At 43.6% G+C, this 53,458-nt stretch carries 50 protein-coding genes (1 of these 50 cut by a window edge); 25 read left to right on the top strand and 25 right to left on the bottom strand.

Annotated features, from left to right (window positions below):
• Positions 1-272: 272 nt before the first annotated feature.
• From GRFL_RS02200 to GRFL_RS02145, 12 genes are all read right to left on the bottom strand, one after another.
• Positions 273-497: a DUF6095 family protein gene (locus GRFL_RS02200; protein WP_083643073.1), complete on the bottom strand. Its 225-nt coding sequence runs from the start codon at positions 495-497 to the stop codon at positions 273-275.
• Positions 494-1,303 carry a DUF4249 domain-containing protein gene (locus tag GRFL_RS02195; protein WP_083643071.1) on the bottom strand — a complete coding sequence of 270 codons (810 nt, stop codon included), beginning with the start codon at positions 1,301-1,303 and terminating at the stop codon, positions 494-496. Before GRFL_RS02195 ends, GRFL_RS02200 begins: the two co-directional genes overlap by 4 nt.
• Positions 1,303-3,663: a TonB-dependent receptor gene (locus tag GRFL_RS02190; RefSeq protein ID WP_236995862.1), complete on the bottom strand. Its 2,361-nt coding sequence runs from the start codon at positions 3,661-3,663 to the stop codon at positions 1,303-1,305. The genes GRFL_RS02195 and GRFL_RS02190 overlap by 1 nt, the downstream gene beginning before the upstream one ends.
• A 41-nt stretch (positions 3,664-3,704) precedes the next feature.
• The gene (locus GRFL_RS02185) at positions 3,705-4,934 is read right to left on the bottom strand and encodes a multidrug effflux MFS transporter (protein ID WP_236995861.1); all 1,230 of its coding nucleotides are present in this window, start codon (positions 4,932-4,934) and stop codon (positions 3,705-3,707) included.
• Between the two features lie 60 nt (positions 4,935-4,994).
• Positions 4,995-5,930, bottom strand: coding sequence for a glycosyltransferase family 2 protein (locus tag GRFL_RS02180; protein ID WP_083643069.1), 936 nt, complete (start codon positions 5,928-5,930; stop codon positions 4,995-4,997).
• Positions 5,927-6,835: a glycosyltransferase family 2 protein gene (locus GRFL_RS02175; RefSeq protein ID WP_083643067.1), complete on the bottom strand. Its 909-nt coding sequence runs from the start codon at positions 6,833-6,835 to the stop codon at positions 5,927-5,929. Before GRFL_RS02175 ends, GRFL_RS02180 begins: the two co-directional genes overlap by 4 nt.
• A 75-nt stretch (positions 6,836-6,910) precedes the next feature.
• The gene (locus GRFL_RS02170; protein ID WP_083643065.1) at positions 6,911-9,142 is read right to left on the bottom strand and encodes an NADP-dependent isocitrate dehydrogenase; all 2,232 of its coding nucleotides are present in this window, start codon (positions 9,140-9,142) and stop codon (positions 6,911-6,913) included.
• Positions 9,143-9,722: 580 nt separating this feature from the next.
• Positions 9,723-10,073 (bottom strand): 50S ribosomal protein L19, encoded by a 351-nt coding sequence (gene rplS / locus GRFL_RS02165; RefSeq protein WP_083643063.1) that lies wholly within the window; start codon positions 10,071-10,073, stop codon positions 9,723-9,725.
• Positions 10,074-10,182: 109 nt separating this feature from the next.
• Positions 10,183-10,866 (bottom strand): tRNA (guanosine(37)-N1)-methyltransferase TrmD, encoded by a 684-nt coding sequence (gene trmD / locus GRFL_RS02160; protein ID WP_083643062.1) that lies wholly within the window; start codon positions 10,864-10,866, stop codon positions 10,183-10,185.
• Positions 10,867-10,889: 23 nt separating this feature from the next.
• On the bottom strand, positions 10,890-11,477 hold the full coding sequence (locus GRFL_RS02155) for a hypothetical protein (RefSeq protein WP_083643060.1): 588 nt from the start codon (positions 11,475-11,477) through the stop codon (positions 10,890-10,892).
• A 187-nt stretch (positions 11,478-11,664) separates the two neighbouring features.
• Positions 11,665-13,113: a glyceraldehyde-3-phosphate dehydrogenase gene (locus tag GRFL_RS02150; protein WP_083643058.1), complete on the bottom strand. Its 1,449-nt coding sequence runs from the start codon at positions 13,111-13,113 to the stop codon at positions 11,665-11,667.
• A 125-nt stretch (positions 13,114-13,238) separates the two neighbouring features.
• Positions 13,239-14,636 carry a trypsin-like peptidase domain-containing protein gene (locus tag GRFL_RS02145; protein WP_083643057.1) on the bottom strand — a complete coding sequence of 466 codons (1,398 nt, stop codon included), beginning with the start codon at positions 14,634-14,636 and terminating at the stop codon, positions 13,239-13,241.
• A 139-nt stretch (positions 14,637-14,775) separates the two neighbouring features.
• Here GRFL_RS02145 and dapF point away from each other — a divergent pair, with 139 nt between their 5' ends.
• The 4 genes from dapF (at position 14,776) to GRFL_RS02125 (ending at position 17,998) form a co-directional block, all read left to right on the top strand.
• Positions 14,776-15,564, top strand: a complete 789-nt coding sequence (gene dapF, locus GRFL_RS02140; protein WP_083643056.1) for a diaminopimelate epimerase — start codon at positions 14,776-14,778, stop codon at positions 15,562-15,564.
• Positions 15,558-16,088: a GNAT family N-acetyltransferase gene (locus GRFL_RS02135; protein ID WP_083643055.1), complete on the top strand. Its 531-nt coding sequence runs from the start codon at positions 15,558-15,560 to the stop codon at positions 16,086-16,088. Before dapF ends, GRFL_RS02135 begins: the two co-directional genes overlap by 7 nt.
• Positions 16,078-17,121, top strand: coding sequence for an endolytic transglycosylase MltG (mltG, locus tag GRFL_RS02130; protein WP_083643054.1), 1,044 nt, complete (start codon positions 16,078-16,080; stop codon positions 17,119-17,121). Before GRFL_RS02135 ends, mltG begins: the two co-directional genes overlap by 11 nt.
• A gap of 208 nt (positions 17,122-17,329) precedes the next feature.
• Positions 17,330-17,998, top strand: coding sequence for a peptidoglycan-binding protein LysM (locus GRFL_RS02125; protein WP_083643052.1), 669 nt, complete (start codon positions 17,330-17,332; stop codon positions 17,996-17,998).
• Here GRFL_RS02125 and GRFL_RS02120 read toward each other — a convergent pair.
• The 3 genes from GRFL_RS02120 to dnaA are packed head-to-tail and all read right to left on the bottom strand — an operon-like array spanning position 17,995 to position 20,613.
• Positions 17,995-18,720, bottom strand: coding sequence for an SAM-dependent methyltransferase (locus tag GRFL_RS02120; RefSeq protein WP_083643050.1), 726 nt, complete (start codon positions 18,718-18,720; stop codon positions 17,995-17,997). The two genes, GRFL_RS02125 and GRFL_RS02120, sit on opposite strands and share 4 nt — an antisense overlap.
• Positions 18,704-19,183, bottom strand: a complete 480-nt coding sequence (locus GRFL_RS02115; RefSeq protein WP_083643048.1) for a low molecular weight protein-tyrosine-phosphatase — start codon at positions 19,181-19,183, stop codon at positions 18,704-18,706. Before GRFL_RS02115 ends, GRFL_RS02120 begins: the two co-directional genes overlap by 17 nt.
• Positions 19,184-19,185: 2 nt before the next feature.
• A complete protein-coding gene (gene dnaA, locus GRFL_RS02110; protein ID WP_083643046.1) occupies positions 19,186-20,613 on the bottom strand; it encodes a chromosomal replication initiator protein DnaA in 1,428 nt (475 codons plus the stop codon).
• Between the two features lie 204 nt (positions 20,614-20,817).
• Between dnaA and GRFL_RS02105 the strand changes: the two genes are divergently transcribed.
• Positions 20,818-21,216: an acyl-CoA thioesterase gene (locus GRFL_RS02105; protein WP_083643044.1), complete on the top strand. Its 399-nt coding sequence runs from the start codon at positions 20,818-20,820 to the stop codon at positions 21,214-21,216.
• Here the strand turns inward: GRFL_RS02105 and GRFL_RS02100 are convergent.
• Genes GRFL_RS02100 through ribD form a run of 4 tightly spaced genes read right to left on the bottom strand, consistent with a single transcriptional unit; the run spans position 21,213 to position 24,356 of the window.
• A complete protein-coding gene (locus GRFL_RS02100; protein WP_083643042.1) occupies positions 21,213-21,827 on the bottom strand; it encodes an IMPACT family protein in 615 nt (204 codons plus the stop codon). The two genes, GRFL_RS02105 and GRFL_RS02100, sit on opposite strands and share 4 nt — an antisense overlap.
• Entirely contained in the window at positions 21,824-22,696 is an 873-nt protein-coding gene (locus GRFL_RS02095; RefSeq protein WP_083643040.1) for an EamA family transporter, read from the bottom strand. Before GRFL_RS02095 ends, GRFL_RS02100 begins: the two co-directional genes overlap by 4 nt.
• Complete coding sequence (locus GRFL_RS02090) at positions 22,693-23,301, bottom strand: HAD family hydrolase (RefSeq protein ID WP_083643039.1); 609 nt, start codon at positions 23,299-23,301, stop codon at positions 22,693-22,695. Before GRFL_RS02090 ends, GRFL_RS02095 begins: the two co-directional genes overlap by 4 nt.
• Complete coding sequence (ribD, locus tag GRFL_RS02085; protein ID WP_083643037.1) at positions 23,301-24,356, bottom strand: bifunctional diaminohydroxyphosphoribosylaminopyrimidine deaminase/5-amino-6-(5-phosphoribosylamino)uracil reductase RibD; 1,056 nt, start codon at positions 24,354-24,356, stop codon at positions 23,301-23,303. Before ribD ends, GRFL_RS02090 begins: the two co-directional genes overlap by 1 nt.
• A 28-nt stretch (positions 24,357-24,384) precedes the next feature.
• On the opposite strand from ribD, the gene GRFL_RS02080 reads away from it, so the two are divergent.
• From GRFL_RS02080 to ligA, 5 genes are read left to right on the top strand one after another with little or no spacing between them, the layout of a single operon-like run.
• A complete protein-coding gene (locus tag GRFL_RS02080) occupies positions 24,385-24,873 on the top strand; it encodes a GNAT family N-acetyltransferase (protein WP_083643035.1) in 489 nt (162 codons plus the stop codon).
• Positions 24,870-25,712, top strand: a complete 843-nt coding sequence (gene prmC, locus GRFL_RS02075; protein WP_083643033.1) for a peptide chain release factor N(5)-glutamine methyltransferase — start codon at positions 24,870-24,872, stop codon at positions 25,710-25,712. Before GRFL_RS02080 ends, prmC begins: the two co-directional genes overlap by 4 nt.
• Positions 25,709-26,302, top strand: coding sequence for an LOG family protein (locus GRFL_RS02070; protein ID WP_083643031.1), 594 nt, complete (start codon positions 25,709-25,711; stop codon positions 26,300-26,302). The genes prmC and GRFL_RS02070 overlap by 4 nt, the downstream gene beginning before the upstream one ends.
• A 2-nt stretch (positions 26,303-26,304) precedes the next feature.
• The gene (locus GRFL_RS02065; RefSeq protein ID WP_083643029.1) at positions 26,305-26,976 is read left to right on the top strand and encodes a VOC family protein; all 672 of its coding nucleotides are present in this window, start codon (positions 26,305-26,307) and stop codon (positions 26,974-26,976) included.
• A gap of 9 nt (positions 26,977-26,985) precedes the next feature.
• Positions 26,986-28,980 carry an NAD-dependent DNA ligase LigA gene (ligA, locus tag GRFL_RS02060; RefSeq protein ID WP_083643028.1) on the top strand — a complete coding sequence of 665 codons (1,995 nt, stop codon included), beginning with the start codon at positions 26,986-26,988 and terminating at the stop codon, positions 28,978-28,980.
• Positions 28,981-28,986: 6 nt separating this feature from the next.
• Here the strand turns inward: ligA and GRFL_RS02055 are convergent, their stop codons facing one another.
• A complete protein-coding gene (locus tag GRFL_RS02055; RefSeq protein ID WP_083643026.1) occupies positions 28,987-29,892 on the bottom strand; it encodes a bifunctional metallophosphatase/5'-nucleotidase in 906 nt (301 codons plus the stop codon).
• On the bottom strand, positions 29,892-30,644 hold the full coding sequence (locus GRFL_RS02050) for a 5'-nucleotidase C-terminal domain-containing protein (protein WP_083643024.1): 753 nt from the start codon (positions 30,642-30,644) through the stop codon (positions 29,892-29,894). The genes GRFL_RS02055 and GRFL_RS02050 overlap by 1 nt, the downstream gene beginning before the upstream one ends.
• A gap of 188 nt (positions 30,645-30,832) precedes the next feature.
• On the opposite strand from GRFL_RS02050, the gene GRFL_RS02045 reads away from it, so the two are divergent.
• From GRFL_RS02045 to GRFL_RS01975, 15 genes are all read left to right on the top strand, one after another.
• Positions 30,833-31,528, top strand: coding sequence for a hypothetical protein (locus tag GRFL_RS02045; protein WP_083643023.1), 696 nt, complete (start codon positions 30,833-30,835; stop codon positions 31,526-31,528).
• A gap of 119 nt (positions 31,529-31,647) precedes the next feature.
• Entirely contained in the window at positions 31,648-32,142 is a 495-nt protein-coding gene (locus GRFL_RS02040) for a DUF6913 domain-containing protein (protein ID WP_083643021.1), read from the top strand.
• Complete coding sequence (dapA, locus tag GRFL_RS02035) at positions 32,143-33,018, top strand: 4-hydroxy-tetrahydrodipicolinate synthase (protein ID WP_083643019.1); 876 nt, start codon at positions 32,143-32,145, stop codon at positions 33,016-33,018.
• Positions 33,019-33,153: 135 nt separating this feature from the next.
• On the top strand, positions 33,154-33,966 hold the full coding sequence (locus GRFL_RS02030) for an outer membrane protein assembly factor BamD (protein ID WP_236995860.1): 813 nt from the start codon (positions 33,154-33,156) through the stop codon (positions 33,964-33,966).
• A gap of 9 nt (positions 33,967-33,975) precedes the next feature.
• Positions 33,976-34,302 carry a DNA-directed RNA polymerase subunit omega gene (locus tag GRFL_RS02025; RefSeq protein WP_083643015.1) on the top strand — a complete coding sequence of 109 codons (327 nt, stop codon included), beginning with the start codon at positions 33,976-33,978 and terminating at the stop codon, positions 34,300-34,302.
• Between the two features lie 12 nt (positions 34,303-34,314).
• Positions 34,315-35,523 carry a bifunctional phosphopantothenoylcysteine decarboxylase/phosphopantothenate--cysteine ligase CoaBC gene (coaBC, locus tag GRFL_RS02020; protein ID WP_083643013.1) on the top strand — a complete coding sequence of 403 codons (1,209 nt, stop codon included), beginning with the start codon at positions 34,315-34,317 and terminating at the stop codon, positions 35,521-35,523.
• A complete protein-coding gene (gene porD, locus GRFL_RS02015) occupies positions 35,516-36,403 on the top strand; it encodes a type IX secretion system protein PorD (RefSeq protein ID WP_083643012.1) in 888 nt (295 codons plus the stop codon). The genes coaBC and porD overlap by 8 nt, the downstream gene beginning before the upstream one ends.
• A 57-nt stretch (positions 36,404-36,460) precedes the next feature.
• Complete coding sequence (gene recN / locus GRFL_RS02010; RefSeq protein ID WP_083643010.1) at positions 36,461-38,113, top strand: DNA repair protein RecN; 1,653 nt, start codon at positions 36,461-36,463, stop codon at positions 38,111-38,113.
• 142 nt (positions 38,114-38,255) lie between these two features.
• Positions 38,256-39,077 carry an enoyl-ACP reductase FabI gene (locus tag GRFL_RS02005; protein WP_083643008.1) on the top strand — a complete coding sequence of 274 codons (822 nt, stop codon included), beginning with the start codon at positions 38,256-38,258 and terminating at the stop codon, positions 39,075-39,077.
• A gap of 46 nt (positions 39,078-39,123) precedes the next feature.
• Positions 39,124-40,128, top strand: a complete 1,005-nt coding sequence (locus GRFL_RS02000; protein ID WP_083643006.1) for a glycosyltransferase family 2 protein — start codon at positions 39,124-39,126, stop codon at positions 40,126-40,128.
• A 3-nt stretch (positions 40,129-40,131) separates the two neighbouring features.
• Positions 40,132-41,076 (top strand): CdaR family protein, encoded by a 945-nt coding sequence (locus GRFL_RS01995; RefSeq protein WP_083643004.1) that lies wholly within the window; start codon positions 40,132-40,134, stop codon positions 41,074-41,076.
• Positions 41,073-41,666, top strand: coding sequence for a dephospho-CoA kinase (gene coaE, locus GRFL_RS01990; RefSeq protein ID WP_083643002.1), 594 nt, complete (start codon positions 41,073-41,075; stop codon positions 41,664-41,666). The genes GRFL_RS01995 and coaE overlap by 4 nt, the downstream gene beginning before the upstream one ends.
• A gap of 64 nt (positions 41,667-41,730) precedes the next feature.
• The gene (locus tag GRFL_RS01985; RefSeq protein WP_083643001.1) at positions 41,731-43,308 is read left to right on the top strand and encodes a sensor histidine kinase; all 1,578 of its coding nucleotides are present in this window, start codon (positions 41,731-41,733) and stop codon (positions 43,306-43,308) included.
• Positions 43,309-43,312: 4 nt separating this feature from the next.
• Positions 43,313-44,035: a response regulator transcription factor gene (locus GRFL_RS01980; RefSeq protein WP_083642999.1), complete on the top strand. Its 723-nt coding sequence runs from the start codon at positions 43,313-43,315 to the stop codon at positions 44,033-44,035.
• Between the two features lie 203 nt (positions 44,036-44,238).
• The gene (locus tag GRFL_RS01975; RefSeq protein ID WP_158091638.1) at positions 44,239-48,672 is read left to right on the top strand and encodes an Ig-like domain-containing protein; all 4,434 of its coding nucleotides are present in this window, start codon (positions 44,239-44,241) and stop codon (positions 48,670-48,672) included.
• Here the strand turns inward: GRFL_RS01975 and miaA are convergent.
• The 4 genes in view from miaA to GRFL_RS01955 are tightly spaced (at most 28 nt apart) and all read right to left on the bottom strand, a layout consistent with a single transcriptional unit that may run on beyond the window.
• Entirely contained in the window at positions 48,662-49,570 is a 909-nt protein-coding gene (miaA, locus tag GRFL_RS01970) for a tRNA (adenosine(37)-N6)-dimethylallyltransferase MiaA (protein WP_083642995.1), read from the bottom strand. The two genes, GRFL_RS01975 and miaA, sit on opposite strands and share 11 nt — an antisense overlap.
• A complete protein-coding gene (locus tag GRFL_RS01965) occupies positions 49,563-50,390 on the bottom strand; it encodes an ion transporter (RefSeq protein WP_083642993.1) in 828 nt (275 codons plus the stop codon). Before GRFL_RS01965 ends, miaA begins: the two co-directional genes overlap by 8 nt.
• Before the next feature lie 28 nt (positions 50,391-50,418).
• Positions 50,419-52,401 (bottom strand): DUF3857 domain-containing protein, encoded by a 1,983-nt coding sequence (locus GRFL_RS01960; protein ID WP_158091639.1) that lies wholly within the window; start codon positions 52,399-52,401, stop codon positions 50,419-50,421.
• Positions 52,394-53,458 carry the 3' portion of an exonuclease domain-containing protein gene (locus GRFL_RS01955; protein ID WP_083642989.1) on the bottom strand. Its footprint extends 309 nt past the window's final position, so the window shows 1,065 of its 1,374 coding nt (coding positions 310-1,374); its start codon lies off the right edge, out of view; the stop codon is at positions 52,394-52,396. The genes GRFL_RS01960 and GRFL_RS01955 overlap by 8 nt, the downstream gene beginning before the upstream one ends.

Below are 53,458 nucleotides of genomic sequence, written 5' to 3'. Positions count from 1 at the left end.
GGGTTTTTTTATGCGGTAAATTTAAAGCTCAGGAATTAGCTCGATATAGCATAGACCTATGGACGCTTCAAAATTGTAAAAGGAAAAATGTAAAATATGAAACCTTCCATTAGTCTACACTCTCTGTAATTTCAGTAGTGTTGCTAATTAATTCAGAAGATCATCAGCTGATTTGAAAATTATCTTGGCATTGAATGTTCTTTTCCGTGTATTTCAGAAAAGAATTTAAAAGTTAATAGCTTAGGATGTGAAGTACGTTTCCAGAAGTTCAGTTAATCGAACAAAGCCTTTACGATCGTCATAATTCCGCGAAACATCATCAATATCGCCCCAAAGGTAGCTAGCACTCCAATAATAAGAATGGGAATAAAAAGGGGTTTATCCTGGTTATGAAAGGCACTATACAGAACCGACGGACCAATAAATGTGAAGAGAAGTGCAATTGCCAGAAATTTCAGGCCTTTGGAAAGCGTCTTTTTATTCGTGTGTTTACTCATTGTACGGTGTAATTCAATTTGTCAACTTCCGATAGGCGAAAATAGCCAAAAGGAAAGTTTTCCGGCTGCGTCTTATTAATAATATTCCCTCTTACCGTGGCGGGCATGGTCTCAAAGGGTCCACCCTGATTATTCCCAACCTGGGATCGTAAGATATATAGATACTGATAATAATCTTTAGAAATTCCCTGGATCTGTATGCCAATTTCGTCTCCAGCTTCTATATCTTCATCAGAATAATAACCGAAGATACTATTCCCGTTGGTAAATTCATCTTCATAAATTTCCAAATTACTCAGCTCATTTTTGAACTTAAAAAGATAAAAATCCTCGGTTTCAGCAGGATCTTGATAATAGGCTTTTATTTCATAATCTTCCCCGCTAAAACCACCCGCTCTGCTTTGAACCACGGAATCCAGGCCGACGACCGATTTCAAAACCTCGGTAGCTTCATAGAGACTTCCGTCATAATCCACCACAAGCTTATACTCTCGATTAATGACGGGATTGAAATTGGTGGCGGTATACATTCCATCTCCACTTGACACGAAAGGAAAAACTTCATTTTCTGAGCTGATTAGCCGAACCTGCGCATTGTCCACAGCGTTTCTACCACTTTCATAAAAAGGACTGGTCTTCGAAATTATAATATTTTGAGTATTTCCGCTGCTGCCTTTCTCCCAAAGAATGGAAGCTTCAATCACCAATTTGGGTTCACTTTCATCCAGATCTACCTGAACGACATCTTCGCAAGCCGTTAGCAGCATGATCATTCCGCAGTATATATATGTGGCGAATCGTTTCATCAAAATTTAAAATTATAGGTTACCGAAGGGATGATGCCGAAGAGTGACAATCGAACAGCTTCGTTACCCGGCGCATTTTCACTTTCCCTGAAACTGATCGAATAGGCATTTTTCCTGTTATAGACATTGTAAATACCAAAATTCCAGGATGATTGGAAGCGTTTTTGTTTATTAGGGGTTAATGTTGCAGAAAGGTCCAGGCGATGGTAAGACGGTAGCCTGTTCGAATTTCTCGCTTCATACACGGGAATCGTGATGCCTTCATATTCATATTGTGCATTGGGATAGGTGGTCGCCAAACCGGTCTGAAAGATGAAATTGGTATTGAAACTCCATTTTTCATTCAATTTATAACTTGCGGTAGCGCTTAGATCATGGGTTTTATCATAATTGGAAAGATACCAGTCGCCGTTATTGATGCCTATTTCCTCAGGACTACGCCCCGGTGTTTGCTGCTCGGAACGAGAAAGTGTATAGCTCAGCCAGCCTGTGAGATTCCCCGTATTTTTACGTAACAGTATTTCCGTTCCATAAGCACGGGCTCTTCCTTTCAGTAAAATCCGTTCCACGGCATTATTGGCTATCAGGTTGGCACCGTCGATATAATCCAGCCGGTTCTGAATCTTTTTATAGAACCCTTCCACTTCAAGAGAATAATCTTCCCCGAAATTTCTAAAATATCCCGCTGCTACCTGGTCCAGCTTTTGAGGTTCTATATAAGGCCCGCTTGGCGTCCATACATCCAGTGGTGTTGGCGAACTCGTGTTGGAAATTAGATGAAGGTATTGTGCCATTCGGTTGTAACTCAGTTTAACCGATTGCTTTTCGTCGAGGGAATAAGCCAGGGAAATTCGCGGTTCCAAATTATGGAAACGCTCCAGTACCTTTCCTCGTTTATAAGAAATGGTCTCCTGAATGACTGCTTCGGAATATACCGCGCGTTCAGCATCATAACTTACCGGGCTATTCTCATAGACGTTGAACTCCTCCTGTCCCAGCCGGTAAAAACTGCTGAAACGAATACCATATTCTGCGGAAAGTTTTTCCGAAAGCTGCTGTTCTGCTGAAATATACATGGCATTTTCAAAAGCATATTTATTGGTAAGCTTGAAATAGTTGATCCCGGAATTTTCATCGAGTGGTTCGATTTCACCCGGATCAAATTGATAATAGGTATTCTGTATGCCATACTTCAGTTGAAAATGATCATTTAGAAAATGATCAAAATCGTATTTCACGTTCAGGTTTGTGATCCCGCTATTCCAGTCGAAGCCTACAAAATTCAGCTGAAGTCCATAGTAGTAATCGCTATAGATCAGCGAGAGATTGGTGAAGATATTATCAGTTAATACATGGTTCCATCTCAGGTTCAGCACCGCATTTCCGTAGGTATTGTCAAAATTCTGACTAATTCGGAACACATCACGCCCAAAATAGCCGGAAAGCAACAGCCTGTTGCTGGAATCGATCTTGTAATTCAGTTTGGTATTCAGATCATAGAAATAGGCCGAATTAGGGTTATCGCTAAGCTTCAGGAATAAATGCGCGTAGGAACTTCTACCGCCAACCAGAAAGGCCCCCTTATCTTTAATGATAGGACCTTCCGCTAAAAGTCGGCTCGAAATAGCGCCAATTCCGCCCTGCATTTCAAATTTCCTACTGTTCCCATCTCGCTGATAAATATCGAGAACTGAGGAAACCCGGCCACCATATTCCGCAGGAATACCGCCTTTATACAGTTTCAGATCTTTGATAGCATCAGGATTAAAAACGGAAAAGAGTCCGAATAAATGCGAGGAATTATAGATCGTGGCCTCGTCGAGCAGAATTAGATTCTGGTCTACCGCACCGCCACGAACGTTGAAACCGGAACTTCCTTCGCCGGCATTGGAAACACCCGGCAGCAAAAGCAGCGAACGAACCACGTCTACCTCGCCAAATACTACCGGCAACTTCTTGATCGTGCCTATGGAAAGTTTGTTCACGCTCATTTCCGGCTTTTTGAGGTTGAGCGCTTCGGAATTAGATTCGATCACCACTTCTTCCAGGTTTTCTGAAGCTTCCTTCAGCTGAAAATCTTTTTGAAAATTAGCGGAAAGACTGATGGCCTCCGAAAAATCCTGGTAGCCTAGATAGCTGATTTGTACCCGGTAGTTACCTTCCGGAAGTTCCAGCGAAAAAAAACCATACGAATTGGTGACCGTTCCGGTACCTAATTCCGGTATGATGACGTTCACGCCAATTAGGGTTTCATTACTGGCGGCATCTGTAATTGTTCCGCTCAGGGTGAATCGCTGCTGCGCCTGGCCGATAAATGAAAACAGGAAAAGGAATAGGAACCCGTAGTGGTTGAAGTTCAATTTTTTATTTAAAAATACGATGTAGTATTCAATTAAAAAAGTCAGACTTCATTCAGGCTGAAAACTGTTTTTTGTTTTTTAGAGAATTGAAACAACAGCAGGGAACTTATCAGCAGGCAGATCAACAGGGTAATAGCGAGTGGGAGCAGGCTGGAACCGTGAAATAAACTAATGACGAAAGATGTGAGCGCGCCAAGGATCATTTTTAAACTTCCAATTAATGCTGAAGCCCGGCCGGCTTTTTTCTCGAAGGGTTCCAGGGAAAGTGCCGTGGTATTGGGGTTTTGAAATCCCAGTAGGAACAGCATCAGGAATATTAAGACAGCCGTGGTCCAGAACCCTAAACCGAGCAAGGCATTCAGTAAAAATACCCCGGAAAGAATGACCAGCACTACACTGTTGAAAATAGTGATTTCAAAGGTGGAATATCTTTTCAGGAATAGTCGGTTGATCTGGCTGCCCAGAATTAGTCCGCCGGCGTTAAGACCAAATAATATCCCGAATTCTTTCTGAGAAAGGTCAAAATGTTCCATGAATAATTTCGGAGCATTTGAAATATAGGCGAACATAGCGCCCACGGCAAAACTACCGGCCATTCCAAAATTCCAGAATTTAGGATTGGTAAGAATTCCGTAGTATTTGATCGCCACATCTTTTGGTTTGAGGTCTACATTTCTGTCTGGGACGATACTTTCAGGAAGAAAATTGTAAACGCTCAGGAACATCAGGAACGAGAAGCCGGCGAGAAATACAAATATCATCTTCCAGTCAAAGGCTTCAATGATCAAACTTCCTACTGTGGGTGCGATAATAGGGGCTCCACCCATGATCAACATTAGAACCGAGATGGCTCCTGCCACTTCATTGACCGGAAAAATATCGCGAACCACGGCTTTTGCTGCTACCATTCCGGCGGCAGCTCCAAGAGCCAGGAAGAACCGGGAAACGATCAGCGATAATAAATTGGGCGACAGCAGGCAAAAAATTGCCGAGAGGAAATAAATCCCGAGACCGATCAATAGTGGTTGGCGCCTTCCGAATTTATCCATGATCGGGCCATAAGCCAGCTGTCCTACTGAAATTCCTATGAAATAGCTCGTTAGCGTAAGCCCCACCTGGCTAATGCTGATATTGAAATCTTTTGCGATGCTTTGGAAGCCCGGCAGGTATGCGTCTATCGAAAAGGGCCCCAGGGCGATCAAAGTTCCCAGGACCAGGAGAATGAGGTATTCCTGTTTTTTATTCCTTTCTTCCGCCATTCTTTTTTGCATTTTGCAAATTTCAGGAATAGGAAGGTTTTAGGCTAATTGTGGAGAGTCTTTAACGAAAGATTAAACTATATCATTTTCGCGAATAGAAACCAGTTTTACCTGAAATTTATCTAATACTTTGGATAGGTGAGCTCTTAGTTTGTATTCCCACTTTGGCATTGCATCAGCAAAAAAAGCCTTTTCATTCTGAAGTAATTTGGGATATTTCGAAGATATCTGTTTGTACAGATCTCTTTTGGCGATGCGTACGAGCAAATGATTTTTACCAAGATTATTCTCCATAATTTTCCAGCTTAATATGAATTTCTCATAAGCTTTAGGCGTTTCGAGAGATTTAGAGAGTCTATTGCCCGCACCTCTTCGGTAGAGAACAAAAGTATCTTCGCAAAAAAGGATTTTATCGCTTTTCAAAACGATCCTGCTCATAAAATCTCCGTCGTCATTCACTGTTAATTGTTCATTCCATCTTGAAGAATCGATCAGTTTTTTCGGAATAAGAAAACTATGAATAGGGAGATAGCAAAAGCGATGAGCGTAGGTTTTAAAAAGCTCTTGCGGAATATTGAAATTTCGATAAGTTGGCAGATTTTCATAAAGGCTTATCTGTTCACCGCCATTTTTAAATACGATTTTACCCCATTTTGAAGTAAGGATGGTCGAATTCGAACTAGAAATAGCAAGTTGTCTCTGAAATTTGTGTTTTTCCAATATATCATCGGAGTCCAGAAACTGAATGAAATCACCAGTAGCCAGTTCTAAACCTATATTTCTGCAACTGGCAGCTCCGCGAATTTGAGAATTCTTTCTTTTAATAAATTTAAAACGTTCATCATTCAAGAATCGCTGAATAGTATTTTCGGTATCATCAGTTGAGCCATCGTCTATGATCAGGCATTCCCAATTTTGATGCGTTTGCCGCTGAACACTTGCCAGCGTTTTTCCGAGGGTATGACTGCGGTTAAGCGTAGGGATTATAACGGAAACTTTTGCTATCATAAATATCCTTTGATTTTAGCATTGGCCTTCCTCAAAAAATATTCAATCGTAGACATTCGCTTATCAAAAAAGTCCTGATGTCTCTCCACAAGTTGTGGATGTTTGTCAGCAATTTTAGAATATAGGTTTCGGCGTGCCTGTCGCACGAAAATGTGATTGCTGATATCGTAATTTTCCAGGATACGTTCATCTATAGAGCTCCAGCTTTGGATAAAGCTCTGGATTCCATATTCTGAATAATCACTACTGATTCTTTCTCCTCCTCCCCGGCGATAAAGCACGTGAGTTGCAGCACAGAAAATAACTCTTCCGGAATTGAAAATGACCTTACTGAAGTAATCGCCATCATCATTCAGCGTCAATTCTTCGTTCCAATAGCCCGATTTTTCAATAACTTCTCTGGAAGCGAGGTATACATGTGGTGGGAAATAAGTGAAATAATAACCAAAAGCATCAAAAAGCCTGATCCCATCTTCGAATTCATGATATGTTGGAAGTTTATCATAAATATGAACTTCTCCAGATCCCGATCGCAAAACGCCCCATTTACAGGTGGCCAAATGAGCGTTATTTTCCTGTAAAGCGATTAGCTGAACTTCCAGTTTGTTGGGCGCTAGGAGATCGTCAGAATCCAAAAACTGGATGTAATCGCCCTGAGCGTTTTCCAGGCCAATATTTCTGCAGGTAGCCGCACCTTTTTTACGATCTTCCGGTCTTTTCAGGAACCTGAAGCGATTATCTTTTAAAAATTCCTGTAAAATCTTTTCTGTTTGGTCTTCGGAACCGTCATCTATTACAAGGCATTCCCAATTCTGATGACTTTGATTTTGTACCGATCTTAAGGTCTTAGGAAGCGTTTCAGCACGATTAAAAGTTGGGATGATGATGGTTACGAGGTTCTGCATTCCGTTATAGGATTGACTCAAAAATAAAAAAGCGCCGGTTAATTCCGACGCTTTTAACTAATTATACTGATAATTTTATTCAGCGGAAGTTTCCAGGATCGAATTGAACTGTGAGCTCGGGCGCATAGCCTGGCTCGTCAGTTTCTCATCTGGTTCATAATATCCTCCGATGTCTACAGGAGAGCCCTGTGCATCTAAAAGATCCTGAAGGATCTGAACTTTATGTTCTTCCATCGCCTTAGCCACTCTACCGAAATAAATATTCAGGTCTGTATTGGTTTTCTGAGTCGCAAGAACTTCAGCCCAATAAAGAGCCAGGTAGAAATGACTGCCACGATTATCCAGCTCGTTCACTTTTCTAGAAGGTGAACGGCCTTCATTCAGGAATTTTTCAGTAGCCTCATCCAATGCTTCAGCAAGGGTCAGGGCTTTTTCATTACCGTATTTGTTCCCAAGGTGTTCCAGAGAAACCGCCAAGGCCAAAAATTCTCCAAGAGAATCCCATCTCAAATGCCCTTCTTTCAGGAATTGCTGAACGTGTTTTGGAGCAGAACCTCCGGCACCGGTTTCAAAAAGTCCGCCACCATTCATCAACGGAACGATGGATAACATTTTGGCACTCGTCCCAAGTTCCAGAATTGGGAAAAGATCTGTAAGGTAATCTCTCAAAACATTCCCGGTTACTGAAATAGTATTTTCGCCGTCTTTCACGCGCTGAAGCGTGTATTCGGTAGCTTCTTTCGGAGCCATGATCTTCACTTCGATTTTTGAAGTATCATGCTGCGGAAGGTATTTGTTTACTTTTTTAATCAATTCAGCATCATGAGCACGATTTTCATCCAGCCAGAAAACGATTGGCCAACCGGTATCATTCCCTCTGGAAACGGCCAATTTGATCCAGTCCTGAACCGGAAGGTCTTTTACCTGGCACATTCTCCAGATATCACCAGACTCTACAGAATGCTCTAGTAAAGTATGCCCTTCTGAATTGATCACGCGAACCACTCCGTCTGCCTTCATTTCAAAAGTTTTGTCATGGGAGCCGTACTCTTCCGCTTTTTGGGCCATCAAACCAACATTAGGAACGGTTCCCATCGTGGTTGGATCGAAAGCACCGTGTTTTTTACAGAATTCAATGGTTGCCTGGTAAAGAGGAGCATAACTGGAATCAGGGATTACCGCTTTGGTATCCTGGGTTTTTCCTTCCGCATTCCACATTTGGCCGGATGTACGAATCATTGCCGGCATGGAGGCATCAATAATGATATCACTCGGTACGTGCAGGTTTGTAATCCCTTCATCTGAATTTACCATAGCAATATCCGGCCCGTCATTCAGGTCTTTTTCAATAGCTGATTTGATCTCTGTTCTCTTAGTTTCCGGAAGGTTATCTATCGCTGCAAGCACATCCCCGAGTCCGCTATTTGGATCGGCTCCTGCCTTCTCCAGATCTGATCCGTATTTCTCAAAGACATCTTCGAAGAAAACCTTTACGGCGTGACCAAAAATGATAGGATCAGAAACCTTCATCATCGTTGCTTTCATATGAAGCGAGAACAACACATCTTTTTCTTTGGCGTCTTTTACTTCCTTACGAAGGAAATCGATCAGCGCTCGTTTGCTCATGACGGAAGCATCGATGATCTCGGCATCCAATACTTTCAGATTGTCTTTTAGAACTGTTTTTTCGCCGTTTTCCGAAGTAAATTCGATCGTAAGTGTGTCGTCTTTATCAAGGGTCATCGACTTTTCGTTAGCACGGAAATCGCCGCTGCTCATGGTCGCAACATGAGTCTTGGAATCTGGAGACCATGCGCCCATGGAATGCGGATTCTTTTTGGCAAAATTCTTAACAGCCTTTGGTGCACGGCGATCAGAGTTTCCTTCTCTAAGAACAGGATTTACCGCACTTCCCTTCACCTTATCATATCGGGCTTTAATATCTTTTTCTTTGTCATTCTGCGGTTCATCTGGGTAGTCTGGAATGGCAAAACCCTTAGACTGCAGTTCACTGATCGCATTCTTAAGCTGCGGAACAGAGGCACTGATATTTGGTAATTTGATGATATTTGCTTCCGGTTTTTTGGCAAGTTCTCCAAGTTCTGCAAGGTCATCAGAAACTTTCTGATCTTCTTTAAGGTAATCTGGGAACTGGGAAAGAATTCTTCCGGCAAGCGAAATATCTCTGGTTTCAAGACTTACACCGGCTGCTTTGGTAAACGCCTCAATGATGGGCAGGAAAGAATAGGTGGCAAGCATAGGTGCTTCATCGGTCTTGGTATAGATAATTTTTTCTTTTTGCGACATTTTTAAAAATTTTGGTTGCAATTAACTAAAAGAAAGCCCTGTGGAAGCCAGGGCCTTGTATACGCCGCAATATACGGTTTTATAGGCTTTTATCCTATAACCGAAAGAGGAGATGCTGTTAAGAATTTTTAAAAAAAGCGGAATAAAAAAAAGCCATTTCATCTTAATTGCTAAAATGAAATGGCTTCTACAGAAATGATACGTTCTCACATTTGTATAAAAGACGTTTTAAGCCTTCCTGTGTGTATCACTTCTTTTTGAATCTATTTCAGAGGAAATAGAACCAAAAATGGATTTTTATCCTTCAAACATCGTCTTGTCTGAGCAAAACTTCTATCGTTATATAGAGAATAAAAACCGTATGTAAAGAACTTGCTTTACGGGAAATTTGGCTTTAATGAAGATCCTTTTGTCACTTCCTTAAGTCAGAATTTCTATCATAAATATACGACCCATTTTCGGAAAATGGAAATATTTTAACCTTTTATATTTCAACCGGTTACGAACAGGGTTTATCAACAATTGTTCATAAAAAAAGGCCTCCAAAATGGAAGCCTTTTTAAATTCTTTCTTCGAAATCTTATCTCTTCGCCTCTTTGATACGGGCTTTCTTACCAGTAAGACCTCTAAAGTAGAAGATACGTGCTCTACGAACCTTACCTCTCTTATTCACTTCGATCTTTTGGATCGCAGGAAGATTGATTGGGAAAATTCTTTCTACACCAACGGTACCACTCATCTTTCTAATAGTAAAAGTCTGAGAAGCTCCGGTTCCTCTCTTTTGAATTACCACACCTCTAAAGAACTGGGTTCTTGTTTTCTGACCCTCTTTAATTTCGTAGTAAACAGTGATGGTGTCACCGGCAGAAAATTCAGGAAGTTCTTTTCTTGAAACGAATTCGTCCTGAACGTATTTGATTAACGATTCCATAGTTAATATGTTTATATGATCTCCAAAACAACATTCACGGTTATCGCCAGAGGTTATTTTAGAACGAGTGCAAAATTAATTAATTTATAGTTACCTGCAAACCTGAGCTTTAAAAATCTTCATCTAAAAGATCAGGTCTTAGTTCTTTGGTTCTTTTATACGCTTCATTTTCCCGCCAGGCCTCTATTTTTGGGAAGTTTCCGGAAGTTAAAATTTCGGGCACCTTCCAGCCTTTATACTCAGCCGGCCGTGTATAAACGGGCGGAGCCAGCAAATTATCCTGAAAAGAATCGGTAAGGGCAGAGGTTTCATTACCTAAAACTCCTGGAATAAGCCTTATGATCGCATCACATAAGACCGCGGCACCCAACTCTCCACCAGACAGGACATAATCTCCTATCGAAATTTCACGTGTAATAAACTGGTCTCGAACGCGTTGATCTACTCCTTTATAGTGCCCGCACAAAATGATGATATTTTCCTTTAGAGATAAACCGTTGGCCATCTTCTGGTTAAGAGTTTTCCCATCTGGCGTCATATAGATCACTTCATCATAATCCCGTTCTGCCTTCAATTTGCTGATGCATTTATCAATAGGTTCGATCATCATCACCATACCGGCACCTCCTCCAAACTGGTAATCATCTACCTGTTTGTAATTATCAGTCGTATAATCCCTGAGGTTATGAAGGTGAATTTCTACCAGTTCTTTCTGAATAGCTCGCTGAAGAATGGATGCTTCAAACGGACTTTTTAAAATATCTGGTACAACGGTAATGATATCGATGCGCATAAGGGCCGATCGTTTATTGGAAATTAGGGATTTCCGTTAGTTTTGTTTCGCTCATCCTGAAGCATCCTTCCAAGTCGTTGCTCTTTTTCAAGTGCTTTGGAACGGTAAGTGTCAAATTCCTTTTCAGTTTCCTGAAGTTTTTGACGTGCTTCTCGGGTTGCGGTGTGAGAGCTTTTGAATTTGATGAATAAAACGATCAACAGTAATAATAATATTCCAACAATTCCCCACATCATAGCCTTATAGCCACCTTTACTGAAAGGCATCCCAAGGAACATCAAAGCGTCTTTTTCTTCAGTGACCTTCTGAAGGTCATTTCTGGTGGAAGCCAGTTGCTCTTTTAGATCGTTGATCTGCTTGTTCTGCTGATCTACGGTGTTCTTTTGTACGATGATCTCCTGCTTCAGGTCGTTCACATACTCGCGGGTATTGTTCCGCAGTTCGATCAATTTATCATAATCAACCACCTTATAGCCCTGGTAGTTGTTAGATCCTTCAATAAGTTTGGTAAATTCGTCCTGTACGGGAGTTTCTGTAGCAAGGCTGTCCTGAGCCTGCACCTGAAATACCGAAAAAAGCAATACTGCGATCACGTAAATTTGCCTGGTCATCTTTTCTTCAATTTTTAATATTATACACTCAACGGGCGTTTCAATAGGTTAGTATAATATTCGGATTTTCAGGTTATCTGGAATTCTTTCTCAATTTACGATTTCGGAAAAAGATATGAAAGCTCCAAAAGTGGCGCAAAAATAAAAAAACCTGCCGTAAGCGACAGGTTTTTGTAAAAGAATTTGACTAGTAATAGGTATAACGCCGCACTTTCGAAATATATTTTGCCAGCCTGATGACCTGGTGACTGTAACCATATTCGTTATCATACCAGATGTATAGCACGATGTTTTTCTTGTCTGCAGCCACGATCGTGGCATTGCTATCGTAAATGGCCGGGGCAGAAGAGCCGATAATATCAGTAGAAACCAGCTCGTTGTCTACCGAATACTGAATTTGCTCCACCAGCTCTCCGTTCAGTGCATATTTTTTCAGAATGTTATTGACTTTTTGAATGCTGGTTTCCTTTTCCACTTCCAGGTTCAAAATAGCCAGTGAGCCATTTGGAACAGGAACCCTGATGGCATTGGAGGTCAATTTTCCCTCAAACACCGGCAAAGCTTTGGCCACGGCTTTTCCCGCGCCGGTTTCGGTGATGACCATATTAAGGCCCGCTGCACGACCACGCCGGTACTTGCTGTGCATATTGTCAACCAGGTTTTGATCGTTGGTGTAGGCATGAATGGTTTCCAAATGTCCCTGCACCACGCCCAGCGAATCCTGTATGGCTTTTAAAACTGGCGTTATGGCATTAGTAGTACAGGAAGCTGCTGAAAAGATCGAAATGTCATCTGGTGAATATTCCTTATGATTCACACCATGTACAATATTTGGAATGCCTTTACCGGGAGCGGTAAGCAGCACTTTTGCCGCTCCTTTGGATTTCAGGTGTCTGCTCAGGGCTTTATCATCCCGAAAAGCACCGGTATTATCTATAATCAAAGCGTCTTTAATTCCGAAAGCGGTATAATCAATATCTTCCGGCTTGCTGGCGGAAATCATATGAACCGTGGTGCCGTTAATAATTAATGCAGCATTTTTTTCATCAATATTGACCGTTCCGCTGAAAGGACCATGAACCGAATCACTCTTAAGAAGCGAAGCTCTTTTTTCCAGCACCGCGCGGTTCACCTCGCCGCGGGTTACCACGGCTCGCAATCGCAACTGGTTACCTTTCCCGGTACGGGTCATTAGTTCCCTGGCTACCAGCCTGCCAATTCTTCCGAAGCCATATAATACCACATCTTTAGGAGTTACCGGTGTGGTATCTTTGGCATTTTTGAGTTTGTGTGACACAAAAGCCATGGCATTGGAGTGATGCTGATCCTTTAAATGATACTCATAGGTTAACTTCCCAATATCAAGCTTGGCCGGTGGTAAATTGAGATCTTGGATCGCCTTGGCAATTTCTACGGAATCAAAAATTGAAATGGGCTTGCCTACAAATTCTCCGGCATAGTCATGCAGGTCGAGGATGTCACTCACATTCCGATTGATGAGCTGATTGCGGAAAAGCACCAGTTCGATCGATTTATCGTACCAAAGATCGCTTACGATATTGATAAATTCAACGGAAGCTTTCCGGCGATCAGCCTGGAAGGAAAGTTCCTTTTCATACACTTGATTAAAGTCCATTTTGTGTGTGTTGTTATTTTGGATTTTGCGGCAAAAGTATCGATTTCAAACGTTTTCGTAAAAATAAATTACATAAAAAAAGCCCTTCGTTGGAAAGGGCTTTTTTTGATGGTTTACTAATGAAACTATCTCCAGATCATTCGCTGTTTGCTTCCACTGCGATCGATATAAGTGATTACAATAGGGTCGCCGGATCTTCTTTTTTCCAGAATGTCTTCTACTTCGCGAATGTTCGAAACACTTTCGTTATTGATCTCGGTAATGATCGTACCAACCAGTTCTTCTTTTGGTAAATTCTCATTAAGGGTGTTATTGATCTTCACACCATAAGAGGTGCCGATGCTTTTCAATTCTTTGGAAGTGGCGTTGGCGACTTCCAGACCAATCGATGGGATCTGATAGGAGTCTCTTTTGGACAGGGTGACGCGAACCTCTTTTGACTGCCCGTCCCGGTCCAGTTTCACCATCACCTGGTCTCCGGGGCGCTTGGTGTTGATGTAACCTGTAAGATCAGAGAACTTGTTGATCTTTACATTATCAATTTGACGAATTACATCATTCTGCCTGATTCCGGCCTGTTCCGCACCGCTACCTGAAGTGACGTCACCCACCAGAACACCTTGTGAAGTTTTGAGGTTGAGTTCGCTCATGGTTTGAGGATCTACGCTGCCGCCTCGAATTCCCAGGATGCCCTGCTGAACGTTTCCGTATTCCATGATATCCTCCACGATTTTTCGGGCGTTATTGGAGGGTACGGCAAAGGCATATCCTATATAACTACCACTCGGGGAAGTGATCGCGGTATTGATCCCAATGAGTTCCCCGTTAATATTTACCAGTGCGCCACCACTGTTTCCAGGGTTAATGGCTGCATCAGTCTGGATAAATGATTGCGGAGACCTGTCGTAAGGATCGAGGTTTCGAGCTTTGGCGCTAATTATCCCGGCCGTTACCGTTGATTTCAGGTTAAAAGGGTTTCCTACTGCCAGTACCCATTCTCCCAGTTTTACGTTGTCTGAATTTCCGAAAGGGATGTATTCGAGGTCTTCATTGGCATCCACCTTGATCAGTGCGATATCTGAAATGGGGTCAGCGCCGATCACTTCCGCCTTATAAGTTTCGTTATTATTCAGGGTTACTTCAATTTCACTGGCGCCGTCTACCACGTGATTATTGGTCACAATGTAGCCATCTGGCGTAATGATCACTCCGGAGCCGGCACCCTGTACCGCTCTTCCACCGGCAGTTCCGTTATTGTAAAGATCCCACATACTCCGAGGGCCTTTAAACACGGCTACGTTCTTCACGTGAACGACCGCGTGCACAGTTTTTTCCGCAGCTGCCGTAAAATCGGCATTCGTGCCATAGGCCGGCGCGTTGCTAACAGGTATGAAAGAATGTTGTGAGGTTGAATCCTGAGTAATTACCGGGTTATTCTCGTCATCGAAGAATATTTTATAACTACCTAAAGTAAGTATTCCACCCAGGATCGAAACAAATAGTAGACTTGCTATTTTTTTCATTTTCGGATGTTGTTTTAATATTACACTTTTAACTGAACGCGATCAAGCTTTAGTATACCTGTGCGCCTTTTTAACTAGCATTTAACAGGCAGGCTTTCTCGATCATTATTGTATATTTGTGCCACTTTTTCAGCAGAATATGAAACTGACTTTTTACAAATATCAGGGCACGGGAAACGATTTTGTCATGATCGATAACCGCGACCTCAAATTATCCAAAAACAATACCAAATTGATCGAAAAACTATGTGATCGTAGGTTTGGTATCGGAGCAGACGGACTTATTTGCCTGGAGCATCCGGAAAATGCCGGGGAAGACTTTAAAATGGTCTATTTTAATTCCGACGGAAATGAAAGCAGTATGTGCGGGAATGGCGGAAGATGTCTCGTGGCATTTGCCAAATTCCTGGGTGTCATTCAAAATTCTGCCAGTTTTTCAGCTATAGACGGTCACCACGAGGCGCATATACAGGATGGTATCGTTAGCTTGAAAATGCAAAATGTGGCTGGAATTACCGCGAACGATGAATTCGTTTTTCTGGATACCGGTTCCCCTCATCATATATTATTCGCAGAAAATATCGGAGGCATGGACGTGAAAAAGGAGGGTTCCGAAATTCGTTATTCTGAAAGATATGGCCAGGCAGGTACCAATGTCAATTTTGTCGAAGCTTTGGGTGAAAATCGTTTTGCCGTTCGCACCTACGAGCGCGGGGTGGAAGATGAAACGCTTTCCTGCGGAACCGGCGTTACTGCCGTGGCGATCGCCGCTTCGAAAAAGGGACTTACCACGTCAGATCATATTCAGCTGAAGGTAGAGGGAGGCGAACTGGAAGTTAAATTCCGAAGAAATGAGGATGGATCTTACGAGGATGTTTGGCTCATTGGCCCTGCAGAACAGGTTTTTAAAGGGGAGATTGTATGCTAACACTTACCGGAAAAAAGGTTTATTTACGTGCGCTGGAACCCGAAGATCTCGATTTTGTTCATGAAATTGAGAATAATGAGGATTTTTGGGAGATCAGTGCCACGCAAACGCCTTATTCTAAGTTTTTAATTCGGCAGTATCTTGAAAATGCTCATCGGGATATTTATGACATCAAACAACTGCGCCTGGTAATCTGTACCAAAAGACACCGAGCCGTGGGGCTCATCGATGTGTTTGACCTGGAGCCTAGAGACCGGCGGGCAGCCATTGGGATCCTGGTGGCGAAAAAGAAAGACCGGAATAAAGGTTATGGCTCTGAAAGTCTGAAATTGCTCTGTGATTACTGTTTCAAGCACTTGGGCGTGCACCAGGTCTACGCGAATGTTGCCGCCGAAAACAAAGATAGCCGTAGGGTTTTTGAAAATAATGGTTTCCGTAAAGTAGGACTGAAGAAGGACTGGTCACTTTTTAACGGGGAGTTTAAAGATGAATTTCTGTATCAATTAATCAACGATGTACATTAAAAAAATATTATTTGTCGTTTCCATCCTGATCGCGATAGGTCTTGCGATCTTCAGCTACTATATTTATAACAGCATTTTTTCTGCGAACACTGATTTTAAGGAAAGCACTCATGCAGTTTATATTCCAACGGGCGCCGGTTTTTCAACCGTTTCAGATTCGCTTAAACCTTATCTGAAAGATCTGGAAAGTTTCCAGATTGTTGCCCAGAAGAAAGGCTATGCCACGAATGTTCGTCCTGGTCGCTACCTCATCAGGAAAGGAATGAACAACAATGAGTTGGTAAATGCACTTAGAAGTGGAAACCAGCCAGTTTCAGTTGTTTTTAACAATCAGGAACGCCTGGAAAATCTTGCAGGAAGAATTGCGGAACAGATAGAAGCCGACAGTCTTTCCCTGCTGAAAGCCTTTCAGGATGAGGAATTCCTTAAGAATGCTTCGTTTGATAGGGAATCGGCCTTGGGAATGTACGTGCCCAATAAATATGAACTATACTGGAATACATCTGCGGAAGAATTTCGGGATCGTATGCAGAAAGAATACAATCGTTTCTGGAACCAGGAACGCCTTCAGAAAGCAGAAAAAATAGGGTTAAAGCCTTCCGAAGTAATTGCTCTGGCTTCCATCGTTCAGAAGGAAACGGCAAAGGTGGAGGAGCGCCCACGTGTGGCTGGAGTGTATATGAACAGGATTAATCGCGGAATGAAATTAGATGCCGATCCTACGGTGATCTATTCTATCAAAAGGCAGCAGCAGGATTTTGACACCGTGATCAAAAGAGTGCTGTATAAAGACCTGGAAATCGATTCACCTTACAATACCTATAAATATGCAGGTGTGCCCCCGGGGCCCATTTTTATGCCAGATATATCTTCGATCGACGCAGTTTTAAATTATGAAAAGCATGATTTTATCTATTTCGTGGCCGACGTGGAAAATTTCGGTTATCATAAATTTGCCAAAACCCACGCGCAACATATCCGGAATAAGCAGCAATATGTGAATTGGGTAAACAAGAACGGCATACGCCGTTAATCGGTTTTTTTATTAGGATTTTCTAAACACTTCTGCGCCAATAAGTTATTTTTCAGTTAAGACTATAATAATTTTAAAAAACGTTTAACAGGCTGTAGTTCAGATTTTTAAAAATTGTTATATATTTGCGCCGCGAATATGAAAGGGGGGTGTGTGAAAATTTAAGATAAAATTTTCTTTCCCTGTTAACCTTTCGAAAACAAAAGCAATGAGAAAGAAAATTGCAAAATTTTCAATCTTGCCTCTTGCAGCGGGCTCTATCTTTTTTAGTTTTTCTACTAAAGACGCTGCTAAAATCAATGTAGATGATTATTCTACCACCCACCTCGACCTGGATTACACGGTCCAGGATTTCAAGGAAGAGATGCAGCCTGTCTATGAACTGAACCGTACGGCGCCGTTCATTGGTGAAACCTACGTAGGGTTCAAGGAGGCGATCGGGTTTAAAGAATCCAGAAGCGATTACCGCACTATCAATGAATTTGGTTATTTGGGTAAATACCAGTTTGGTGCCGGTACTTTAAAGCTTTTGGGGATTTATGACCTGGATGCGTTTCTCGATTCACCGGCTTTGCAGGAGGCAGCATTTTATGCCAATGCTTCCCGTAATAAGTGGATTTTACAGCGAGATATTAAGCGGTTCGTAGGAAAGACCATTAACGGGGTGCAGGTAACCGAATCTGGAATCCTTGCTGCTGCGCATCTTGCCGGTCCCGGGAGTGTGAAGAAATACCTTCGCAGCTGGGGCGCGCAGGCTTTTAGCGATGCCTTTGGAACAACCATCAGGAATTACATGAAGCGTTTTGGCGGTTACGATGTTTCTTTCGTGGAAGCCGTAAAAAATGCCCGCGTTGATAAAGAAAACCTGAAAGCCTAAATTTCTTTCTGAAGGATGAAAATGGCAGGCCTTTTATGAAGGTCTTCCGTATTTTTTTTCCATTCTGAAGCAGTTGCGGTTTTGATATATTCTGAAGGAAGCGTTAGGTCGCAGGCTACGCAAATTCGAGTTGCCGGATGCAGGCAGTTCACCAGGTCTTCCAGCATTTTCATGTTTCGATATGGCGTTTCAATGAAAATCTGCGCCTGATTCTTTTCCAGAGAAATTTTTTCCAGATTGCGCAGTTCCTGTTTCCGGTCTTTTTTATCGATAGGTAAATATCCATGAAAAGTGAAACTTTGCCCGTTCATTCCGCTGGCCATCATGGCGAGCAGGATAGAGGAGGGGCCTACCAATGGAATCACCTGAATTCCGGATTGGTGCGCGAGTTTGACGATTTCGGCCCCGGGATCAGCCACGCCGGGACAACCGGCTTCGCTCAATAATCCCATATTGTGGCCTTCTCTTGCTGCGTCCAGGAAATTGGGAATTTCAGAAGGTTCCGTAAACTTATTCAAGCCTTTTAACCGGAGTGTCTGCTGTGATTTTTCGGGAAGTAACTGCTTAATGAAGCGCCTTGCAGATTTCTCGTTTTCCACGATAAAGTGTTCGAGCGAATCAATGATGTGGGTATTCCATTCAGGAAATGAACGTTTTGGGTCGGCATCACCAAGACTTACAGGGATGAGGTATAAATTACCTTTGTTACCGTGAGAGGTCATAGGCTCCTTCTGTCAGTTTTTTGGCAATATTATCGCAGGCTTCATTCAGCATCTGGTAAACATTTTCAAATCCCTGCTCGCCGCCGTGGTATGGATCAGGCACATCTACATTTTCACCCGGGAAAATCTCGTTGAGAATGAGATGAACCTTTTTTCGGTCGGCTTCATTTCTGGCGAGTTCCAAGATATCGCGGTAGTTGAAATTATCCATCGCGAAAATGAGGTCGAAATTGTCAAAATCTTCTACGGAAAACTGCCTGCCTCGCTGGTCGGTAATGTCAAGGTCGTAACGGCGGGCAATAGCAATCGAGCGCCTGTCTGGCGAATCTCCAACATGATAGTTCCCGGTTCCGGCTGAATCAACAAAAATTTCCGAAGCCGCAACTTTAGATTTCAGCAAACCTTCGGCAAGGGGTGACCGGCAAATATTTCCAAGACACACCATCAAAACCCGAAATTTCATATTTACAGCGTCAGTTTTTTGTTGAGGTCTTCAACAAATTTCTTGAATTGTTTATCAGTAGAAGCGAGATTGTCAACAGTTTTGCAGGCATGCAGAACGGTAGCGTGGTCGCGGCTTCCAATTTGCGAACCAATACTGGCAAGAGATGCCTTGGTGAATTTTTTCGCAAAGAACATGGCCAGTTGTCTGGCCTGAACGATATGTCGTTTCCGTGTTTTAGACTGCAAAGTGTCCACGTCCATCTGGAAATAATCGCTCACTACTTTCTGGATATAATCAATGGAAACCTCGCGTTTGGTATTTTTCACGTAGTTGTCTACGATCTTTTTCGCCAGTTCCAGTGTAATGTCTTTTCTGTTAAAAGAAGAGTGGGCGATCAGCGAAATGATGGCGCCTTCCAGCTCGCGGATATTAGTTTTAATGTTGTTAGCCAGGAATTCCACGATATCTTCAGGCATTTCCACCCCGTCACGATACAACTTGTTCTTGATGATCGATACGCGCGTTTCAAAATCTGGATGCTGAAGCTCTGCGGAAAGTCCCCATTTAAAACGGGAAAGCAATCGCTGTTCAATATCCTGCATATCAACCGGAGCTTTGTCGCTGGTAAGGATCACCTGTTTACCATTCTGGTGCAGATGGTTGAAAATATGGAAAAATACGTCCTGTGTTCCTGCTTTTCCGGAAAGTAACTGGATATCATCCACGATCAGCACATCGATGATCTGGTAAAAATGGATAAAGTCGTTTCGGTTGTTCTTTTTGACAGATTCAATATACTGCTGCGTGAATTTTTCAGCAGAAATATATAAAACAGTCTTTTCCGGGTACTTATCCTTGATTTCCACCCCAATGGCATGTGCCAGGTGGGTTTTTCCGAGACCAACCCCGCCAAAAATCAACAGAGGATTGAAAGAGGTTCCTCCAGGTTTGTTGGCTACCGCAAGACCGGCAGAGCGGGCAAGGCGATTGGATTCTCCCTCCAGGAAATTCTCGAAATTGTAATTGGGATTCAGTTGGGACTCGATCTTTACATTTCGAATTCCCGGTATGATGAACGGATTTTTAAGTTCCGGACTTTTATTCTTTATCGGGACATCAACTTCCTGTGACTGCATATTCGATCTTTGGGTACTTGGGATCTTCTCGGTAAAAGGAAGTTTGTTGCCGTAGGTGTTTTCCATCTTGATCACATACACCAGTTTGGCTTTTTCACCAAGCTCGCGAGTGAGTGCTACTTTCAATAATTTCACATAATGTTCTTCCAGCCACTCATAGAAAAATTTTGAAGGTACCTGGATGCTAAGTGCACAATCTGTAAGTTTAACTGCCTGGATAGGTTCAAACCATGTTTTATATGCTTGGGGTGTAATGTTATCCTGAATAAAAGACAGACAGTTATTCCAAACCGATTGCGCAGTTTTCGACATTATTGATTAAACGTTATTAAGGTTAGTAGCAAGTTCAAAATGGTAGCCGAAGGGATTACGATCCCCGACTTGAGCGGAACAAATATGTGAACAAAAATTGTAAAAAAAAAACGAATTTTGGGTTGAATTTTAAGAAAATTTTATGCATACTTCCTTCCGACATTCAAGATAGAAAAACCTCTTCAAACAGCCAGTCAAAATACTATGAAATCATACGTTTCAAATGTTAAAGTTCGTTATGCCGAGACCGACCAGATGGGAGTGGTGCATCATGGGAATTATCCGCAATACCTTGAAATTGCGAGAATTGAGTGGTTGAGCGAGCTGGGGATTTCTTATGCGAGCATGGAGCGGGAAGGGGTAATGTTGCCGGTCTTCGAGTTAAATCTTAAGTACCATAAACCGGTGTACTTCGATGAAAATCTGCGCATTGAAACGCGCCTTCGGGAACTGCCAAATGTTAAAATAATATTTGACTATTTTATCTGGAATGAACAAGGTGAAAAAGTGACTTCGGGAAGTACCGTTTTGGTTTTTATGGACGCCAAAACCCGAAAACCGATTCGTTGTCCCGAATATATTTTGGAGAAACTAAAAAATTAATTCTCCAGTCGGGAAATTTTTACTTTATAGGTATTGTCGAATTTGGTGAAAATTTCTTCGGCTTCGTTCTTTCGAACTGAAATAAAAATCCTACAATCCAGTTCCAGTTTCTGGTCAATAACATTCAGGTTTTGTTGCTTGATCACCTGCATGACCTTGTTCATTTCTGGATAATCGAATTGAATGACGAAAATTTCATCTATCGTTCGCGTGATGATTTCTGAAGATTCCAAAGCCATTTGTGCCGCTGTTTTATAGGCATTGATGAGTCCGCCAACTCCCAGTTTGACCCCGCCAAAATACCTCACTACCACGATTAGAATATTGGTCACTTCAAAAGACTGGATCTGGCCGTAAATAGGCATTCCTGCTGAATTGGATGGCTCGCCATCATCATTGGCACGATAGCGCTGCTGTTCTTCTTCCTTTCCAAATTGCCAGGCGTAGCACCAGTGTCGGGCTTTGTGATGTTGCTTTTTGAGGTCTTCCAGGATCTCGTTTACTTCATCTTCTGTCTTTACCGGGTAGGCGTAACCAAAAAACTTCGAATTTCGATCTTTGAATAAAACTTCAGGAGAGGCTTTTGTGATGCTTTTATAGGTGTCTTTCATACCGCACTTCTTGCCACTAAGATGATACTTATTACTGCCAGGGCCAAACCAATCCAGTTGTGTTTGATCAGTCTTTCCCGGAAAAGAGCGATTCCCAGTAACGTTGAAAGGGTAACGATCGCTACATTATTCAGGGTAAAGAGCGTGGAACTTTCAAAATCGGGATTCCGAAGAGCCATCACCAGGAAGTAGATCGAAAAATAATTCGGAATGCCCAGAACGATCCCGCCCATTACATTTTTCCACTGAAATTTCAGTTTGTTGCTGAATGCCTGTATGGTTAGAATGCTTATTCCCGTGATTCCGGCAAATGCGAAAATAGCTGAAGAGAAAAGTCCCACATCTTCATTAGCTACATAATTAGCTTCCAGGTATTTGATGCTCGTATCGATGATTCCGCTTCCGAAGAAGACCAGCAGCGGAAAAATCAGGTTTTTTGGCTGAATATTGAGGCTTTTATTGGTTTTTATCGAACTTAGGTACACCGCAAACAGCGCCAGGATTATTCCGAAGATTTTCCCTAAACCCGTACTCTCCTGGTACAGGAAAATACCGAAAAGCACCGGGATGGCTACCGACATTTTGCTGGCGACCGCCACAACCGAAAGTCCGCTTCTTTGCGTGGTGATGGCCGCGAGATTGAAAACGGCGATGAATAAAAAACCCAGAATGATGACACCTAAAAACCAGTCTTTTTGAGGAATAACGCGAATGTCTGGATTTGGGATAAACCAGGTGAGGCCCACCGCACAGGCAACGAAATAGTTGAAAATGATCGCCTGCAGCGTGTTGATTTCAAATTTTTTAAACAGTCTGAAGATCACGAAAATGACCGTGGATGAAAGAATGCTTAAAAGCAGGTAGATCAAAATAGTTCTTTTTTAGTGGTAAACAGGTCGATCACATCTTCGCGGGTTGGTTCGAGGTTCCAGGTATGAAAACCCAGTCTTTCGGCAACTTCCGTATTTTCACGGGTATCGTCTATAAAAAGGCATTCTGAGGGTTCCAGCTCATGGGTGTCCAGGATATGTTCGAAAATTTCGGGATTGGGCTTGCGCATTCCTAACTCGTGTGAAAGATAAAACGCATCGAAGCAATTTTTAAAATCCTCATAAAAACTCACATTTTCCTGGATATAATTGATGTGGTTTTCGTTGGTATTGCTCAACAGGATCAGCAAATAATCTTTTTCTTCCGCAAGTTTCTGAAGGAATTTCAGGCGATATTCCGGGAAATCTAACAAGATCGAATTCCACGAATCCACAAAATCTTCGCTGGCCATATTAGGGAATTCTGTTCGGTAATTTTCTGAAATTTCATCGGAAGTGACAAAACCCTGTTCGTATTCCCGGTTTTTAGCGTGCAGCGCCTCCGGAAGTTCGTGGATATCGAAATCTTTCAGTCGGCTATTCATCGCATCTTTATCGAGATTGATAAAAACATCTCCGAAATCGAATATTAGGGCTTTGATCATTATAATTTTGTTTGCTGGTTCGTAAATATTTCAAGAATATCCTCTTGAATGGCGGTCTTGCAAATTCGCTCTCCTGAAAAACGCGGTGCTGCAATTCCTGAATGCATTCTAAGATTTCCCGTGAAAACGGTCGCTTCGTCCCATAAACCGGAATCGATAAACTGCTGAAGCGTTCTGCTGCCGCCTTCGATGATGACCGACTGGATCTCGTGTTTATAAAGCACCTCGCAGATCGCGGCGGCAATATTCTCTGAAAAAGAAAGTTGCTCCAGCACCACATTTTCGGGATAATCTTTTTCAGCGGTAGTTGCCGTCAGTACGATCGTTCGCTGATTTCCTGAAAATATGGCTGAATCGACAGGTACTTTCAGGTCTTTGTCGATCAAAATCCGAACAGGGTTATTCCCCGTCCAGTTTCGAACATTCAACCTGGGATTGTCTGCCAGGGCAGTGGAAGTTCCAACCAGAATGGCTGCTTCTTCGGTGCGCCACTTATGCACCAGTTGCCCGGAATATTTGTTAGTGATCCAAACAGGTCTTTTCTCAATTTTTGTTTCTGGTGCGATATATCCATCAAGAGATTGTGCCCATTTGAGGATAATATACGGGCGTTTTTGATTGTGATAGGTAAAGAAACGCTTGTTCAGGTCCTGGCACTCGGTTTCCAGGATGCCAACATTCACTTCACAGCCGGCTTCCATCAGTTTCTTAATACCGCGTCCTGCAACTTCTGCAAAAGGATCCATTGTGCCAATCACCACCCTTTTAATGCCTTTGGCGATGATGAGATCGCTGCAGGGAGGAGTTTTGCCGTAGTGGCTGCAAGGTTCTAGGCTTACATAAATAGTAGCATCTTTCAACAGCTTTTCATTACTTACGGAATTGATGGCATTCACCTCGGCATGAGCTTCGCCGGCCCTGTGATGCCAGCCTTCCCCAATGATCTGTTCCTCATGAACAATCACACTACCAACCATAGGATTCGGGTAGGTGATTCCAAGGCCGTTTCGGGCCAGTTCAATACAGCGTTTTATGTATTTTTCGTGTATCTTCACCTCGCAAAAATAGAATTAATTAGCTAGAATGAGCACATGGAAAATCCGCGAAATTCAGGCGGAAGACAATCAGCAGGTTAGAAGCCTGATCCGGGAAGTTTTGGTGGAAATGGGTGTCCCGAAAGTGGGAACGGCCTATGAAGACCGGTCACTGGATGACATGACCAAGACCTACAACGCGCCGAAAATGGCCTATTTTATTGTAGAGGAAAACGGAAAAGTGATCGGTAGTGCAGGAATTGCGCCACTCACCGGGCTGGAAGAGGAATATTGTGAATTGCAGAAAATGTATTTTTTGCCCGAAGCCCGAGGTCGTGGTATCGGGATGGCGATGATGCAGCACTGCCTGGATTTTGCCCGGGAGCAGGGCTTTCAGAAATGCTATATCGAAACACTTCCTTACATGGAGAATGCTCGTAAGCTCTACAGGAAGACCGGGTTTGAGTCGGTTGAAAAGCCGCTCGGAAACACCGGCCATTATAATTGCACTGTATTTCTCGTAAAAGACCTGATGTGAAAATAAGCAGTTTCAGAGACCGTTTCCGGGAGCAATTGCAATCGCAGTACGCGGTACAGGAGATCGACTCTATTTTTTATCTTCTGACGGAAAATTACTTCGGAATCAAAAGGCTGGACCTGGCTCTGGATCCTTCTGCGGAATTAGATGAAAATCAGGAAAAACAATTGGAAACAGCTCTAGAGCGACTGCGAAATGCGGAACCGGTACAATATTTAACCGGAAAATCTGAATTCTTCGGAATGGATTTCGAAGTCAGTCATGCGGTGCTCATTCCGCGTCCTGAAACAGAAGAGCTCGTGCAGTGGATCATCGATGACCAGGCAGATGCTCATGGAGATATCCTGGATGTTGGCACCGGAAGTGGCTGTATAGCGATCGCGTTGGCAAAAAACCTTCCGAAAATGAGTGTCCAAGCCATCGATCTTTCTGAAGCAGCCTTGGAAGTCGCAAGCAAAAACGTGGAAAACAACCAGGTTTCCGTCCAATTCAGAAAAGACAATATTTTGGAGATTGAGGACTTGGGACAGGAATTTGACGTGATCGTCTCCAATCCTCCTTACGTGCGCGAACTCGAGAAAGCGAGCATGCGGCCCAATGTGCTGGAACACGAACCAAAAATGGCTCTCTATGTGGAAGACTCGAACGCGCTCATTTTCTATCATAAGATCGCGATCCTGGCCAGGAAACACCTGAAGAAGAACGGTGCCTTATATTTTGAGATCAATCAATACCTGGGCCCGGAAACTTCCAACTTAATTCAGGAAATTGGTTTTGAGACCGAGCTGAAAAAGGATATTTTTGGAAACGACCGCATGATCAAAGCCACATTCAAATGACAAAACAACTTAGGAAGATCGCCGTTTTCTGTGCTTCCAGTGATGGAAATGACGAGCACATTTACAAACAGGCCTATGAACTGGGAAGATCACTGGCCAGCAAGAAACTGGAACTGGTTTACGGCGGAAGCAAACTGGGCCTGATGGGGCAGGTGGCAAAAGGTGTTCTCGAGAATGGTGGGAAAACCATTGGCGTTATTCCAGATTTTTTAAAAACAAAGGAGGTCGTGCACACCGGTCTTCACCAGTTGATCACTACTGAAGACATGCATGAGCGTAAACTGACCATGAACGAGTTGAGTGATGGGTTTATCACGTTGCCGGGCGGTTTCGGGACTTTTGAAGAACTTTTCGAGATTGTAACCTGGGCGCAATTGGGATTGCATCAAAAACCGGTTGGATTGCTGAATATCGGTGGCTTTTACGATGAACTGGTGGCGATGTTGCGAAAAATGACTGAAAAGGGGTTGCTTCGGCAGGAAAATCTGGAAATCCTTCTTGTGGCAGATACCTTTGACGAGTTGTATGAGAAAATGCAGGCCTATGAGCCAAAGCCGGTTCCGAAGTGGATGAATAAGAATCAGACCTGAGCGTGAAAATTGAACGATTAACCATAAAGACGAAAAAGCTGAAGGAACAACTGCGATTTTATAAAGACCGGTTGGGATTTGAGCTGATTAGCTACCACGAAAAAAGTTTCTTGCTGAAAGCCGGTTATTCCGAATTGTGCCTGGAATACGATGAACATTTTACGCCTTATCATCTTGCCTTCCATATTCCCGATGAAACCGAAGAAGAAGCCGTGAAATGGATCGAAAACGAGCGTCCAGTGCTGAAAGACAATGGAGAAAAGATTATTGATTTCAGTAACTGGAAGGCAAAATCGGTTTATTTTTATGATGAAGATCATAATATTGTGGAGCTCATCTCGCGTCGCGATTTTCAAAAAAGTAAGTCGGCTCTTTTCAGTGCTGATTCGATTATTGGGATAGCAGAAATTGGGCTTTCGGTAACAGAAGTGGAACCGGTTTTCCGCAAATTACGGTCAGATTGCCTGCTGCGTCAGTACGATGGAGATCTGGAAAATTTTTGTGCGATCGGCGATGAGGAAGGATTGCTGATCTGCGTGAACCAGCATCATAAAAAGTGGTTCCCGACCTCAGATAAAGCCAAGCCGGCTTCCATAAACCTGGATTTTCAGCATCGCGGGGAACACTTCAATTTAATTTACGATAAAACAAGCATTCAACTTTCAGAAAAATAGCAAACACCAATGAGTATTGAAGAAAAGATCCAAAGCCTTCGGGAGGAACTGCAGCGGCATAATTATAATTACTACGTGTTGGATAAGCCTGAAATCAGCGATTATGATTTCGATATGAAGCTGAAAGAATTGCAGGAACTCGAGGAGCAAAATCCTGAATTTCAGGATGAGAATTCCCCGACAGTTCGTGTAGGTGGTGCGGTGACCAAAAACTTCGAGACGGTCACTCATGAATATCGAATGTATTCGCTTTCCAACAGCTACTCCAAGGAGGAGCTGGAAGATTGGGAAAAGCGTATTCAGAAGGTTGTGGAAGGGAAAGTGGAGTATGTTTGCGAACTGAAATATGACGGGGCTTCGATAAGCCTGACCTATGAAAACGGCATTCTGCAGAAAGCAGTAACCCGCGGGGATGGTTTCCAGGGGGACGATGTGACCAATAATATCAGGACTATACGCTCAGTGCCACTAAAGCTAAAGGGCGATTTTCCTGAAAAGTTCCATATTCGAGGAGAGATTGTCCTGCCTTATGAAGGTTTTGCGAAAATGAATGCAGACCGGGTGGAAGCCGGTGAAGAACCATATGCGAACCCAAGAAATACCGCTTCCGGAAGTTTAAAATTGCAGGATAGCGCTGAAGTGGCCAGGCGACCGCTGGAATGCTTGTTATATAGCCTTGCTGGAGAAAACCTGGGCATTAAGACCCAGTTTGAAGGCCTTGAGAAAGCTCGAAAATGGGGTTTTAAAGTACCCGGCGAGTCTGAACTGAAGGCTTCCATAGAAGAAGTGTTGCACTACATCAATTACTGGGACCAGCATCGCCATGATTTACCTTATGAAACTGATGGGGTGGTGATCAAAGTGAACGATCTGGCGCAGCAGGAAGAACTGGGCCACACCGCAAAATCACCAAGATGGGCAATGGCCTATAAATTCAAGGCAGAACAGGAAAGCACCATTCTGGAAAAAATAACCTATCAGGTAGGCAGAACGGGGGCTATTACTCCGGTAGCCAACCTGCAACCGGTCCTCTTGGCAGGAACGACAGTAAAACGAGCCTCGTTGCATAATGCTGACCAGATCGAGAAGCTGGATGTGCGGGAGGGCGATACCGTTTTTGTGGAAAAAGGAGGGGAGATCATTCCAAAGATCGTAGGGGTAGATTTTCAGAAGCGCGCTCAACACTCAGAACCTACCAAATATGCTACTCATTGCCCGGAGTGCGGGACCGAGCTGGTAAGAAATGATGGGGAAGCCCAGCATTACTGCCCCAATGCCACGTCCTGCCCGCCTCAGATCACCGGTAGAATCCAGCATTTTATTTCGCGGAAGGCCATGGATATTGAAGGACTAGGTGGTGAAACGGTCGTGTTGCTGGTCAATGCGGGATTAATCGATAATTACGCTGATCTCTATGAACTGAAAAAAGAAGAAGTACTTCCGTTGGAGCGAATGGCAGAAAAATCGGCTGAGAATCTGATCTCCGGAATTCAGAAATCCAAAGAGATTCCGTTTGAGCGGGTATTGTTTGCGCTGGGTATCAGGTATGTTGGGGAAACTGTTGCCAAGAAACTGGCAAAACACTTCAAAAGTATTGATGCGCTCATGGCTGCTTCGGAAGAAGAGCTCACTAATCTTGATGAAATCGGGGAACGAATTGCCTGGAGTGTTCGGGAATTTTTTGATGTGGAAAGCAACAGGCATATCGTGGACCGACTCAAAAGTTACGGGGTGCAAATGGAAATTTCCGCAGAAAAACTGGCTAATCAAACCGATAAGCTGAGCGGGAATACTTTCGTGATTTCAGGAGTTTTTGAAAAAGTTTCCAGAAATGAGCTCAAAAAAATGATCGAGGATAATGGCGGGAAAGTTTCCAGTTCCATTTCTTCGAAGACGAATTACCTGGTTGCGGGCGACAATATGGGGCCAAGCAAGCTTGCCAAAGCTGAAAATTTAGGTACCCACATCATCAGTGAAGATGATTTCCTGAAAATGCTGGAATAGCAGGGGTTACACCTGGATGCTGTATCCTTTGGTCTTCAGGTTTTGTTCCTCATCAAAATAGTAATCCAGCCTTCCTAGGTAGAGCCCGTAACAGCCAACCTGGTTCACGATCACGTTTTTGCCAGATTTGTTTTTCAGAACTGTTGGCCGGTCCAGGAACGTGTGCGTATGGCCGCCAATGATCAGGTCAATATTATTGGTTTTCTGAGCGAGTTTGACATCAGAAATCGTACTGTTCTTATAATCATAACCCATATGAGAAAGGGCGATCACCAGGTCGCATTTTTCTTCATTTTTAAGTTTGGAAGCCATGTCAGTCGCGATTTCCATCGGGTCAAGATACTTAGTCTCTTTATAGAGTTTCTGGTTTACCAGCCCCTGTAGCTCTACACCCAGTCCAAAAACGCCAATTTTGATTCCGTCTTTGTTAAAGATCTTATGGTCTTTAGTGTGGCCATCCATGACAGTATTGCTGAAATCATAATTCGAACAAATGAAGTCGAAACTGGCATGCGGTAATTGGGCATACAAACCGTCGATCCCGTTGTCGAAATCGTGGTTGCCAATGGTTGCCGCATCGTAGCGCATTTTGCTCATCAGTTTGAATTCCAGTTCACCTCCGTAGAAGTTGAAATAAGGCGTTCCCTGGAAAATGTCACCCGCATCGAGTAACAGCGTATTAGGGTTTTCCTGCCTGATTTTTTCGATCAAAGCAGCACGTCTGGCAACACCGCCCATATTGGCATTTCGGCCGTCGTTCGGTCCAAAAGGTCCAATATGGCTATGCACATCGTTCGTGTGCAGAATGGTAAGATGTTTCCCTGGTGATTGGAAAGACAGGGAAGACAGTCCGCCAAGTCCTATGAATAAACCGGCTGCTGAGGTCGTTTGGATAAAATCTCTTCTTTTCATTATTCTCTGATATAGCGGTTATCGATTCTGGCTCGGAGTGTATCGGTTTTCTTCAGGTAATCGATCAGCGCATTCCTGATCTTATAATCTACGGAATATACTTCCACGGGATTTGCAAAAAAGTTCATGTTGTCACCGCCCTGCTGAAGGTAATCTGAAGTGGCCACGAAATAATGTTTGTTTTCATCGATCGGTTGGCCATCAATGCTTGCTTTGTAGATCTTGTAATTTCTGTCTGCACGGAGCTCGATCCCACTAACGGGATGAGCGGTTTTGGCCTTGCTGAGATATTGCAGCATGTCTTTTACATCTTTTCCGGTTAGTTCCACGATCACAATTTCGTTTTCAAAGGGCATCAGTTCATAGATCTTTTTCATGGTCAGGCCTCCGGAAGGCAGTTGCGCCCGGATACCACCATTGTTCAGCAGGACGAAATCGATCTCTTTCCCTGTGCGAGACTGAAAAACAGGATTAGCCTGCTCCATTACGGCATCTGCCATGAAATTACCGATAGCGGTATTCAGATCCCCATCAGATTTTGTAAGTAATTTTGGATTGTACGCCAGAACCGAATCCATGGTTTTGTCCAGGTTCTGTTTGTAGGGAGCGATAAAGTCATTGATTTCCTCATCTTCTGAAAGTTGGGAATCAATGGGAATCCTTTTTCCTTCAAAACTTGAAATTGTTGTAGGATTATTTTTACAGCTTGAAAATAAGCTGATTACCAACAACAGGCGAATAAAACTCTTCATGATCTAAATAGGCATTAGGCTTCAAAGTTAAGACTTTATAAGGGATTGCTCCGGGAGGATGTTTATAAATTTTTTGTTGTTCTGTCCCTGGTAAAATAGTGTTATACCACTTTTGAGGTATTTATTTTTAACGGTTTCTTAACGATAAAATAAAACTTTGATATATTTAAACTACCCAATCTATCTGTATGAAAACTAGTAAATTATCGTTGCTGGCCTTGCTGCCACTTCTGCTGGTGCAGATCTACGCTGTTATGGAATCTCAAACCTGGCTGAGCAGTCTTTCCGGATTATTGTTGTTTTTTCCATTGCTCCATGGTTTTTGCTGTGAAGTGAAAAAGTCCCGTCTTAATTTTCGGGCTTTTGTAATCACGGCGGTCCTGGCAGGGATTTTCGGCTTTTTTCAACACAAAATAGGGCATTTCGGAATGATGGTTTTTTCCGGAATTTCCTACCTGTTTCTGTATCTGGAAGCGCTGAAATTTACTGAAAGAAGTGCGGCAAACCGATACATAAAGATCGTATTTGTCATATTGGTCATTCTGAATGTGTATTTTTTGGTGGGGCATCTCGAGGAATTGAAACGAAAGATATCTGATATGGGTGAGATGATCTTTTACGTATTTTACTATCTGAATCTACTGGTGATGGCCCTGATCGCGCTGGTATATTACCTGAATTCGTACTCAAAGAAATCGGTTTATTTTATTTCGCTCACGCTGGCCCTGCTTTTCGCTGATGTCTTTCGTGATATGGCATTATTTTATCTTCCCGATGCGAGCGTGGAAGTCATACAGGCCATTTTGCGTATGGCCGGGTTATTCATGGCATTTAAATTCTTCACGACCTCCGAAAAGAAGCTGCGACTCATCAATCTTGTGTAAAACTTTTTACAGGAATCACAAAGTTGTGCAATTTCAATAGCTTTCATTAATCTATTTTCAGTAATAGGTGGCTATTTCTTTTAAATATCTAATTTTGCCGCTTAGAACAAGCATGCTTAATGAGTCTGAAAAAAATACTGATCCGCAAAAAGATCAGGAAATATGCGCGGCAATCCGGGTTTGAAGAAACCGGGATTACAGGAAGAAGTGCCCTTTTGATTGCAGAAGAATTTGAAGAGCGGATCCCAGTCTTTTTGTCGGCATTGAAGAACGCAGGTTTTAACCCGGAGAATTTGGAAATTTTTGTGTGTAATCCTACCAAATTTCAAGGAGATCATCGCAGTCTTTCCGATTCGCAGGTAAACATGCGCGGTCGATTTAAAGATGAGCAGATCCTGGAATCCCTGGCAAAACCTTACGATTTCCTGCTCTGCTTTTTTGAAGAGAATTGTTATGCTGGCGGACTGTTTACCGCGCGTGCAAAGGCTCAGCTAAAGATCGGTCGCGGATGGGATGCTTTGAGCCTGTTCAATATTTCCATTCAAACCGATGATTTCCGGGAGTTTTGGGAAGAAGCTTTTAAATATTTGAAAATTTTAAAAAACACGAATTAAATGGAAGCCTTTGTTGGAACCGGTGTGGCTTTGATCACGCCTTTTAAGGAAGACTTATCGATAGATATGGATGCATTGGCAAACCTGGTGAACGACCAGATTACCAATGGTATCGAATACCTGGTGGTACTTGGAACAACCGGGGAAAGCGCCTCGTTGAATCCAGAGGAAAAAGAGCTGGTGAAGGAAACCGTAAAAAAGGCCAATAACGGCAGGCTGCCTATGGTTCTTGGAATCGGCGGAAATAATACTGCTGCGGTGGTCGAAGAATTGAAAAGTGCCAGGTTGGAAGGTTTTGATGCCATACTTTCAGTTTCTCCATACTACAATAAGCCAACGCAGGAAGGCATTTTCAGGCATTTTAAAGCGGTGGCTGAAGCTTCGCCGCTGCCGGTGATTGTTTATAATGTTCCCGGGAGAACGGCCTCTAATATCCTTCCGGAAACCATTAACCGGATGGCGCGGGAACTCGATAATATCATTGGGGTAAAGGAAGCTGCCGGGGATATGGTGCAGGCGATGAAGCTCATCAGTGTGGTGCCAGAAGATTTTATGGTAATTTCCGGAGACGACATGATCACGCTGCCTATGACACTGGCAGGAGGAAAAGGCGTAATTTCAGTAATTGGGCAGGGGCTGCCTAAAGAATTCAGCGAAATGGTACGTTTAGGGCTTCAGGCTGAAGTTTCAGAGGCTTACAAATTGCATTATCGCCTAGCACCTTCCATAGAACTGATTTTCGCGGAAGGAAATCCTTCCGGGATCAAATCCCTGCTGGCCCATAAAGGCATGATCCAGAATCATCTTCGGTTGCCTTTAGTGGAAGCTTCTGAAGCATTGCAGGATCGAATTGGAGATTTTTTGAAGCGTTTTTAAACAATCCCACCCGGGCGGTACCGGAAAAATTTCGGCTAACAGCAATAAATAAAGCTATTCCTCAGTTATTTGTCTAACTGAGGAAAGTTTTTTTTATACTCACAAAAAATGTATTTTTGCCAGATGTTTTTACGTATGATGAAAAAAGGGATTTTAGCTTTAGGGCTCTTGATGCTCGTCACTTCCTGTAGTGAATATCAAAAGCTGTTAAAAAGCGATGATACCGCTAAGAAATATGCTACTGCTGAAGAGCTGTATACACAGGGAAAAGAGGAAAAGAGCAATAAAAAGCTTCGTAAATCCATCCGCATACTGGAGCAAATAGAGCCTCAGTTCAGAGGAAAGCCACAGGGGCAGCGTTTATCATACATGTTGGCAGATGCTCATTACCAGTTGGGAGATTATTTTGTCTCTCCGTTTGAGTTCGAGCGTTTTCAGCAATTGTACGCCAATAGCGAAAAGACCGAGGAGGCTTCCTTTAAGGAAGCGGCAAGTTATTACTACAGGACTCCGCCTTACAACCTGGATCAAACCGATACTAAAAAGGCCATGGAGGAACTTCAGGAGTACCTGAATAAATATCCGCAGGGAGAATATGCCGATCAGGCCAGTGACATGGCAGCAGAATTGCAGCGTAAGCTGGAAAAGAAGGCTTTCGAGATCGCCCGGCAATATCACAAAACAGAATTCTATAAAGCGGCCATCGCTTCCTTTACCAATTTCATTGCAGATTATCCAGGAACTCCGTTTAGGGAAGAAGCTTTCTATTATCGCTTCGATTCAGCATATAAACTGGCAACGAACAGTGTGGCTTTTTTAATGGAGGAACGCCTGAAAGAGGCGAAAACCTATTACGAGGCTTATAAAAAATATTATCCCGAAGGAGAGCGCATGGAAGAAATGAACGCTTCTCTGGAAGACATCAATTCGAGACTACAAAATTTTTAATTAGGTATTATGGATTTTAAAAAGATTGACGCACCGGTAAATACCACTACAATCGACAGGAATAAGGTAGATGCCCCAACCGGGAACATTTACGAAGCTATTTCTATTGTTGCCAAAAGAGCAACCCAGATCAATTCTGAAATCAAAAAGGAATTACTGGAAAAACTGGATGAATTTGCTACTTACAATGATTCTCTTGATGAAATCTTTGAGAATAAGGAGCAGATCGAAGTTTCCAAGTTCTACGAAAGACTGCCAAAACCTCAGGCTCTTGCCGTAGAGGAGTGGCTGGAAGACAAAATTTACTGGAGAAATACCAAGGACACAGAAGACTAAGAAGTCTCGGTTATGTCTGTACTAAGCGGTAAGAAAGTTTTACTCGGTGTAACCGGCGGTATCGCTGCTTACAAAACAGCCGGTCTGGTAAGGCTTTTTATCAAATCTGGAGCTGAAGTCCGCGTGGTGATGACCCCGGCAGCCAAGGAATTTATCACACCGCTTACACTTTCAACATTATCTAAGAACGAGGTGTATTCTTCCTTTACGAATGAAGAAGATGAGAATGCCACCTGGAACAATCACGTGGAACTCGGCCTTTGGGCCGATTTCATGCTTATAGCCCCTGCTACAGCCAGTACGCTTTCCAAGATGGCGTCGGGGAATAGCGATAATTTGCTGCTGGCAACGTATCTCTCTGCGAAATGCCCCGTTTTCTTCGCCCCCGCGATGGATCTGGATATGTATCAGCATACCTCTACCAGGAACAGTTTTGAGACCCTTCAATCTTACGGAAATATCATGATTCCGGCAGGTACCGGTGAACTGGCTAGTGGCTTGAAGGGCGAGGGCAGGATGGCCGAACCGGAAGAAATTATCCAATTTTTGGAATCCTTTTTTTCTGAAGATCTTCCATTGAAAGGGAAAAAAGTGCTGATCACAGCAGGGCCTACATACGAAGCGATTGATCCTGTTCGTTTTATAGGAAATCATTCCAGCGGTAAAATGGGGTACGAGATCGCCGCCGTCGCTGCCAAAAATGGCGCGGAGGTGACTTTAGTTTCCGGGCCCACGCATCTCGATGCGCCGAAAGGAAAGATCAGGATGATGCGCGTAACCAGTACCCGGGAAATGTACGAAGCAGTCCAGGAGCATTTTACTGAGTCTGATGTTTTTATCGCTGCCGCTGCGGTTGCCGATTATAAACCGAAGAGCGTTGCTGCCGAAAAGATCAAGAAAAAGGAGGCTTCTTTAAGTATTGAGCTGACCAAGACCGAAGATATCCTGGCTAGTATGGGTGCACAGAAAAAGCATCAGAAGCTTATTGGTTTTGCACTGGAGACTAACAATGAAGAGGAAAATGCCAAAAAGAAGCTGGAAAAGAAGAATCTTGATTTTATTGTATTAAATTCATTGCGGGACGAAGGTGCAGGCTTTAAAGGGGACACTAATAAAGTAAGTATCATTTATCCCGATCGTAAGATTGATTTCGGTTTGAAATCAAAAAAAGAAGTTGCCAGAGATATTGTTCAGGAAATTATAGAATTGTTGAATGCCTAAGCTGATCCTTACTTTTTTGCTTTTTATCGCCGCCCAGCTGGGAATGGCGCAACAGCTTAATTGTGAGATCACGATCAACGCTGAACAAACCGGGCAGGCGAACCTTTCCGTATTCAAAACCCTGGAGCGATCTTTAAATGAATTTGTGAACAACACTTCCTGGATCGATCAGAAATTCCAGCCGCAGGAGCGTATTAACTGCAGTATGTTTATCACCATCAGCAGTTTTGAAGGCGAAAATTTTAATGCTAGCATCCAGGTGCAATCTTCCAGGCCGGTCTACGGAACTTCTCTGATCACGCCGGTTTTTAATTTCAGTGATGAGCAGTTCGGTTTCAATTACCGCGAGTACCAACCGCTGAACTATAGCCAGAATACCTATACCTCTAACCTGGTTTCGGTCATTTCCTATTACATATATACGATCATTGGTCTGGATGCCGATACTTTTGCACCAGATGGCGGAACTCCTTATTTTGAAGAGGCTAACCGCATCGTGACCACTGCCCAGCAGGGAGGTTCCCTGGGCTGGAAAGGTAGTGACGGGCAGCGTTCCAGATATCGTTTGAATACAGATCTTCTTTCGAATACATACGGCGAATACCGCGAGGCACTATACGATTATCACCGTCTGGGGCTGGACGTGATGCATGAAGATCTTGTTGGAGGTAAGACCGCAATTGCTGAGGCTATGGACAAATTGAAGGTGATGAATGGTCGCCGGAATAATTCCTTGCTGCTTCGGGTGTTTTTTGACGCTAAGGCTGATGAGATCGCGAAAATATTTTCTGATGGGCCAAGCATCGGGAAGCCAGACCTGGTCGAAACCCTAAACAATATCGCACCACGATATTCCAAAAACTGGAGAACAATCCGATAAATTTTCGGTTGATTCGCAGTTTTTTCTCCCTTATATTTAGCTCAAATTTAATCAGGCTTGCTAACAGCACTTTCCATTAAGAATTACGCGCTTATCGAAGACATCAATATGAGCCTCGATAAGGGTTTTACGATCATGACCGGAGAAACCGGTGCAGGAAAATCGATCATTTTAGGAGCATTGGGATTGCTCCTGGGAGATCGTGCCGACTTCAGCGCGATCAGGAATCCCGAAAAAAAATGTGTGATCGAAGGAAGTTTCGGGATCGTAAATTACAAGCTGGAAAAATTCTTTGAAAAGGAAGACCTGGATTATGAGCCCAATAGCATTATTCGAAGGGAGATCCTTCCTTCGGGCAAATCACGAGCTTTTATCAATGATACGCCGGTAAAAATCTCCGCGTTGCAGAAATTGGGTAGTTACCTGATCGATATTCACAGCCAGCATGAGACCCTGAGTCTCGGGAACGCCGGCTACCAGTTTGATGTGATCGATACAATCGCCGGCAATGAGGCCGTGTTGATTCAGTATAAAAAAGAACTTCGGAATTTTAAAGCGCTTCAGGCGCGTTTTGCCGAACTAAAGGAGGAGCAGGCCCGCGCAGCAAGAGAATATGATTATAATGTTTTCCTGCTTAACGAACTCGAAGAAGCGCATTTAAAAGAAGGCATGCAGGATGAACTCGAAGAGCGCTACGAAGAATTGAATAATGTAGAAGAGCTCACTGAAAACCTGAATGCCGCGATCAATAATTTGCAACAGGAAGAGATTGGGAGCCTGGAAACCTTGAAATCCATTCGTAACAGCCTGTCCAAAATTTCCCAATTTTCGACTTCTTATGAGTCGTTTTATGAGCGTGTAAACAGTGTGATCATTGAGCTGGATGACCTGGAGACCGAAATGACCTCTGCTTTAGATCGTATCGAGGCGAACCCGGAAGAACTGGAAATGGTCAACCAGAAACTTCAGCTGATCTATAATCTTCAGAAAAAGCATAATGCTGAAAATGTGGAAGAACTGATCGCGATCACCGAATCGCTGCGGAAAGAAGTTTCAGTAACCGAAAACGCTGAGAATTCCCTGAAGGAAATCCAGCGGGAGATCGAAGCTAAAAAAGAGGAATTGCAGAAGATCGCTTCCGAATTGCACGCGAAAAGAGACAAAATTATTCCGGTTTTCGTCGAGCAGACTGAAAAGATCCTGGCAGACCTTGGCATGCCAAACGCCAGGCTGAAAATTCAGCTGGATCAAACAGCGGAATTTTTAACGAACGGGCAGGATAAGCTCGAATGGTTTCTTGCGGCCAACAAGGGCGGCACTTTTAAAGAGATGAAAAAGGCTGCTTCGGGCGGGGAATTATCGCGTATCATGTTGGCGGTAAAAAGTATTCTGGCTGCGCAAAGCAATTTGCCAACGATTATTTTTGATGAGATCGATACCGGAGTTTCGGGAGATATTGCCAGCAGGATGGGAGAAATTCTTCAGAAAATGGGCGCAAACATGCAGGTGATCGCCATTACCCATCTACCGCAGATCGCCGGGAAAGGTTCAAGCCACTTCAAAATTTATAAGGAAGATAACGACGATGCGACGCAAACGAAGATCGTGAAGCTTGGTGAAAATCAGCGAGTGGAAGAGCTGGCGCTGATGTTGGGCGGAAATACCAAAAGCGAATCGGCCCTCGCACACGCGAAAGCACTCCTGAATTAGGCTGTCGAAATTGGCTAGTTTTCCTTTTGTTGACTGTTTCTTCTTATTCTGAAAATTCACTGTGTTGTAAAAAGCCGAAGTTTCGGCGCAATTCAATCAACTTTCCTATCTTTACAGGCTAACAACCCTAAAATAAAATCACATGTCATATAACCTGTTAAAAGGGAAAAGAGGAATTATTTTCGGGGCGCTGGATGAAAATTCCATTGCCTGGAAGACGGCTGAAAGAGTTCATGAAGAAGGAGGAACATTTGTTTTGACCAACGCACCTATCGCCATGCGAATGGGAAGTATCAAGAATCTGGCTGAAAAGACCGGTTCTGAAATTATCCCTGCCGATGCAACCAAGGTGGAAGATCTGGAAAATCTTGTGGAAAAAGCCATGGAGATCCTGGGCGGGAAGATCGATTTTGTACTGCACTCCATCGGGATGTCGGTTAACGTTCGTAAAGGGAATCATTATACCGATATGAACTACGATTTTACTACCAAAGGTTGGGATGTTTCAGCGGTTTCTTTCCATAAAACCATGCAGGTTCTTTATAAAAAAGACGCGATGAACGAGTGGGGAAGCATCGTGGCGCTTAGTTATATGGCGGCCCAGCGCGTTTTCCCGGATTATAATGACATGGCCGATAACAAGGCGTATCTGGAATCGATCGCGAGGAGTTTTGGTTACTTCTTCGGAAAAGATAAAAAGGTTCGTGTGAACACAATTTCGCAGTCCCCAACCCCAACAACTGCCGGGCAGGGAGTAAAAGGGTTTGATGGATTCATCAGCTTTGCTGAAAAGATGTCTCCACTTGGAAACGCGACTGCGCTGGAATGTGCTGATTATACGCTTACCTTATTCTCTGATCTTACTAGGAAAGTGACGCTTCAGAATTTATACCACGATGGAGGTTTCTCCAATACCGGTGTGAGCCAGGAAGTGATGGAAGCCTTTACAAAAGATTCAGAATAAACCACCAACTACCGGCTGAGTCTTCAGCCGGTTTTTTTATAATTTCATGCAGCCCCTGTATTCATTCGTTATTCCGGTTTACAATCGCCCGCAGGAGGTCAGGGAATTGCTGGAAAGCATGCTTTCGCTGGAAAATGCTCCGGAATATGAAATTCTCATTATTGAGGACGGCTCTTCGGAAAAGGCTGACCTGGTCTGTGAGCAATTTTCAGAAAAACTGAAGATCCGCTATTTTTTCAAAAAGAATTCTGGTCCCGGCGATTCCAGGAATTTCGGGATGCGCCAGGCCGCAAGCGATTATTTCATCATTCTGGATTCCGATGTGATCCTTCCGCCAGATTATCTTCAGCAAGTTCACTCTTTTCTGCAAACTACTAAATGCGATTGTTTTGGCGGGCCAGATGCTTCACATCCGTCTTTCAGCGATGTTCAAAAGGCTATTGACTATAGTATGACTTCGTTTTTCACCACTGGTGGAATTCGCGGCGGAAAAAAAGCGGTGGATGAATTCCAGCCAAGAAGCTTCAATATGGGGATTGCCCGAAGAGCTTTTGAAGCAAGCGGCGGATTTGGCAGTATTCACCCGGGTGAGGATCCCGATCTCAGTCTTCGGCTTAAAAAACTGGGGTTTTCAACCTGTCTGATTCCGGAGGCCAGGGTTTTTCATAAAAGAAGGATCGACTGGGAAAAATTTTATCTTCAGGTTCAGAAATTCGGAATGGTACGGCCAATTTTAAATAAATGGCACCCTGGAACTGGAAAGATCACTTACTGGTTTCCGCTGGTTTTCATTCTTGGCCTGATATTTTCAGTATTTCTGTTCGTTTTGGGTTATCCTTTTTTAATAGGTTTATACGCGATTTATTTTCTGGTCACGGCACTAGACGCTGCGATAAAACAGAAAAGTTTCTATATTGGCTTACTGGTGGTGCGGGCAATTTTTACGCAATTCAGCGGTTATGGATGGGGATTTTTGAAGTCTTATATCGCCATTCACCTGCAACATAAAGACCCGGAAAAGACATTCCCGAAACTGTTTTTTAAGAAATAGGCTATGGCAAAGAAGAAAAAACTGATCAAGAAATCGAGTCTGAAAACCTTCAGCTTCTTTCTCGTATTTTCGACCGTGGTCTGGTTCCTGGTGCAGTTTTCCAAAACCTATACGCAGCTCATCGAAATCCCGGTGACCTATACTAACGTTCCGCTGGATAAAAGCATTGCTGAAGACCGGCCGGAAAATATCAGCCTGCAACTGCAGGAAACCGGTTTCAGTATTTACTATTTTAAGATCTTCAACCCGGAACTGATCATTGACCTTTCGAAAGCTAATGTGGATGGCACAGACCTCGTTTACCGCATCGATGATCACGTAACCGATATTAAGGAGCAGTTACAGATCGATCTGGAAAATTCCAGGATCATCCAGGATGAGGTGCGTATTCCGTTTCAGTTTAAAAAAGAAAAGACGATCAGGATCGTTCCGCATATCGATATTTCGTATGCCGCAGGATACAATGCCGATGAACCGGTAAGGGTCACTCCAGATTCGGTTAAAATCAGTGGTCCCGAAAAGATGGTAGACACGATTGAATCTATTAAAACCAGGGAGCTGGACCTTACCAGGGTCAATCAGGACCTGGATGGCGAAGTGAAACTCGACACAAGTGGCTACGGAAAGATCAGTTTTTATGAGAATAGTGTTCGGTATTTTCAGAAGGTAGAAAAATTCACGGAAGGCAGCGTGGAGATCCCGGTGGAGGTGATCAATATCCCGAACGGCCTTAATTTGGCCTATTTTCCTAAGTCGGTGGTGGTATATTATCAGGTGAACCTGAAGCGTTTCGACAAGATCAACCGTTCTGATTTTCGTGTGGTTTGTGATTACAGCGAAATCAATGAAGGGGACGATTTTATGGTCGCCAAAGTGGTGGAAAAACCGGAATTGATCACCAATTTGCGACTCAACGAACGCCGAATTCAATTTGTGATCAAGCGATGAAGGTGATTGGGTTAACCGGCGGGATAGGCAGTGGCAAGACCACCGTGGCAGGTTTCTTTAAGGAAATGGGCATACCTGTATATATTGCAGATGATGCTGGAAAACGACTTTTGGCGACTTCCGAAAAGATCAGGCGGCAGGTGATTGCCATTTTTGGGGAAGAAGCCTATACTGAAACCGGGCCCAATCGAACTTTTATAGCCTCCAAAGTATTTCATGATAAAGAACTGCTCGAGAAACTTAACGCCATTATTCATCCGGCCGTTGCCAGTGATTTTGAAAACTGGCTGCAAGAGCAGGAATCAGCATACGTTTTATACGAGGCCGCCATCCTTTTTGAGACCGGTGGTTACATGAAATGCGACCAAAGCATCCTGGTGACCGCGCCTCGCGAGCAGCGCATAGAGCGGCTGCTCGAGCGAGATCAGACTTCCGAAGCAGCCATCCAGGCACGGATGAATAACCAGTGGAGCGATGAACGCAAGAGAGAGCTGGCCAATTTTGTGATCGAAAACACCGATCTGGATGAAACCAGAAAGCAGGTTGAACTTATCCACACAGAAATCTTAAAAGCAGGTCAAAATTCTTAATACTTCTGTTAACATTTGGTTAAACACTTTAATCTCTAAATGTTAAAATCTTACTTTTGACCGCATGAACAAGAAGCTTTTTGTCCTTCTGGTGGTCCTTATGAGTTTGTCCCTGATAGGTATCATTTTTGTCCAGGGATATTGGATTAAAAGCACGATAGACGATAGGGAAGAGCAGTTTTCTTACAATGTCAAACAGGCGTTGCTGAATGTCTCCAATGAGATCCAGAACCGGGAATTTGAAAAATACTATTTCCAGATAAAAGATCCGGATAGCACCAATAGCAGGTTAAACAATATCACTGCTACGCAGTATTTTTATTCCAGTAAGGACGATAGCCGAAACGAAACTTATTTTAATTCTGAAACCATTCTGGAAGAAGATTATAAGGTTTCTTCCGGATTTTTGCAGTTTGCGCAGGACAGTATCCAGTTCACCAAAATGATCAAAAAGAAGGTGACCGATATCATGGCCGACAATACGCTGGACGGAAACAATCTGAGTTCGAGACAGCGCATTCAGCAAATTGAAAGAGTCTCGAGAATGGAAGAGGTGGAAAAGGATATTTTGCGCTCCGCCATTGCAGAAGAAGTGAATCGCCTGCCTGTGCATAAGAGGGTTTCAGAAGACCAGATCAGGAGATTGCTCGCCCGGGAACTGAAGGAACGAGAACTGGATACCGAATTCGAGTTTGGCGTCTACAATAATTCCATAGCGACCAATCTGCATTCAGACGATTTTGAACTGGATTATCCCGCGACGTATGCGGTACCGTTGTTCACCGATCGCGTTGGAGGAAGCGGGTATCAGTTGCTGGTGAACTTTATCAATAAAAAGGAAGAAGTGCTTTCATCTGTAATATTAATGGCCTGCCTTTCGATCATTTTTACACTGATCATCGTCATTGCCTATTCCAGCGCCCTGTCACAATTGATCAGGCAGCGCCAGATCTCGCAGATTAAGACTGATTTCATCAATAATATGACGCACGAGTTCAAGACGCCAATCGCGACCATTAACCTGGCGCTGGATGCGATCAAGAACCCGAAAATTTTTACCGATAGTTCCAAGGTTTCCAGGTACCTCCAGATGATCCGGGATGAAAATAAGCGAATGCACGCGCAGGTGGAAAATGTGCTACGGATCTCGAAACTGGAAAAGAACGAACTGGACCTTAAGAAAGAGCGGCATCAGCTGCACGATATGATCAAGGATGCGATCACCCATGTGGAATTGATCGTGGAAGACCGCGGCGGATACATTCAGACGCATTTCGGGGCTTTACGTTCCTCCATCCTCGCTAACCAGGACCATTTTACCAATGTACTGGTGAATATTTTGGACAATGCGATCAAATATTCCGAAGAATCACCGAAGATCGATGTGTATACCTCGAATGTGAAGAATTACATCTGCTGTGAGATTCGGGATCAGGGAACCGGGATGAGCAAGCAGGTACAGCGAAAGATTTTTGACAAATTTTACCGGGAACATACCGGTGATATTCATAATGTAAAAGGACATGGGTTAGGTCTGGCCTACGCCAAGCAGATCATTAAGGACCACCACGGAGAAATCACGGTGATCAGTGAAAAAGGAAAAGGAAGTACATTCATAATTAAACTACCACTAATATCTTAAATATATGGAAACTGAAAACAAAAAAATTCTACTTGTAGAAGACGATCCGAACTTCGGGACGGTTTTAAAAGACTATCTCGCCATGAACGATTACGAGGTGACTCACGCGAAGAACGGGATGGAAGGATTCGAAAAGTTCAAAAAAGACGACTTCGATCTATGTATCCTGGATGTGATGATGCCTTACAAAGACGGGTTCACGCTGGCAAAAGAGATCAGGGACAAGAATGAAGAAATCCCGATTATTTTCCTAACCGCAAAGGCCATGAAAGAAGATGTGTTGAAGGGTTATAAAGTTGGAGCAGATGATTACCTGAACAAGCCGTTCGATAGCGAAGTGCTGCTGATGAAGATCAAAGCTATTATGCAGCGCAAGGCGACCGACAGTGTAGCCGACAGCAAGCAGTTTGAATTCGAAATTGGAGATTTCCACCTGAATTCCAAACTACGTTTCTTAACCTTTAGAGATGAGGAACCACAAAAACTGTCTCCAAAAGAAAATGAGTTGTTGCGTCTACTGGCTCTTCATGAAAATGACCTGATGCCAAGGGAACTTGCACTTACCAAAATCTGGAGAGATGATAACTACTTTACATCTAGAAGTATGGATGTATATATTGCCAAATTGAGAAAATACCTGAAAAAGGACGAGAACGTGGAAATCCTGAATATCCACGGAGAAGGATTCCGTTTGGTTGTTAAAAATAAAGAGGAGACCGAAGCTTAATTCATACCTTCAGTTTCCGGGAGAATACAGCATCGCGGCTCGGTGCCGCGATACTGTATTTTTTCTCTTTCCTATAGATGAACCAGTTACCAGAAAGTTCATCAAAGACTACTTACCAGAATTCGCGCAATCTTTGCATTAATTTAAGAACTGTTTTTACACAATACGTATCTTTACGGCAAACCTCAATTTGCCCCGTTTTGATGCATGCAGTAAGATATTGGTTCTCCAAGGGCGCTTCGCGCAGGATGCTCCTGCTTTTTCTTCTGCTATTCCTGTTTCAAAATTCTTTTGGGCAGAATTATACAGTGCCATCTTACATCTGGCTTGGTGATAAGGATCTTCCAACTGTAAGGGTTTCAGATACTAATTTGGAAGATATGACCATCGCTATCGCAATCGACTCGCAAGGGAATGTGTATACACTATCTTTTGGGAATGGTGTAGATAAAAGGGATAATAACGGAAACCTCATTAAATCACGATTCATAGCTTCCAACCAGCTAAATAATCCCTTGGATATCGCTATTGATTCTCAGGACCACGTTTATATAGCCGACTATGATGAAAGCGGAAGCTGTAGTACCAACGGAAAAGTAAAAGAGTTCAATCAACAAGGGCAATTGGTAGAAACTCACTATACTTCATTTTATAGACCAATTGGGATCGAATTTGATCTGGAAGATAACTTGTACGTAGCAGAATATAACGAAAGTGGTTCTGGTTGTGAAAGTGATGAACTGAGTAGGTTAAGGGTTTACCGAACGGACGGGAGTATAGCAACCAATAATTCTAACGTAGATCAACCATTTCGAGTGGCGGTTGACTCAAGAAAAAATGTCTTCTTGAGTCAAGCGGGAGGCGGAGGGAAAGTTTTGATGTTTGATGAAAATCTTAATTTAATAAAGACACTTTCCAATTTGCAGTCTCCTGCAGGATTAACCGTTGATGATCTTGATTTTCTACATGTTCTGGAATACGCTGGGCGCGTGGATTTTCAGGATTTCATTAATTATGAAGATTTAGGAATTGGGGATTTGCTGGATTTAGCGGGGGATATTCGCAATGGTATCAGAAATGAGGATTTTGTAGTCAAGATTTTTGACAGAAATCAGATATATAAAAAATCATTTGTAGATCATATCGACTTTCCTTTAGACCTAGCTTTCGATCATTGCGACAAATTATTTGTCGATAATTCAGAAGTTTTTGGAACAAACATTTTTGTTTTCGTACCGTCTCGTTTGGAATTTGATTTGGAGATGTATCGCAGATCACCAACTGCCGATATCACGCCACCCGAAGCCATTTGTGTTTCAGATTTTGAAATCACCTTAAATTCCACAGAAACAAGAAATATAACTGCGGAAGATATTGATGATGGTTCTAACGACGTTTGCGGTGACGTCACTCTGGCTATTGATAAGGACAATTTTACAGCAGATGACGAAGGGGATAATACAGTGACGTTAACCGTGACTGATGAGCAGGGGAATGAAAGTACCTGTAGCACGATCGTAAAAGTTATTGTTGAAGAGGCAGATACTCCACCAATTTTTCAGAATTGTCCTTCAGAAATTATTGAATTAGAAAATGATACAGGCCAATGTGGGGCTGTTTTTAATTTTCAAAGTCCTTCGGTAAACGATGATAACGGAACAATTACGCCTATACGGATTGATGGAAATACAGATCTAACTTCTGGCGATTTATTTCCAGTAGGAACAACTACCATAACCTTCCAGGCGGATGACGGTGTAAATGATCCCGTTACTTGCAGCTTCGATATTATTGTAAATGATGAAGAAAAACCGGTGATTGATTGTTCTGCGGGCGCAAGAGAGATCACGCTCGCCGAGGGTGAGACCTATAGTATTCCAGATTTTGAATCAGAGATAGTATTCAGCGATAATTGCGATTCCAGTCTGTCTTATTCCCAGACGCCGGGTGAAGGAACCGAAATAAACACGACTACAGAGGTGAATATTATGGTTACCGATGCCGCCGGGAACGAAAATAGCTGCAGCTTCACCGTGACCGTCATCGAGGAAAGTCCTGAGCTGCAGATCACGAACTGTCCCGGTCCTCAAACTTTTGAAGTTGATGAGAATTGCGCTTACCTCATTCCGGATATTGCAGCGATGATCGAAACCAATATTCCGGAAGCCGTAATTACCCAAAATATCGAAGCAGGTTTCGAGGTGCATGGCGATCTCACGCTTACCATCACTGCTACCTACGAAGACCAGACCGATACCTGCGAGGTACAACTGCTGGCCAAAGATTCGATCGCGCCCAGCATAACCTGTCCGTCAGATCAGTCGGAAACTATTGGCGCCGGAGAGAGTTTTCAATTGCCAAATTATGTGCTGCAGTCAGATTCTTCAGATAATTGCGCGATCGCCAGTTTTCAGCAGGTTCCGGAAGTTGGTACACAGGTCACTGAAACTACTGAAGTCACTTTGACCGTTACCGATGAGGACGGGAATGCCACCAGCTGCAGTTTTACGGTCAATATTGAAGTGACCAACGAAGAGACCCTGCAGATAAACTGTCCGCAAAATTATACCCTGCAGGCAGATGCTAATTGCAATTATTTTGTGCCAGATTTCTCGACGATCGTTACAACGAACATAGATGGGGCGACCATTGAACAGGACCAGGTTGCCGGCACGAATTTCGACCCAAACAGCGATCCTTATTTACGGGTGACCGCTACTTACGAAGATCAGTCAGACTATTGTGATATTTATTTGCTGCCGGATGACCAGATCGCTCCAACCGCTCAGTGCATTCAGGAATACCAGGTGACGCTCGATGAAGGGGAGACCGTGGAGATCGATCCGCTGGATCTGGACGGGGGAAGTGCCGATAACTGCGGAATAGCTTCCTACGCTCTAAGCCAGACGCAGTTTTCTTCCGCAGATGAAGGGGTTCAGGATATCCGGTTTACCGTTACCGATAATTTTGGAAATTCTGATGAATGTACCGTTGCGATCAGGGTAGTGGTGAACACCGCCGGAAACCAGGCGCCGCTTGCGAATCCTGATATGTACGAAACATTGATGAATACCACGCTCGAAGTTCCGGCAGGCCAGGGGATTCTTTCAAACGATTCTGATCCCGAGGGCGATGACCTGAACATCGTACTGATTGACCAAACCAGCAACGGATCCTTGAGTTTGAACGATGACGGTTCTTTCCGGTACATTCCGAATGAGGGCTTCTTCGGAATGGACAATTTCACCTACTATATCAATGATGGTGAACTGGATTCTGAAACAGTTGAGGTAAGCATTAACGTGCTGCAGCAGGAAAATCAGCGACCGGTGAGCCTGGTAGATGAATATTCCACCAGCGTCAATACGGTCCTGGAAATCAGTGCGCCCGGTGTGCTGGCCAATGACTACGACCCGGAAGGCGACGAAATTTTCGCGTACCTCAATAGTGACCCAACGCACGGAAGTGTGACATTACTGGAAGATGGTTCGTTTACCTATACGCCAGATCCCGATTTTGTAGGAGTAGATCGTTTCAGTTATTATGCAACCGACGGTTCAGGGGAAGGTCTTGCCACAGTTACCATCAACGTGCTGGATGACTCCCAGGGTTATCCTGTTGCCAATCCCGATAGCTACACGACCGCTTTCAATACAACCTTGAACATTTCCGAAGAAAATGGTATCCTGGCCAATGATAATGATCCGAATGGCGACCAGATTTTCGCTGTTTTGGTGGATGATGTGACTAATGGTACCCTGGAACTGAACGCTGATGGCTCCTTTACCTACACTCCTAATAACGGCTTTTCAGGGGAAGATCAATTCACTTACCATGCGACCGACGGGCAGTTGAATTCGGGAACCGTGACCGTCACTATTTTCGTAGAGGCCGGGCAAACGGGCTATTTTCGCTGTGCCGAAGATCTTACGATTTTTCTTCGGGAGAATGCTGATTTTACGGTGGATATCACCACCCTGTATTCCGGCAATGTCGAAGGGATCAATGTGGAAGCGAGCCAGTTGGTTTTTGGCTGTGAGGATATTGGGGAATCAGAAATCACCCTGACCTATTCCGGAGCTCAAAACGGCAGTTGTGTGATTCCCGTAACCGTGCTCGATCGTGCTGCTCCAGACCTGCAATTACGTGATATGACGCTGCAAATTGGCAGCGAAGGTATCGCCACGCTGCGTTTTGAAGATATCGATAATGGGTCTTCTGATTTCTGTTCCGATACGGTGCTTTATGAACTGAGCCGGGAAGAATTTACCTGTGACGATCTGGGCGAAAACCTGGTGGAAGTAAGGGCAACCGATGAATACGGAAATACCACGACCGGAACGGTCATAATCACCGTAGAGGGTGACAACTGCGGAACGCTTCCGCCGGGGACCGAGTACACGTTCGTGTACCCAAATCCCAATTCCGGAAGCTTTAAAGTGGCTACGCCATCTGATGTAAGCGTGACCAGAATGGAAGTTTTTGACCATCGGGGACGCTTTATCGCCGGTCAGGATTACAAAGGTGATTTTATGGAATATTCCATGGATATTGGTCCTTTACAGGAAGCTGCCTACGTGCTCAAGATCATGACGAACAAAGGCATGCTCGTGAAACGGATCATTATTAAGAACTAATTCGGGATTCGATAAAATCAATAATTCTTTTGGGATCTTCCTGGTAATCGAACCAGTTGATGCGCTCATCTTTTCGGAACCAGGTAAGTTGCCTTTTGGCAAATCTTCGGGTGTTTTTCTTGATTTCTGAAACAGCTGTATCCAGGTCCCATTTTCCGCCGAAATATTCAAACAGCTCTTTGTAGCCCACCGTGTTCAAGGCGTTTAGTTGCCGTTGGGGATAAACTTTCCGCGCCTCTTCAAGCAATCCTTTTTCCATCATGAGGTCCACGCGGCGGTTGATACGCTCATAGATCACTTCTCTTTCTGCCGTCAAACCTACCGGAATAACGGTAAAATCTCTGGGTTTTTTAGGTTTATTCAGAAAGGAGGAAAAGGTCTTGCCGGTCCCGATGCATATTTCCAGCGCCCGTATAAGACGGTGTGGATTCTGAACGTCAGCCGTGCGGTAATAATCGGGATCCAGTACGAACAATTCTTTCTGAAGCCGGTCGATGCCTTCTTCTTCCAGCTGCTGTTTCAGTTTAAGGCGAATAGCCGGGTCAACTTCAGGAAAATCATCGAGTCCCTCGGTAATGGCTTTTAAATAAAGTCCGCTGCCGCCAACCATGATCGCTATATCTTGTTGCTGGTAAATTTCTTCGAGTTTCCTGATCGCATCCCTTTCAAAGTCGCCAACCGAATAATTTTCAGTAATCGATATATGCTGAATGAAATGATGTGGAGCGGCGTCCAGTTCTTCGGGTTCGGGAACGGCGGTGCCTATTTTCAGTTCCTGGAAAAACTGCCGCGAGTCGGCTGAAAGGATTTCTGTTTGAAAATGACGCGCCAATTCGATGGAAAGGGCGGTCTTCCCAATGGCTGTAGGTCCCGATATGGTGATAAGGTATTTAGGCATTCAGCAAATGTCCGCATTTATGACAATAATGAGCCGTATCCAGGTGCTTGTCTTCGTTGCAGTTCGGGCAAACCTGTGTGTTGCCATGATGACCGTCTGCACCCATCCGGTTATACTCCGCACTCACGATGCCGGTTGGAACCGCGATGATGCCGTACCCCATGATCATGATGAGTGATGCGATAAACCTTCCCAGTGGTGTGATAGGAGCGATGTCGCCAAATCCTACCGTAGTAAGCGTCACAATACACCAGTAAATGCTCAGCGGGATATTGTCAAAACCTCCATTTTCGCCTTCTATGAGGTACATGAGGGTTCCGGCAATGACACAAATGATCAGCACCGCGAAAAGAAAAACCAGGATCTTTGCCTTGCTGTTCCGAAGGGCGGATGCGAGTTTATTGGATTCCCCGATATAACGTGTCACTTTAAGTATCCTGAAAACGCGTAAGAGGCGCAGTGCCCTGATGGTGAGCAGCAAATTCTGCCCTCCGAAGAAAAAACTGATATAGCTCGGAAGCGTGGAAAGCAGGTCTACGATCCCGTAAAAACTGAAAATATAGTGACGCGGCCGTTTGATCACGATGATCCGCAGGATATATTCGATTGAAAAGATGATGGTGATCACCCACTCAGCGATGTAAAAAGTGTCTTCGTATTTCGTGTTGATCGAGGTGATGCTCTCCAGCATGACCAGCACGACGCTGAAAACGATAAAAAACAGCAGGACAATATCGAATAGTTTTCCGGCAGGTGTATCGGCTTCATAAATGATCTCATGAAGTTTCTGTTTCCAGGCTGGATATTCGGGATGTTTCAATTGCTGCTGATTTCGGCTTTAGTCAAATTTAAGTATTTTCTTTTAGCACGATGAGCGATTGCTGCTGAACAGCGAGAATTTCATTGAAGAATTTCTTCAATCCCTCGTAATATTCTGGTTCATAGACATTTTTAGCAAGATTCACACGGCATTGTACGTTCAGGATCTTTTCAGAAGCCTGGTTGGCTACAAAAAGCAGGGAACCGGCATTTCCCGGAAGCCTGATCGCTTTCTGGCCGGGCAGTTTTTCTACGGAATAACCTTCAGGAATCTCAATTATAGCGGAATACGTAAATGCATTCTTATATCCGAAATCGATAGGATATTGCCTGAAATCCAATTGGAACGGGTTCTCTTCCGCCAGCTCAAAACTGAACGGATTCAGGTAGATGCGATCGTCGATCTTATCGGCGCTGCTGCTCAGAGTATAGTGAATATTCAGCGGTTCATCCCTTTCGTCCAGGTTCGCGGCAAGAATGTTCAAAAGTTCCGTTTTCTCTAGTGGCCGGGAAGTTTCCCTGGCTGCCTGCTGAAGGGAATTCTCATCATTTTCTTTTCGGAATTCATAGGCAAAATGCCCTGATAAGATCTGCTGGGAAGAACCTTTTATCGAGCCATCAGGCATCACCATCAGCGAATCCCTGAAATTGATCTTGGAATATTCAGTAGGATTTAGGTCTACCCATTCGCTGGTTTCTTCCGTAGTTAATTTCCGGGCGTAATTATTCAGGGCGCGCATAGGAAGATCACCGAAGGCCAGGGTTTTTTCACTGGCGTCCAGCAGGTACTTATTATCTTGCAGTTCCAGATTTACAAGGAAATAATTGAATTGGTTCAAAACCGGGTGTAGCCGGCTGATAAATCCAAAATTCCTGGTAGCCGACATGACCGGGTATGCTTTAAAACCTTCTTCACGGTACAAACGTAACAACAGGGAATTGAGCGTCATGATGTTGCCGCTACCCTGACTGAGAAGATCCTTTATGGTAATATCGTTGTAGATTTCCATTCGGCCGTTCCAGGAGTACGAATCCTGTACAAAATGGTAAATTTTACGGGCTTTTTCCAGATCGTTCGGTAAAGAACTGATCGCTTCCGGAAGTACGCCTTCTACATCAGCTTTTTCCCATTGTTTACCAATGCCCAGGTGATCCCGTATCTCTTTGTTAACGTCTTTCCAGCTTTTGCTGAATCGTACTTCATAGCCATCCGAAGGCCTTGTGAAGGTATTCATTTCATATTTTAATCGGCTTTGGAAGTTATATGCGCTCGTCATATAAGCTTCGGTGCGAAAGGCCGGAATGTCCTTCATGGCATATTTTGTCTGGATACAATCAGCCGGATTTCGTGAAATTCCCATGCTCAGGCATCGTTCAAGAACTTCGGTCTCTTCAGTATCCAGCTTCAAAGTACCGACCAACGTGGTAAAATACTCGTAATTAGCCGGGATCTTCGCGGTAAACTCACTGTACAGTTTAGGCAGGTCAGACTGGAAATCCCAGGTTTCGAAATAATGGATGAAAGGAGAGATCTTCTTGTAGGAATACACGATCACGTCCCCTGCTTCCACATCTGGCAGGGTAAAAGTTTTGATGATCCGGTTTTCGGTTTCTTTGCTGTAAACCTGTTCCTTCGAAATACTTTTTTTAACGATACCGCCATTCACCCATTTGTAATTCGCCGCTTCCAGGTCTTTCAGGGTTTCCTGAGTATCGCCATTATCATAGGCGATTGAGAGCGGGATTTTGACCGTGGCTTCATCTTCCACTCCCTGTTTATCCAGAATCTTGATCTTGATGATATACTTGGTTACGAGGTTGTATTCTTCGTCATCATCAATTTCCGTAAAGCCTTTTTCGTAGATCACCAGCGCGTGCGCCACGCTATCTGCCGGATACGAATCACTGAGAAGATCTTCTTTGGTGACGACAGCATTTAGATCGTTATAGTTTTGAGAATGTAATAAAAAAGAAAAAAATAATAATAGAGTAGTAGTAAACAGTTTATTCATGAACTGATAATTGAACGATTTTAAAATGGTGCTTTTTCCGGAGGTAGCTCTGGATGATATGCTGCGCATCGCGATTGTTGCGCATGGGAGTGATGATAGATTTAATGATATCCAGATTGTTGATCTGGTAATTCAGGTTGAAATAACCGCTGCCTTTAAACTCTCCGTCTTCAATGAGGATCGCACATTTTTCATCAATATCGCGCCCTCGCCCGATGAGGATCATATTCTGATTTTCATAGGAATAACGGGTAATAAGCTTTTCTACGCGTTCGTTATAAGCCTCTGCCGGTTCCTCTTCGATACAGGCGCCATGACAGCTTTTAATAGTGTAATTGAAGCAATTGCCGCTGCCATTATGAACGCCGCCAAGGCGGGAGCAGAGTTCGTACTCCTCGATCCAGGCTTGCAATGAATTCTTGGCAGAACGAAGGGTGCTAAAGGTCGTGATGCTTTTCTTGGTCCTGCTGGCCTTCCCGATCTTCAGGTTGATATACCCGTTATCATCCTTGAAATGATACAGCGCATGGCTGAAAATATCCCTTTTTAGCGCACGGTTATATTTTGGTTTGAGCTCCTTGATTTCCTGGTTTTCTTTCAGAAGGGCAAGCAGCTCGTTACCCGTGTTTTCAAAAGAAACTGAAGCCACTTTTTTCTGCATTTCACGGGACTTGGCGTTCTCGTTAGTAAAATGCTGATTAATGCGCTTCCTGATGTTTTTGGCCTTACCCACATATATGATCTCACCATTTTCGTCGTGGAAATAGTAAACGCCGGTAGAACTGGGCAGTTCCTCCAGGATGTGCACCAGCTTGGTATCCAGGCTGCGCTTCGGTTCTTTCCGAATATGGGTTTTAAGAATGTTCTTTTCCACATCCTTATTCAGCAGCATTTTGAACAACTTCACGGTTGCCTGTGCATCACCTGCAGCACGATGCCGGTCGCTCAGCGGGATTCCCAGCGCGCGAACCAGTTTTCCAAGGCTGTAAGATTGTAAACCGGGAATCAGTTTTTTAGAAAGTTCTACGGTACACAGGCTTTCACGCTCGAATTCATA

Origin of the sequence: Christiangramia flava JLT2011, assembly GCF_001951155.1 — a bacterium.
Taxonomy (GTDB): Bacteria; Bacteroidota; Bacteroidia; order Flavobacteriales; family Flavobacteriaceae; genus Christiangramia; species Christiangramia flava.
The sequence above is the reverse complement of the archived record's forward strand: the minus strand, read 5'-3'. Positions and strand labels throughout refer to the sequence as shown.

What these genes read in the sequence shown, in the direction of transcription:
- GRFL_RS02200 (WP_083643073.1), bottom strand. Translation starts at nt 497, where the DNA reads ATGAGTAAACACACGAATAAAAAGACGCTTTCCAAAGGCCTGAAATTT.
- GRFL_RS02195 (WP_083643071.1), bottom strand. Translation starts at nt 1,303, where the DNA reads ATGAAACGATTCGCCACATATATATACTGCGGAATGATCATGCTGCTA.
- GRFL_RS02185 (WP_236995861.1), bottom strand. Translation starts at nt 4,934, where the DNA reads ATGCAAAAAAGAATGGCGGAAGAAAGGAATAAAAAACAGGAATACCTC.
- GRFL_RS02180 (WP_083643069.1), bottom strand. Translation starts at nt 5,930, where the DNA reads ATGATAGCAAAAGTTTCCGTTATAATCCCTACGCTTAACCGCAGTCAT.
- GRFL_RS02175 (WP_083643067.1), bottom strand. Translation starts at nt 6,835, where the DNA reads ATGCAGAACCTCGTAACCATCATCATCCCAACTTTTAATCGTGCTGAA.
- GRFL_RS02170 (WP_083643065.1), bottom strand. Translation starts at nt 9,142, where the DNA reads ATGTCGCAAAAAGAAAAAATTATCTATACCAAGACCGATGAAGCACCT.
- rplS (WP_083643063.1), bottom strand. Translation starts at nt 10,073, where the DNA reads ATGGAATCGTTAATCAAATACGTTCAGGACGAATTCGTTTCAAGAAAA.
- trmD (WP_083643062.1), bottom strand. Translation starts at nt 10,866, where the DNA reads ATGCGCATCGATATCATTACCGTTGTACCAGATATTTTAAAAAGTCCG.
- GRFL_RS02155 (WP_083643060.1), bottom strand. Translation starts at nt 11,477, where the DNA reads ATGACCAGGCAAATTTACGTGATCGCAGTATTGCTTTTTTCGGTATTT.
- GRFL_RS02150 (WP_083643058.1), bottom strand. Translation starts at nt 13,113, where the DNA reads ATGGACTTTAATCAAGTGTATGAAAAGGAACTTTCCTTCCAGGCTGAT.
- GRFL_RS02145 (WP_083643057.1), bottom strand. Translation starts at nt 14,636, where the DNA reads ATGAAAAAAATAGCAAGTCTACTATTTGTTTCGATCCTGGGTGGAATA.
- dapF (WP_083643056.1), top strand. Translation starts at nt 14,776, where the DNA reads ATGAAACTGACTTTTTACAAATATCAGGGCACGGGAAACGATTTTGTC.
- GRFL_RS02135 (WP_083643055.1), top strand. Translation starts at nt 15,558, where the DNA reads ATGCTAACACTTACCGGAAAAAAGGTTTATTTACGTGCGCTGGAACCC.
- mltG (WP_083643054.1), top strand. Translation starts at nt 16,078, where the DNA reads ATGTACATTAAAAAAATATTATTTGTCGTTTCCATCCTGATCGCGATA.
- GRFL_RS02125 (WP_083643052.1), top strand. Translation starts at nt 17,330, where the DNA reads ATGAGAAAGAAAATTGCAAAATTTTCAATCTTGCCTCTTGCAGCGGGC.
- GRFL_RS02120 (WP_083643050.1), bottom strand. Translation starts at nt 18,720, where the DNA reads ATGACCTCTCACGGTAACAAAGGTAATTTATACCTCATCCCTGTAAGT.
- GRFL_RS02115 (WP_083643048.1), bottom strand. Translation starts at nt 19,183, where the DNA reads ATGAAATTTCGGGTTTTGATGGTGTGTCTTGGAAATATTTGCCGGTCA.
- dnaA (WP_083643046.1), bottom strand. Translation starts at nt 20,613, where the DNA reads ATGTCGAAAACTGCGCAATCGGTTTGGAATAACTGTCTGTCTTTTATT.
- GRFL_RS02105 (WP_083643044.1), top strand. Translation starts at nt 20,818, where the DNA reads ATGAAATCATACGTTTCAAATGTTAAAGTTCGTTATGCCGAGACCGAC.
- GRFL_RS02100 (WP_083643042.1), bottom strand. Translation starts at nt 21,827, where the DNA reads ATGAAAGACACCTATAAAAGCATCACAAAAGCCTCTCCTGAAGTTTTA.
- GRFL_RS02090 (WP_083643039.1), bottom strand. Translation starts at nt 23,301, where the DNA reads ATGATCAAAGCCCTAATATTCGATTTCGGAGATGTTTTTATCAATCTC.
- GRFL_RS02080 (WP_083643035.1), top strand. Translation starts at nt 24,385, where the DNA reads ATGAGCACATGGAAAATCCGCGAAATTCAGGCGGAAGACAATCAGCAG.
- GRFL_RS02070 (WP_083643031.1), top strand. Translation starts at nt 25,709, where the DNA reads ATGACAAAACAACTTAGGAAGATCGCCGTTTTCTGTGCTTCCAGTGAT.
- ligA (WP_083643028.1), top strand. Translation starts at nt 26,986, where the DNA reads ATGAGTATTGAAGAAAAGATCCAAAGCCTTCGGGAGGAACTGCAGCGG.
- GRFL_RS02055 (WP_083643026.1), bottom strand. Translation starts at nt 29,892, where the DNA reads ATGAAAAGAAGAGATTTTATCCAAACGACCTCAGCAGCCGGTTTATTC.
- GRFL_RS02050 (WP_083643024.1), bottom strand. Translation starts at nt 30,644, where the DNA reads ATGAAGAGTTTTATTCGCCTGTTGTTGGTAATCAGCTTATTTTCAAGC.
- GRFL_RS02045 (WP_083643023.1), top strand. Translation starts at nt 30,833, where the DNA reads ATGAAAACTAGTAAATTATCGTTGCTGGCCTTGCTGCCACTTCTGCTG.
- GRFL_RS02040 (WP_083643021.1), top strand. Translation starts at nt 31,648, where the DNA reads ATGAGTCTGAAAAAAATACTGATCCGCAAAAAGATCAGGAAATATGCG.
- dapA (WP_083643019.1), top strand. Translation starts at nt 32,143, where the DNA reads ATGGAAGCCTTTGTTGGAACCGGTGTGGCTTTGATCACGCCTTTTAAG.
- GRFL_RS02030 (WP_236995860.1), top strand. Translation starts at nt 33,154, where the DNA reads ATGATGAAAAAAGGGATTTTAGCTTTAGGGCTCTTGATGCTCGTCACT.
- GRFL_RS02025 (WP_083643015.1), top strand. Translation starts at nt 33,976, where the DNA reads ATGGATTTTAAAAAGATTGACGCACCGGTAAATACCACTACAATCGAC.
- coaBC (WP_083643013.1), top strand. Translation starts at nt 34,315, where the DNA reads ATGTCTGTACTAAGCGGTAAGAAAGTTTTACTCGGTGTAACCGGCGGT.
- porD (WP_083643012.1), top strand. Translation starts at nt 35,516, where the DNA reads ATGCCTAAGCTGATCCTTACTTTTTTGCTTTTTATCGCCGCCCAGCTG.
- GRFL_RS02005 (WP_083643008.1), top strand. Translation starts at nt 38,256, where the DNA reads ATGTCATATAACCTGTTAAAAGGGAAAAGAGGAATTATTTTCGGGGCG.
- GRFL_RS02000 (WP_083643006.1), top strand. Translation starts at nt 39,124, where the DNA reads ATGCAGCCCCTGTATTCATTCGTTATTCCGGTTTACAATCGCCCGCAG.
- GRFL_RS01995 (WP_083643004.1), top strand. Translation starts at nt 40,132, where the DNA reads ATGGCAAAGAAGAAAAAACTGATCAAGAAATCGAGTCTGAAAACCTTC.
- coaE (WP_083643002.1), top strand. Translation starts at nt 41,073, where the DNA reads ATGAAGGTGATTGGGTTAACCGGCGGGATAGGCAGTGGCAAGACCACC.
- GRFL_RS01985 (WP_083643001.1), top strand. Translation starts at nt 41,731, where the DNA reads ATGAACAAGAAGCTTTTTGTCCTTCTGGTGGTCCTTATGAGTTTGTCC.
- GRFL_RS01980 (WP_083642999.1), top strand. Translation starts at nt 43,313, where the DNA reads ATGGAAACTGAAAACAAAAAAATTCTACTTGTAGAAGACGATCCGAAC.
- GRFL_RS01975 (WP_158091638.1), top strand. Translation starts at nt 44,239, where the DNA reads ATGCATGCAGTAAGATATTGGTTCTCCAAGGGCGCTTCGCGCAGGATG.
- miaA (WP_083642995.1), bottom strand. Translation starts at nt 49,570, where the DNA reads ATGCCTAAATACCTTATCACCATATCGGGACCTACAGCCATTGGGAAG.
- GRFL_RS01960 (WP_158091639.1), bottom strand. Translation starts at nt 52,401, where the DNA reads ATGAATAAACTGTTTACTACTACTCTATTATTATTTTTTTCTTTTTTA.